Genomic DNA, 57,043 nt, shown 5'->3' on the forward strand with positions numbered 1-57,043 from the left:
TGGACGCGCTGGCCAGCGGTCCGCAGTCGGTGGCGATCGGGGCGGGCGCACTGCTGGTCGGCCTGGTCGACTACCGCCTGCTGTACGCGGCGATCGGGCTGCTGCTGCTGGTCGCGGCCGGCTACCTGCTCACCGGCCGCCGCCTCACCGCGCCGGCCGAGGCCACACCGGCCGCGGAGCCGGCCGAGGCCACACCGGCCGCCGTCGGGTAGCGACCGGACCGGACGACCAACGGCCACCGGTCAGCCGCCGAAGCCCACCCGGTGGCCGTTGGCGGCGCCGAGGCCCCGGATTGCGAGCGCGGCGTCCAGGGCCGCGACGGTGGCCGCCCAGCCCTTGTCCTCCGCCGAGCCGGGCAGGCCGGCCCGGTCCCGGGCCTGCTCGATGGTGTCCACCGTGAGCACCCCGTGCGCCACCGGCTTGCCCTCGTCCAGCGCGACCCGGGTCAGCCCCTCGGTCACCGCCTTGCAGACGTAGTCGAAGTGGGCCGTCGCACCCCGGACCACCACGCCGAGCGCGACCACCACGTCGTACCGGCGGGCCATCGCCTGGGCCACCACGGGCAGCTCCACCGAGCCGGCCACCCGGGCCACCACGGACCGCGCGCCGCATGCCTCGGCGGCGGCCACCGCCCGGTCGACCATCTGGTCGGTTAGGTCGCCGTGCCAGCGCGCGGCCACGACGCCGACGGTCAGCCCGGCGGCGTCCACCGAGGTGACGCCCGGTTCCCCGAAACCCGCCATCGCTACGCTCCGATCTCGTCGCCGGCGACCGGGCGGCCCATCGGCGCCTCGGTCACCTCGTCCAGCCCGTCCAGGAGGTGGCCCATCCGGTCCCGCTTGGTCCGCAGGTAGCGGACGTTCTCCGGGTTCGACCGGACGGGCAGCCCCTCGCGGCCGCTCACCGTGAGGCCGTACCCCTCCAGACCGGCCCGCTTGGCCGGGTTGTTCGTCAGCAGCCGCATCGAGCGGACGCCCAGGTCGTAGAGGATCTGCGTGCCGGTGCCGTAGTCCCGGGCGTCGGCGGGCAGCCCCAGGTCGAGGTTGGCGTCGACGGTGTCCCGGCCCTGGTCCTGGAGCTGGTACGCCCGCAGCTTGTGCAGCAGCCCGATGCCGCGCCCCTCGTGGCCGCGTACGTAGAGCACCACGCCGCGCCCCTCCTGTGCCACCCGGGCCAGGGCGGCCTGCAGCTGCGGGCCGCAGTCGCAGCGCAGCGAGCCGAAGACGTCGCCGGTGAGGCACTCGGAGTGCACCCGGACCAGCACGTCCGCCCCGTCACCGAGGTCGCCCATGACCAGCGCGACGTGCTCGGCCGAGTCGAAGTCGCTGCGGTAGCCGAGCGCCCGGAACACCCCGTACGGGGTGGGCATCCGCGCCTCGGCGACCTGCTCCACCTGCTTCTCGGTGCGCCGGCGGTAGGCGATCAGGTCGGCGATGGTGATCAGGGTCAGCCCGTGCTCGGCGCAGAACTTCTCCAGGTCCGGCAGGCGCATCATGGTGCCGTCGTCGTTGACCAGCTCGCACAGCACCCCGGCGGGGCGCAGCCCGGCCAGCCGGGTCAGGTCGACCGCCGCCTCGGTGTGGCCGGGCCGGCGCAGCACCCCGCCCTCCCGAGCCCGCAGCGGCACCACGTGCCCGGGACGGGCCAGGTCGGTCGGGTCGGTGGCCGCATCGGCGAGCAGCCGGATGGTGTGCGACCGGTCGGCGGCCGAGATGCCGGTGCTGACTCCCTCCCGGGCGTCCACGGTCACCGTGTACGCGGTGCCCCGCCGGTCCTGGTTGGTGTGGTGCATCGGCGGCAGGTCCAGCCGGTCGCACTCGCTCTCGGTGAGCGGCACGCAGATGTAGCCCGAGGTGTAGCGGACCGTGAAGGCGAGCAGCTCCGGGGTGGCCAGCTCAGCCGCGAAGATCAGATCGCCCTCGTTCTCCCGGTCCTCGTCGTCGACCACGACGACGGGCCGGCCGGCGGCGATGTCCGCCACCGCCTGCTCGATGGATCCGAAACTGGTCATGCCACAACCTCCGAGTAGATCGGGGTACGGGCGGGCGCGGTGGCCCGCGAGGTGCGCCACCAGGTGGCCAGGCCGGCGGCGCAGAACCCGCCGTAGAAGAGGTACATGGCGGCCGACGGGTAGAAGCCGCCGCGCAGCAGCAGCGGCACGCCGACCGCGTCGACGGCGATCCAGAGCAGCCAGAACTCGACCCAGCCGCGGGCCATGCCGTACGTGGCGAGCAGGCTGCCGACCAGGATCCAGGCGTCCGGCAGCGGCCCCCAGGAGCCGAGCGCGGCCAGCAGCGGGTACGCGGCGGCGGTGCCGACCACGGCGGCGGCGAGCAGGCCGAGCCGTTCCCGACCGGTGGCCCAGCGCGGGGTGACCGCCGGCTGCTCCCCGCCGCCGGCGCGCCGGTTGCGCGACCAGCGCCACCAGCCGTAGAGGCTGACCGCGAAGAAGAAGACCTGGCGGCCGGCCTGGCCGTAGAGGTCGTGCGCCTGCGGGGTGGCGAAGGCGCCGCCGAGGAACACGGTGAACAGCAGCGCGTTGCCGATCATGCCGATCGGCCAGGCCCAGACCAGCCGGCGGAGGCCGAACAGCGCGGAGCCGAGGCCGAAGACGTTGCCGACGATCTCCCGGACCAGCACCGGCGAGCCGGCGATCTGGAGCTGGGCGTCGAGCAGCCAACCGAGCGGGCCCATCAGCGGTCCCCGTCCGGGCGGGGACCGCTGGCGAGCAGCCGCTCGACGTACTTGGCCAGCACGTCCACCTCGAGGTTGACCGGGTCGCCTACGCCCTTGGCGCCGAGGGTGGTGAGCTTGAGGGTGGTGGGGATCAGCCCGACGGCGAACCAGTCGTCGCCGACCTCGGCGACGGTCAGCGAGACACCGTCGACGGTGATCGAGCCCTTCTCCACCACGTACCGGGACAGCGCGGCGGGCAGCCGGAAGCGGACCGTCTCCCACTGGGCGGCCGGCTCCCGGGAAATGATCTCGCCGACCCCGTCGACGTGGCCCTGGACGATGTGCCCGCCGAGCCGGCTGTTCAGCGCGGCGGCCCGCTCCAGGTTGACCGGATCACCCGGGCGGAGCGCGCCGAGCGCGGACCGGCGCAGGGTCTCCCCCATCACGTCCGCGGTGAAAACGTCGCCGTCGACGTCGACCACGGTCAGGCAGACCCCGTTGACGGCGATGGAGTCGCCGTGCCGGGCGTCCGAGGTGACCAGCGGGCCGCGGATGGCGACCAGCGCCGAGTCGCCTCCGGTCTCGGTGGTCCGGACGACCTCGCCCAGTTCCTCGACGATGCCGGTGAACATGTCAGGCCTCCCTCTTCCGGGGCAGCGCGGTGATCCGCAGGTCGGGGCCGACCTGCGTGACGTCGGTGAGTTCCAGGTCGATGACGTCGGCGATGGTGGTCACGCCGGCGTCGAGCAGCGCGGTCGGGCCGGCGCCGAGCAGCTTCGGCGCGACGTACCCGACGATCTTGTCGACCAGGCCGGCCGCGAGGAACGCGCCGGCCAGCCGGGGGCCGCCCTCCAGCAGGGCGGCCCGGACGCCGCGGTGGTGCAGCTCCGCGAGCAGCGCCGGCAGGTCGACCCGGCCGTCCGGGCCGGCGCCGACCTCGGCGGCGGTCGCGATCCAGGTCCGGGCGGCGCCGTCGCGGACCCGGGCGTCGGCCGGGGTACGCCCCGAGCTGTCCACCACCACCCGCAGCGGCTGCCGGATGGCCAGGGTGCCGTCGCGCAGGTTGCGGGCGGTGAGCCGGGGGTCGTCGGCGAGCACGGTGCCCACCCCGGCGATCACCGCGTCGACCGTGCCACGCAGGGCGTGCACGTCGGTCCGGGCCGCCTCGGAAGTGATCCACATGCTGGTGCCGTCGGCCGCGGCGGAGCGCCCGTCGAGGGTGGCGGCGTACTTCCAGATCACGTACGGCCAGCCGCGGCGCATCGAGGTGAGCCAGGCGACGTTGCCCGCCTCGGCCTCCTCGGCGCGTACCCCGACCTCGACCTCGACCCCGGCGGCGCGCAGGGTGGCCGCGCCGCCGGTGGCGACCGGGTTGGGGTCGGCGACGGCGATCACCACCCGGGAGACACCGGCGGCGATGAGCGCGTGACTGCAGGGGCCGGTGCGGCCGGTGTGGTCGCAGGGTTCCAGGGTGACCATGGCGGTGCCGCCGCGGGCCCGCTCACCGGCTTGGGCGAGGGCGACGATCTCGGCGTGCGGCCCGCCCGCGTACGCGTGGAACCCCTCGCCGACGACCTCGCCGTGCGCGTCGAGGAGGACGCAGCCGACCACCGGATTGGGGCTGGTGGTGCCAAGGCCGCGGGCCGCCAGGGAGATCGCGCGACGCATCGCCTCGTCGACGGAGCCGCTCGCCATCGCCTGCCCTGCCCTTTCGCTCGCCGGTACGCGCGGGCGAGGCTGGGAGGTGGCGACACAGGTGCCGCGGACGGGCGGCGGCGGAGACCCGGGGACGGCGGCGCCGACCCCGGAGAGCCCACGCGGCGGCTGACGGTGCCAGCGGCCGGCAGGGGCCTCCCCGTCCCGCGCGCTGTCTCCCATCCGGACTGTCTGGGGACGGACGAGCCGCACCCCAACCGTCGGCCCCGGATTCTCACCAGGTCCACCGTCCGGCCGAAGCCGTCCGGGTCGCGGGCTTACCACGGTCGGGCCGTGGATCACCGCCGGTTCGGAATTTCACCGAGCCCCGCCAGCGCGTGGTGGGTATACCGAGAGTCTTACACGCCGGGCGGCGGGCCGCGCCAGAGAGGCGAGCTACCTCACAGCGAGGAGAGCACGATCACGTAACGCCGCGCCGGCGGTCGACCGCGACGTACGACCCGGGCTGGCTCTTGGCGAGCGTCTTCATCTCGGAGGCGACGGCGATCGCCTCCAGCGGGTCGGTGAAGCGTTTGCCGGAGTCGGAGAGGGAGACCCCGATGGAGAGGGTGACCAGGGCGGCCCGCCTGATGTTGCCCCGCCGATCCTTCAGCTCGACGAAGCCGCGCTCCCGGTCGACCGGGTCGTAGAGGGCGTCGGCGGCCTTCTCGAAGTCCTCCACCGCCCGGCTGGTCAGCGGCCGGACCTGGCTGGGGGCGCAGACGATGACGAAGTCGTCGCCGCCGACGTGACCGAGGAACGCCGGCGGCAGGCCGATCGACACCACCGCCCGGTGCAGGCTGCGGGCCAGCGCGGAGATGAACTCGTCGCCCCGGACGAAGCCGTACCGGTCGTTGACGCTCTTGAACCGGTCGATGTCGATGTACCCGACGGCGTAGTCGGCCCCGGCGCGTACCCGGTCGTTGATCTCGCGGCGGATCCGGCTGTTGCCGGGCAACCCGGTCAGCGGCGAGACCTCGCGGAACTCCTTGTTGCGCCGCAGCGTGGAGCTGACCCGGGCGATCAACTCGGCGGTGTCGAAGGGCTTCACCAGGTAGTCGTCGGCGCCGGCGCTGAGGCCGTTGACCTTGTCCACGGTCATGCCCTTGGCGGTCAGCATGATCACCGGCAGCGCCGAGGTCATCGGGTCGGCGCGCAGCCGACGGGTCAGCTCCAGGCCGTCGATGCGCGGCATCATCAGGTCCACCACGGCCAGGTCGGGCCGCTGCCGCTCGATCACCTCGAGCGCCTCCTGGCCGTCGCTGGCGTGCAGCACCTCGAAGCCGTGCAGGCGCAGGTTGAACTCGACGAACCGCGCGATGTCCTCGTCGTCGTCGACGACCAGGACGATGTCGGGTCGCTCGCCGGCCGGATCCACCTCAGGCCCCGGATGCCGCGCGTTCCGCCAGGGCCCGCAGGTGGCGTACCGCCTCGGCGGGATCGTCGGCACCGTAGACCGCGGTGCCGGCGACGAAGGCGTCGGCACCCGCCGCTGCGGCCTGCTCGATGGTGTCGGCGGCGATCCCGCCGTCGACCTCGATCCGCAGTTCCAGGTGGCCGCTGTCGACGTGCCGCCGGGCGGCGCGCACCTTGTCCAGCAGTTGCGGGATGAACCGCTGCCCACCGAAGCCGGCCTTGATCGTCATGATCAGCAGCGTGTCGAAGCTGGGCAGCAGCTCCAGGTACGGCTCGATCGGGGTGTCCCGGTCGATCGCCAGCCCCGCCTTCGCCCCGGCCGAGCGGAGGTCCTTCGCGAGGGCCACCGGGTCGTCGCACGCCTCGGCGTGGAACGTGACGTTGTACGCCCCGGCGTCGGCGTACCCGGGGGCCCAGCGGCGCGGGTCCTCGATCATGAGGTGCACGTCGAACGGCAACTCGGTCGCCGCCCGCAGGCTCTGCACCACCGGCAGCCCGATGGTCAGGTTCGGCACGAAGTGGTTGTCCATGACGTCGACGTGCAACCAGTCGGCGGCGTGCTCGACGGCACGGACCTCGTCGGCGAGGCGGGCGAAATCGGCGGCCAGGATGCTGGGGGCGACGATCGGCGGCGGTACGGTCACGGGGCCAGTGTACGAATGCGTCCTCGGTCGCCCGCAGCGCGGCACCGCTCGGTGACGTATGCTGCACGCCCGTAGCGTGAGGTGCAAACGCGACCACGACGACGGGGAGGTCGGTGGGCGATGCGGCGTTGGTGGACAGCGGTCGCCGTGGGCACGGCCCTGGCACTCGCCGGGTGCGGCGTGGTGCCGGCCGGGGTGGACCGGGACCTGACCGACGACTGGCCCGCCTTCCCGGTCGCCGAGGCCTTCGTGCCGGCGGCGGGGGTCTGTCACGCCACGATCCAGGACGTCGGCTACCTCAGCGGCTACGCCCCGATCGACTGCGCCACCTCGCACCGCGCCGAGACGCTGCACGTGGGCACGCTGACCGGCAAGGACGCCGGTCGGGACGCTCCCCCACGTCCCGGCTCGACCGGGATGCGGACCGCGCACGCCGAGTGCGACCGGAAGGTCAGCAAGGCAGTCGGCGCCGACTGGCGCTCGGGACGGCTCGGGCTCTCCGTCGTCTTCCCGTCGGAGCCGGCCTGGAGCGGCGGGGCCCACTGGTTCCGTTGTGACCTCTTCGAGGTGGACGGCCTGGACGACGTCACCGTCACCGCGCGCACCGCCAGCCTGCGCGACGCCCTCGCGCCGGGGTCCCCGCTGGCCCTCGGCTGCTTCAACCCGAAGGTCAGCAAGGACGATGTGGAGCAGATGCGCCCGGTCGCCTGCACCGCCAAGCACCACGCCGAGTTCGTCGGGATCCACCCCTTCCCCGACCTCACGTACGCGCAGTTCCAGCGCGACTCCACGCAGGCGCACAAGGCGTGCCGGTCGTTGATCGCGACGTACGTCAAGGTGCCGAACAACAGCGACATGCAGTACCGGGCCGGCACGATCATCTACCACCCCGCCGAGGAGCAGTGGGACGACGGTGACCGCGGGGTGCAGTGCTTTCTCTGGGTGGACCGGACGCTGACCCGCTCGTTGAAGGGTGCCGGCAGCAAGGGCCTGCCGATCAACTGACCGAGGCGGGGCGGGTGGCCGCTTCCGGCCCGCCCGCCCCCACCCCGTGCTCGATCAGGCGACCTGGAGCGTCACGTCGTCGATGACGAAGCTGGTCTGCAACAACGAGTCCTCCACACCGGTCCACTTCAGGGTCACCGTCTGCCCCGCGTACGAGGCCAGGTTGAAGGTGCGCTGGGTGTAGCCGGTGGCGGCGTTGAGGTTCGAGTACGTCGCCAGCGTGGTGCTGCCCACCTGGAGGGTCAGCTTGTCGTACGCCGTCGACGTGGTCGTCTCGGCCGTGTCGATGTGCAGCCAGAACGACAGGGTGTAGCTGGAGCACCCGGCCGGGAGGGTCACCGACTGGGACAGCGTGTCGGTGTGCGAGGTGCCGTACCCGTCCAGCCACGCCTTGTACGACCCGGTCCGCGCCGGCTGGCCCTGCGAGTTGGTGATCACGCCCGACGTCGCCGTCCACGGCGCGGTGCCCGAGTCGAAGCTGCTGTTGCCGATGAGCTGCCCGGCGGTGCAGCCGCCGGTGCCACCGCCGACCGCGAGCTGCCAGATCGTGTACGCGACCCCGTCGGCGGAGCGGTCGAGGATGGTCGCGTTGATGTTGGCGGTGGTGTCACACGACTTGTGGTAGCAGGAGTCGTACGCTGCCCCGGCGGTGCCGCCCCATTTGCTGGCCTGGGCGGACGTCTTGGTGTAGCTGGCGCCCGCCGCGTAGCCCGAGGTGGGGATGCCGGCGTTGGCGAAGGAGTAGTCGTCGGAGCGCCCCTGCCCCTCGGTGTTCTCCTCGGGCTGGAGGCCGAACGAGTCCCAGTACGCCTTGAGCGGCGCGGCCGTGGTCGAGGTGACCCGGTTGATGAAGTAGCCGCCGTTGGGTGAGGCGACCATGTCGAAGTTGTAGTACGCCTTGATGTAGCCCTTCTGGGTGGCGCTGAGCGAGTTGACGTAGAACTTCGAGCCCTGCAGGCCCTGCTCCTCGCCGTTCCACCAGGCGAACCGGACCCGCTGGGTCATGGTCGGGTTCTGCTGCGCCAGCACCAGCGCATTCTCCAGCAGGGTGGCCGAGCCGGAGCCGTTGTCGTTGATGCCCGGGCCGGCGGCGACGCTGTCCAGGTGTGCGCCGAACATGATGACCTGGTCGGCGGGGCCCTGCGGCCACTCGGCGATCAGGTTGCTCGCCGGGTAGGTGCAGCTGGTGCAGGTCTGCTCGGTGACGGTGTAGCCGGCGGCCTGGAGCTTGGACTTCACGTAGCTCACCGAGGCGGTGTAGCCGGCCGAGCCGGCCCGCCGGGTGCCGCCGTTGCTGGTGGCGATGCTGTTGAGCTGGGTCAGGTGGGCCTGGACGTTTGTCACCGAGATGTCCGGTGCGGCGGCGGCCAACGCGGGGGCGGCAGCCAGCGGCGCGGCGGCGGGGGCGACGGCCATCGGCGCGGCGGTGGCGGGGGCACCGGCCAGGGTCGCGGTCACGGCGGCGAACAGGGCGAGCGCGAGGCCCGCGATCGGGGTGCGGCGTCTCATGTGGACTCCTCATGGGGTCGGCGGGGCGCGGCGGGGTGGGGTGGCGCGACGGCGGACTCCGGCGACGCGACAAACCGCGGTCGAAACAGTGACACGCGTCGATCTAACAAGTCAACGGGGTGTCACAACCGGTGGCCGTTCGCCCTCTTTCGCACCTGCCGGCGGAACGGTCGTACCGGCCGCGGACCAACGACGCGACCCGGGGCAGATCTCCTGCCCCGGGTCGCGGGTGTGGGATGCGTTCGGGCTCAGCCCCTGCGCAGCAGCGCCAGGAACATCGCGTCGGTGCCGTGCCGCTGCGGCCACAACTGCACCGTCGGCCCGTCCCCCAGCCCCGGCATGCCGGCGGGCAGCACCGGCCGGGCGTCGACGAAGTCCACGGCGAAACCGCACCGGCGGGCCGCCTCGGTCACCGTCACGTGCGTCTCCACCGTGTGCGGCGAGCAGGTGACATAGGCGACCAGCCCGCCCGGCCGGACCGCGCGAAGCGCCGCGGTGAGCAGTTCCCGCTGCAGGCGGGTCAGCGGCGGCAGATCGGACGGCTGGCGACGCCAGCGGGACTCCGGCCGACGTCGCAGCGAGCCGAGCCCGGTGCACGGGGCGTCGACCAGCACCCGGTCGAAGTGATCCTCCGGCAGCTTCGGGTCGGCGCCGACCGTCCGCCCGTCGGTGTTGAGCACGGTCACCGGCAGGCCCCGGGTGGCGTTGGCGACCAGCCGGGCCCGATGCTCGGCGACCTCGACCGCGGTGAGCCGGGCGCCGCGCTGCGCGGCGAGCGCGCCGAGCAGGCCGGCCTTGCCGCCCGGGCCGGCGCACAGGTCAAGCCAGCGGCCGTCCGGGCCGTCCAGCGGCGCGGTCGCCAGCACGTTCGCCACCAACTGGGAGCCCTCGTCCTGGACGTGGGCGCGCCCCTGCGCCACCGCGGACAGCTCCCCCGGCGCCCCGCCGGACAGGTAGACCGCGTACGGCGAGAAAGCGCCGGGCGCCCCGCCGACCTCGTCGGCCAACTCCACCGGATCGGCCAGGCCCGGGCGGGCGCACAGGTGCACCGGCGGGCGCTCATTGTCCTCGATGAGCAGCCGTGCCGTCTCGCCCAGATCGCCACCGAGCGCCTCGGCGAACGCCCGGACGATCCACTGCGGATGGCTGTACGCCAGGGCCAGGTGGCCGACCGGGTCGGTCTCGGCCGACGGGGCGAGCTTCGCCACCCAGCCGTCGATGTCGCGGGTGGCCACCTCGCGCAGCACCGCGTTGGCGAAGCCGGTGGCCCCGGGGCCGACGGCCCGGACCAGGTCCACGGTGGACGAGACCGCAGCGTGCGCCGGCACCCGGGTGTGCAGCAGCTGGTACGCCCCGAGCCGCAGCGCGTCCCGCACCGGCGGGTCGATCCGTTGCACGTCCCGGCCGGCCGCATCGGTGATGATCGCGTCGAGGGTGCCGGTGTGACGCAGCGTGCCGTAGGTCAGCTCGGTGGCGAACGCGGCGTCCCGCCCGGTCAGCCCCTCGTCGCGCAGCATCGCCGGCAGCACCAGGTTGGCGTACGCGTCGTCCCGGTGCACCGCCGCGATCGCCTGGTACGCGACGTGTCGGGGCAGGTCGAGGGTGGGCCGAGCGGGGCCACGGCCGCGCCGGTCGGCGCCGAACCGGTCGCCCCGCGCGGGCCGTTCCCCTCGCTGGCCGGGGCGATCGCCCCGGCCGTACCGCGGGCCTCTCGGGTCGTCGGAGGACGACTCGGCCCTGGGTGTCGACGGCCCGGTCACGCGAACTCCTCCCCGGCGGCGACCCGGACGCCGCGCGCCCAGTCGCTCGCCGACATGGCCTTCTTGCCGGCCGCCCGCACCTCGCCGAGGCGCACCGGGACGGTGGCGGTGCCCGCGAGCACCCGAGACTTCTCGACCAGCAGCTCGCCGGGCTTCACCTCGGGGCCGTCGGGCACCGGGATGACCGGACCGAGCTTCACCCGATCGCCACGGAACGTGGTCCACGGGCCGGGGGCCGGGGTGCAGGCACGGATCCGGCGGTCGACCGCGAACGCCGGGTCGCCCCAGCGCACCCGGGCGTCCTCGACGGTCAGTTTGGGCGCGAGGGACACCCCGTCGGCGGGTTGCGGCTCGGCCCGAACGGTGCCGGCCTCCAGCGCGTCGAGAACGGCCACCAGCAGCCCCGAGCCCGACCGGGCGAGCCGCTCCAACAGGTCGCCGGAGGTGTCGGTGGCGTGAATCTCGTCGGTGACCGTGCCGTACACCGGGCCGGTGTCCAGCCCCTCCTCCAACTGGAAGACGCTGGCACCGGTCAGCTCGTCGCCGTGCAGCACGGCCTGCTGCACGGGAGCGGCGCCGCGCCAGGCGGGCAGCAGCGAGAAGTGCAGGTTGATCCAGCCGTGTCGGGGGATCTCCAGCGCCACCGGCGGCACCAGCGCGCCGTAGGCGACCACCGGCACGCAGTCCGGGGCCAACTCGCGGAGCCGGTCCAGGAACTCGGGCTCGCGGGGCCGCGCCGGGGTGAGCACCTCGACGCCGTGCGCGTCGGCCCACGCGCCGACCGCCGAACGGACCAGGCCCCGCCCCCGGCCGGCCGGTGCGTCGGGACGGGTCACCACGGCCAGCAACTCGTGACCGGACGCGGCGATGGCGTCCAGGGCGGGAACGGCGACGGCCGGCGTGCCGGCGAAGATCAGACGCACCCGGTCACCGCCCCAGGCCGAACGGGTTACCGGCGGCGTGCGGGTTGAGCTTGACCGTCGGCGGGGTGGCCGGGTCGTACCACTCGGCCTGGCGGATCGCCTTCATGGCCGCCTTCCGGCCGGCCAAATCCAGCCGATCGACGAAGAGCACCCCGTCGAGGTGGTCGGTCTCGTGCTGCACGCACCGGGCCATCAAGCCGGTGCCGACGATCTGCATCGGGTCGCCGTAGCCGTTGAAGCCCTTGGCGATGACGTTCTGCCGGCGCTTAGTGTCGAAGTAGAGCCCGGGGATGGAGAGGCACCCCTCGGGGCCGTCCTGCTCCTCCTCGTCGGGGAACTCCAGCACCGGGTTGACCAAGTGCCCGACGACGTCGTCCACGTCGAAGGTGAACACCCGCAGGCCCACTCCGAGCTGCGGCGCGGCCAGGCCGGCTCCGCCCTGCTCCCGCATGGTGTCGGTCAGGTCGGTGATCAGCCTGCGCAGCTCGGTGTCGAAGTCGACCACCGGGTCGGCCGGCGTACGCAGCACCGGGTCCCCGAACAGACGGATGGGCTGAACGGTCACGCGGGGTGGCTCCTTGTCTGGAACGAGCGGTGTCGCACCAGTCTACGGAGTCACCCCGGCCGCCCCGGCCGGCGTACCGCTATCGGTGCCCGGCGACACGTCACCCGGCCAGGGCGCTCGGCTCAAGCGCCGGCACCCGGGTCACCCGCGAGCACCGCGTCGCCGCCGAACAGGGCGTGCTCGGGCAGCGGGAGCTCGATGCCGTGCGCGACCGCCCAGTCGTGGATCACGCTGGGGCGGGCCTGGGCGGCGAAGTAGTCGACGGCGCTCATCCCGCCGACCACCGGCTCGTCCACCTCGCCGACGAGCCGGGCGGGGACCAGCGGAAAACCGCTCTGCAGGGCGGCGCTGAGCCGCCGGTGCCCGTCGACCACGAAGAAATATTCACCGGTGTAGCCGATGGTCAGTGGGGTCAGACCCTCGTCGCCGGCCTCGGCCACGTCGCCCACGAACTCGGAGTTCCAGAGGCCGCGGAGGGTGGTGACGTCCTCGGTCGGGTAGACCCGGGCCGGGTCGAGCAGCAGCAGCGGCGGGGCCTCGCCCAGCACGTCCGCGCCGAGGCTCCCCTCGTAGACGTCGACGATGTGCTGGATCACCTGCTCCGGGGTGGCCCGGGTGGTGTCGCAGATCAGGTCGTAGTTGCGCAGCAGGGCTTTGTCCACGCCGTACCGGACGATGAACCGGCCACGCTCGCTCTCGCTGCGCTCCTTGAGCTTGATCTTCGCCTCCTCGAGGGAGGTGTAGCTCTCGGCCGGGCCGGACGGGCGGGCCAGCACCCGCCGGGCCGCCTCGGCCGGCTCGGTGATCATGTGCACCTTGAGCGCGTGGGTGAAGAAGTGCCAGGCCAGCCGGGAGTCCATGACCAGCCGCTCGCCGGAGGCCGCGATGTCCCGCTGGAGCTGGTCGACGTACCCGTCGACGGCCTGGTCCAGCTCGGCGTGCAGGTTGAGCTGGAGGGCGGTCATCTGCCGCTCCTGAGCCATCTGCCGGTAGAGGTCGCCGACGCTGACCCGGCGCAGGCCCAGTCGCTTGGCGATCTCGACGGAAACGGTGCTCTTGCCGCTGCCGAGGTCACCGTTGAAGACGATCGATTCACGAACGGTCACGAGTGATCCATCCCTGCTCACCGGCTGGTTGACATCAGCGATTCGGTGCACCGGCCGGCGAGAAATCCGGCCGTCGTGCGCCCCGACATGACGGGCGATGCTATCACGCGGCTTCCACCCATTTGCCGGACGAGGTGTGCGACAACACGCTGCTCAGCCCGGCCGGCAACCGTTCGGGCGGGGCGCGGGCCGGTCAGAAGAGGCTGAGGGGGTCGACCTGGAGGCGTACCGGCTCGGCGGCCTTGCGGGCGCTGCGCCGCCCGGCGGCGGTGTGCAGCGCCTCGGCGAGGGCGGCGGCCCGGGCCCGGGGGACCCGGACCAGCATCCGCTCCCGCCCCTCGTCGGCGGGGACCGGACCGAGCACCTCGGCGTCGTCGGGCAGCCGGGCCCCGGCGAGCAGGTCGGCCACCGCGTCCGGCAGGCCGGTCACGCTGGCCATCCGGACCGCCGGCGGGAAGCCCAGCTCGCGCCGTTCGCCCAGTTCCCGGGCGGCGAACCAGGGGGCGTCCCAGCGCAGCAGCGCCTGCACCGGCGCGAGGCCGCCGTCGGCGACCACCACCACCCGGCCGCCCGCCGCGCCGGGCCGGGCCAGCGCGGCGGCGGCCAGCCAGCGGCGCAGCGCCTCCTCCCCGGCCCGCAGGTCGGCCCGGGTGAGCAGGGCCCACGAGTCGAGCAGCAGCACCGCCCCGTAGCCGCCGTCGGCGACCGGCTCGGCGCCCGGGGTGGCGACCACCAGCCCGGCGCCGGCCGGCACCGCGCTCAGCATCTCCTCGCGGCCGGAGGTGCGGACCGGCACGCCGGGAAAGGCCCGGCCCAACTCCTCGGCGGTCCGCCGGGCACCGGTCACCGCGGCGCGCAGCCGCCGCCCGCCGCACTCCGGACAGGCGTACGCGGCGGCGATCCGACCGCACCAGCGACAGGTCGGCGCCCCGTCGACGGCGGGCACGGCGAGGGGCCCGGCGCAGTGCGGGCAGCGGGCCGGCGCCCGGCAGTCGGCGCAGGCGGTCGAGGGCAGGTAGCCGCGCCGGGGCACCTGCACCAGCACCGGCAGGTCGGCGCGGAGCGCGTCCCGGGCGGTGGTCCAGGCCAGGCTGGGCAGCCGGGCCGAGGCGGCACCGGGGTCGCGGGCCAGCTGTGGGTCGTCCCCGGTCGGCGCGATCGCCGGCACCCGGGCCCGTACGGTCGCCCGGTCGGCGATCACCTCCTGGGCCCAACGGGTCTCCACCAGCAGCTGCGCCTCGGCAGTGCGGGCGTACCCACCGACCAGGGCCGCCGCCTCGTCGAGCTGGGCCCGGGTGAGCAGCACCTCCCGGGCGTGCGGGTAGGGCGCCCGGGGTTCGGCGTGCAGGTCGTCGCCATCGTCCCAGATCGCCACGAGGCCGAGCCGGTCGACCGGGGCGAACATCGCGGCCCGGGTGCCGATCACCACGGGCACCTCCCCACGCCGGGCGGCGAGGAAGGCCCGGTAGCGCCGGGCGGGGCCGAGCGCGGCGGAGAGGCAGACGTGCCGGCCCGGCCCGAGGACGTGGGTCAGGGCGGCGTCGAGGCGGTCCAGGTCGCGAGCGTCGGCCACCACGACCAGTGCGCCTCGGCCGCCGGCCACGGTGGCGGCCACCGCGTCGGCGTACCGGGCGGCCCAGTCCTCACCGGGCAGGGCCGACCAGACCGCGCGGGCGGCCCGCCCGTCGGTGAGCGCGCGCAGCAAGGCCGGCCCGAACGGGTAGTCCCGCCACCCGCGCGGGTCGACGGCGGCGGCCGGGTCAGCGGCGGCCGTCGGGTCGGCGGCGACTGTCGGCTCCTTCTCCACCCGGGCGTGCCGGGGCGGGACGGCCAGCCGGAGCACGTCGGCGAGGCTGCCGGCGTACCGGTCGGCGACCGCCCGGGCCAACCGGGCCACCTCGGGCGCCAGCGCCGGCACCGACGAGACGACCTTCTCCAGGTACGCCAGCCGGGGGTGGCCGGACTCTTCGACGCGCTCCAGCAACCAGCCGTCGACGAGCTGGCCGGCGAAGCGGACCTTCACCCGCACCCCGGGCAACGCCTGGGCGTCCAACTCGGCGGGAACCAGGTAGTCGAACGGGCGGTCGAGGTGGGCCAGGGGCAGATCCACGCAGACGCGAGCGACCGGCGACCCGTCGGCGGGACGCCGGTCGCTGCGCCTGGTGCCGGTCAGGCTCCCGCGGCCGACTTGAGGTCGGCGGCCCGGTCGGTGCTCTCCCAGGTCAGGTCCGGCAGCTCACGGCCGAAGTGGCCGTACGCGGCGGTCTGCTGGTAGATCGGACGGAGCAGGTTGAGGTCCCGGATGATCGCGGCCGGGCGCAGGTCGAACACCTCGGCGACGGCCTTCTCGATCGAGGCGACCGACACGGTCTCGGTGCCGAAGGTCTCGATGAAGAGGCTGACCGGGTGCGCCTTGCCGATCGCGTACGCGACCTGCGCCTCGCACCGCTCGGCCAGGCCGGCGGCGACCACGTTCTTGGCCACCCAGCGCATCGCGTACGCGGCGGAACGGTCCACCTTCGACGGGTCCTTGCCGGAGAACGCGCCGCCGCCGTGCCGGGCGTACCCACCGTAGGTGTCGACGATGATCTTCCGGCCGGTGAGGCCGGCGTCGCCCATCGGACCGCCGATCTCGAACCGCCCGGTCGGGTTGACCAGCAGCCGATAGCCGTCGACGGCCAGGCCGAGGCCCTCCAGCTCCGGGGCGATCACGTGGTCGCGGATGTCCGGAGTGAGCAGCGAGTCGAGCGAGATGTCCGCGGCGTGCTGGCTGGAGACCACGACGGTGTCGAGCCGGACCGGGCGCAGCCCGTCGTACTCGATGGTCACCTGGGTCTTGCCGTCCGGCCGCAGGTAGGGGACGCTGCCGTCCTTGCGCACCGCGGCGAGGCGACGGGCCAGCCGGTGGGCGAGCGCGATCGGCAGCGGCATCAGCTCGGGCGTCTCGGAGCAGGCGAAGCCGAACATCATGCCCTGGTCGCCGGCGCCCTGGGCGTCCAGCGCGCTCTCCGACGAGCCGGTACGCAGCTCGAAGGCGTTGTCCACGCCTTGGGCGATGTCGGGCGACTGGGAGCCGATGGAGACGCTGACGCCGCAGGACGCGCCGTCGAAGCCCTTCTTCGACGAGTCGTATCCGATGCCCAGGATCGTGTCCCGGACGATGGTCGGGATGTCGGCGTACGCCTTGGTGGTGACCTCACCGGCGACGTGCACCTGGCCGGTGGTGATCAGGGTCTCGACCGCGACGCGGCTGTGCGGGTCCTGGGCGAGCAGCGCGTCGAGGATGCCGTCACTGATCTGGTCGGCGATCTTGTCCGGGTGGCCTTCCGTGACCGATTCGGACGTGAAGAGACGTGTCACGGCACTCCTAAGCATGTGAAAACTTTTGGGAAGGTCGCTCGGCGGCAGTTTAGTCACCGTGCTCCCAGCGTGACCCCGGGAACGGAAGGTGCCAACCGTCAGGTTTGCTCATTCAGTCGAGCGACCACGAGGTCCCAGACGGCGTCGGCCAGGTCCTCCTTGGGCTGCTCGGGCAGCCGGTGCACCGAACCGTCCGCCCCGAGCACGGTGGCGGCGTTGGTCTCGGCGCCGAAAACCTTGTCCACGCCCACCTCGTTGATCACGATGAGGTCGGCCCGCTTTCGGGCGAGCTTGGCCCGACCGTTGGCCTCGGCGTCTCCGGTCTCGGCGGCGAAGACCACCAGCACCTGCCCGGGCCGGCGACGCTGCCCCAGCTCGGCGGCGATGTCCGGGTTGGTGACCAGCTCGATGGTGGGCGCGCTGCCGTCCTCCGCCTTCTTGATCTTACCTGACGCGTACGTGGCCGGGCGGAAATCGGCGGGGGCGGCGGCCATCACCACGGCGTCCGCCGCCGCGGCCGCCGCCAGGGTCGCCGTGCGCAGTTCCTCGGTGGTGCCCACCCGTACCAGGTCGACGCCGGCCGGGTCGGCGAGCGCGACGTTGGCCGAGACCAGGGTGACCCGGGCACCCCGGGCGACGGCGGCGCGGGCGAACGCGTACCCCTGCTTGCCCGACGAACGGTTGCCCAGGAAGCGCACCGGGTCGAGCGGCTCACGGGTGCCGCCGGCGGTGACCACCACGTGGCGGCCGGCCAGGTCGGCCGGGGCGGCAGCGCCCCGGGACAGGGCCCGGCGGGCGACCGCGAAGATCTCCGCCGGGTCGGGCAGCCGCCCCTTGCCGGTGTCCTTGCCGGTGAGCCGCCCGACGGCCGGCTCGATCACCAGGGCGCCCCGGGACCGCAGGGTCGCCACGTTGGCGACGGTGGCGGGGTGCTCCCACATCTCGGTGTGCATGGCCGGGGCGAGCACGACCGGGCAGCGGGCGGTCAGCAGGGTGTTGGTGAGCAGGTCGTCGGCGAGGCCGTGGGCGGCCTTGGCGAGCAGGTCGGCGGTCGTGGGGGCCACGACGACCAGGTCGGCATGCTGGCCGAGCCGAACGTGCGGCACCTCGTGCACGTCCGACCACACGTCGTCGGCGACCGGCTGGCCGGAGAGCGCGGCCCAGGTCGGCGCCCCGACGAAGCGGAGCGCCGACGCGGTCGGCACGACCCGCACCCGGTGGCCCGACTCGGTGAAGAGCCGGAGCAGCTCACACGCCTTGTAGGCGGCGATGCCACCGCCGACCCCGAGGACGATCTCGGCGGACATCGACGGGGACGGAGCTACGGCTGGTCGGTCGGCTCGGCGGTGAGCAGACCCGCGTTGATCTCGCGCATGGCGATGGAGAGCGGCTTCTCCTGCGGAGTGGTCTCCACGAGCGGGCCGACGTACTCCAGCAGACCCTCACCGAGCTGGCTGTAGTAGGCGTTGACCTGGCGTGCGCGCTTGGCGGCGAAGATCACCAGAGCGTACTTCGAGGTCGTCTTCTCGAGGAGCTCGTCGATCGGCGGATTGGTGATGCCCTCGGGGTTGGTGGCGATGGATCCCACGAAATAACCTCTGCGTCTCGTGCACCGCCGCGAGGCGGTGCTCTCTCAACCGTTCAAACCCGGTTGGGCCGGAGCCAGGAAGCAAGAACCGAGCAAGCCTACCAGTTGCTCCACCGCGCGCTCGGTGCGGTCGTGCACCACGGTGTGTGCGACGGCGGCCGCGACGGCCGGATCCGGCCGATACGACGGCGGGGCGAGCAGCACCAGCTCCGCGTCCGGCACCGCGGACCGGACGGCGAGCGCGCCGGGCAGGTCCAGCGGGAGCAGCACCGGCCGGCTCTCGGCGAGCCGGGCCCGGACGCCCGCCCGCGGCACACCACGCCGATACGGGCCGATCCGGCACCACTCCAGCAGTTCGTCCGCGCCGACCATCCGGTCGAACTCGGCCGCCTCGAGGAAGAGCCGGTCGACGCCGTCGACCTCGCCGGGGCGGGGTGCTCGGGTGGTGGCTGCCACGGGCACCCACACCGACGGAGAACGCGCCCGGACCTGCTCGACGACACTGCGCCGGCCGGCACCCGAAGGTCCGGTCAGGACAGTGAGCCGAGCCGCCGGGCGCGCCTCGTCATCCGTGCTCACCGCTTGTTTCTACACGGTGCGGCGTTCAGTTGGCGGCGAACTCTCCAAGCAGAGCCTTGCGCTGCTGCTCGCCCAGGCCACGCAGGCGACGGCTGTCGGCGATCTTGAGCTTCTCCATGATCTGGGTGGCCCGGATCTTGCCGATGCCCGGCATCGCCTGCAGAACGGCCGACACCTTCAGCTTGCCGACGACGTCGTTGGCCTCGGCCTGCTCAAGGACGGTGGCGAGGCTGGTCTTGCCCTGCTTGAGGTCCTCCTTCAGCTTGGCACGGGCCTTGCGGATCTCCGCGGCCTTCTCCAGCGCGGCAGCGCGCTGCTCGGGGGTCAATGACGGGAGCGGCACCAGTTCTCCTCAGGTCCCTAAACGCGGCGGACGGTAGGCACCGCCGCTTCTGTGAAACGTGGTGTCGCTGGCAACCAAAGGGGTCCGTGGTTCCCAGCGCGGGGAAAACTAGCGTTCAACGGAGTTTTCGGCAACGTGGGCGCGCGAAGATCATCGGAAAGTGACCGAGCCGTCAGTCAGTCACCACGGTCAGGGCGGTCCGGCAGTCGGCCAGCGCCCGCTCGGCGGCGGCCCGCAGTGCGGCCGGGTCGGGCCCGGCCAGCAGCACCTCCCGGGAGTACGACGGCAGCACCGCGGGCAGGCTGGAGCCGAACACGGTACGCAGGTCCGCGGCCGTGGCGCCCTGCGCGCCCAGCCCCGGGGCGAGGAGCGGACCGTTCACCGCGGACAGGTCGTGGCCGGTGTCGCCGATCGTCGCGCCGACCACCAGCCCGAAGCTGCCCAGCGGCTCGGCACCCCGATTGAGCTGGGAAATCTCGTCGATGACGGTCTGCGCCACGGTCCGCCCGTCGACCCCTACGGCGCGCTGCACGGCGGGGCCCTCCGGGTTGGAGGTGAGCGCCAGGACGAAGACCCCGCCACCGTGCGCGGCGGCCAGATCGAACATCGGCGCCAGCGAGCCGACCCCGAGGTACGGGCTCGCCGTCACCGCGTCGACATAGAGCGGACTGGATGGGTCGAGATACGCCGAAGCGTACGCGGCGACCGTCGACCCGATATCTCCGCGCTTGACGTCGAGCAGGACGAGTGTGCCGGCATTTCGCAACTGTCGGATAGTTGACTCAAGGACCGCGATGCCCCGCGATCCAAAACGCTCGAAAAAGGCCGACTGGGGCTTGACAACCGCGACCCGGTCACCGAGCGCCTCCACCACCGCCCGGCTGAACCGGTCGAGGCCGTCGACGTCGTCCGTGAGCCCCCAACGGGCCAGCAGCCCGGGATGCGGATCGATGCCCACGCAGAGCGGTCCCCGCTCGGCCACGGCACGGTGCAGGCGGACGCCGAAACTCTCCATCGCAACTTTCTCCCTCTTTTCGCGCGGCGTCGCGCCGCGCTGCCGCGTCGACGGGTACGTCGTCGGCCCTGCCGCCGTCGGAGACCGACGGTCGTTCCGTCACCGGCCCCCGGGGACGGGACGGTTGCTGCGCCGGCTCAGCCGGCCTTGACCGCCGCCTCGACCCCGGCCACGATCCGCGCCACGTCGGCCGGATCGGTGACGTACGGCGGCATGGTGTAGACGAGGTCGCGGAACGGGCGCAGCCACACGCCCTGTGCGACGGCGGCGGCGGTCGCCCGCGGGAGGTCCACCTCGTGGTCGAGCTGGACCACGCCGATCGCACCGAGTACGCGGACGTCGGCCACCCCGGGGGCGTCGCGCAGCGGCTCCAGGCCGGCCCGCAGCCCGTCGGAGATCCTCGCCACCTGCCCGGCCCACTCTCCGGCCGCCAGCAGGCCCAGCGAGGCGTTGGCGACCGCGCAGGCGAGCGGGTTGCCCATGAAGGTGGGGCCGTGCGCGAGCACCCCGTCGACGGAGATGCCGCGGGCCACCTCGGGCGTGCAGAGCGCGGCGGCCATGGTGAGGTAGCCGCCGGTGAGCGCCTTGCCGACGCAGAGCACGTCCGGGGCCACCCCGGCGTGCTCGGCGGCGAACATGGTCCCGGTTCGGCCGAAGCCGGTGGCGATCTCGTCGAAGATCAGCAGGACGCCGTGCGCCCGGGTCACCTCGCGCAGCACGCGCAGGTAGTGCGGGTGGTGGAAGCGCATCCCGCCGGCGCCCTGGACCACCGGCTCCACGATCACCGCGGCCAGCTCGTCGGCGTGCCGCTCCACCGCGTCCACCAGGGCCGCCTCGTACGCCGGGTCGGGCGGGGTGTCGAAGCCGCCCGGCGGCACCGGCGCGAAGACCTGCCGGGGCAGCAGGTCCCCCCAGAGGTGGTGCATGCCACCCTCCGGGTCGCAGACGCTCATCGGGTGGAAGGTGTCACCGTGGTAGCCGCCCCGCCAGGTGCCCAACCGGCGCCGCTCCGGCCGCCCGATGGCCCGCTGGTACTGCAGGCACATCTTCACCGCGACCTCCACGCTGACCGAGCCGGAGTCGGCCAGGAAGACGTGCTCCAGTCCGTCCGGGGCCAGCTCGACGAGGGTCCGGGCCAGGCGTACCGCGGGCTCGTGGGTGAGGCCGCCGAACATCACGTGGCTCATCCGGCCGAGCTGGTCGGTGACGGCGGCGTCCAGCACCGGGTGCCGGTAGCCGTGGATCGCCGCCCACCAGGACGACATCCCGTCGACCAGTTCCCGGCCGTCGGCCAGCCGCAGCCGTACGCCCTCGGCGCTCTCCACCGGATAGGGCGGGCTGGCCGGCGGCAACGCCGCGTACGGGTGCCAGACGTGCCGACGATCGGCGGCGAGGATCTCCTCGGGTGTCACGCGTGCTGCTCCTTCGTGTCCTCGCGGTGGCGCGGCCCGGTCGGGGGCGGCCCGCCGCCGCTCAACGCTTCCCGGCGGCTGCCCTGGCGACCGACCGGACCAGGGCCGGTCCCCGGTAGATGAAGCCGGTGTAGAGCTGGACCAGGCTTGCGCCGGCGTCGAACATCCGGGCCGCGTCGTCCGGGTCGATGATGCCGCCGACCCCGACCACCGGCAGCCGGCCGCCGGTCTCCCGGTGCACGAAGGCGACGACCTCCCGGGCGCGGCCGGCCAGCGGGCGGCCGGACAGGCCACCGCTCTCCGCGCCCCGCGCCCGGTCGGCCGGGGCGAGCCCGTCCCGGGCCAGGGTGGTGTTGGTGGCGATCACCCCGGCCGCGCCGCGGTCGAGGCAGACCTCCAGCAGCTCGGCGATGGCCGGTTCGGTGAGGTCAGGGGCGATCTTCACCAGCACCGGCTTCTCCCCCACCAGCGCGGCGAGCAGCGCGTCCAGATGCGACCGGTCCTGTAGGGACCGCAGGCCCGGGGTGTTCGGCGAGGAGACGTTGACCGCGAAGTAGTCGCCGTGTTCCTTCAGCGCCCGATAGGAGGCCAGATAGTCCTCGACCGCCTCGTCCAGCGGGGTCACTTTGGACTTGCCGAGCGAGATGCCCAGCGGTACGCCAATCGGGCGCGGCAGTGCCGCCAGCCGGGCCGCGAGGGCCTCGGCGCCGGCGTTGTTGAAGCCCATCCGGTTGACCACGGCCTCGCTGTCGCGCAGCCGGAACAGCCGGGGCCGTGGGTTGCCCGGCTGGGCGTACGCGGTGACGGTGCCCACCTCGACGAAGCCGAAGCCGAGCGCCGGCCAGGCCGGCAGTGCGACGCCGTTCTTGTCCATCCCGGCCGCCAGCCCGACCGGGTTCGGAAAGTCCACCCCGAACACCGTGCGCGGCGCCCGCCGGAAGTACCGCGCCCGCAGCCCCGCGAGCACGGCCGGCCGCCGGGACACCCCGGCGAGCCGTTCGAGGGTCCACTCATGCGCCCCCTCCGCGTCCCCACCCCGGATGCGGAAGAGCCAAGGCCGCACCACCCGCTCAAAGATCACGCTCGCCCTCCCCGACCCCGACCCGGGGGTTGATCATGAAGTTGTTGTCACGACACGCCGAGGCAGCCGGCAACAACTTCATGATCGACGAGAGCCCGGGGGTCACTGGGCGGCCCGGAGGGCGGCGTGGAGGGCTTGGAGGGGGCGGACGTGGAGGTCGCCGCGGATCCTCGCCTCGATGCCCATGACGGCGGCGGCGGCACCGGGGACCGTGGTGATGCAGGGGATGTCCGCCGTGACGGCGGCGCTGCGGATCTCGTAGCCGTCGGAGCGGGCGCTCGCCCCGGAGCCCTGCGGGGTGTTCAACACCAGTGCCACGTCGCCGCCGAGGATCAGCGACACGGCGTCCGCGCCGGCGCCCGACTCGTAGTGCTTGCGGATCTGCTCGCAGGCGATGCCGTGCCGGCGCAGCACCTCGGCGGTGCCGCTGGTGGCCACGATCTCGAAGCCGAGGTCCGCCAGTCGCTTGATCGGGAAGATCATGGCCCGCTTGTCCCGGTTGGCCACCGAGACGAAGATCTTCCCGGCGGTCGGCAGCGACCCGTACGCCGCCGCCTGCGACTTGGCGAAGGCCTGGCCGAAGCCGATGTCGATGCCCATCACCTCGCCGGTGGACTTCATCTCCGGGCCGAGCAGCACGTCGATGCCCTTGCCGGCCGGGGTGCGGAAGCGCTTGAACGGCAGCACCGCCTCCTTGACCGCGATCGGGGCGTCGGCCGGCATGGTGCCGCCGTCCCCGTCGGCCGGCAACATCCCCTCGGCCCGCAGCTCGGCGATGGTGGCGCCGAGCGCGATCCGGGCCGCCGCCTTGGCCAGCGGCACCGCGGTGGCCTTGGAGACGAACGGGACCGTCCGGGACGCCCGCGGGTTCGCCTCCAGCACGTACAGCACGTCGTCCTTGAGGGCGTACTGGACGTTGAGCAGGCCGCGCACGCCGACACCGTGGGCGATCTCCTCGGTGTAGCGGCGCACCTGGGCCAGGTGGGAGCCGGCCAGGGTGATCGGCGGCAGCGCGCAGGACGAGTCGCCGGAGTGGATGCCGGCCTCCTCGATGTGCTCCATCACGCCGCCGAGGTAGACCTCGCCGTCGGCGTCGCAGAGCGCGTCCACGTCGATCTCGATGGCGTCGTCGAGGAAGTGGTCGACCAGTACCGGGCGGTCGGGCGAGATGTCGGTGGCCCGAGCGATGTACTCGCGCAGGGTCGCGTCGTCGTAGACGATCTCCATGCCCCGGCCGCCGAGCACGTACGACGGGCGGACCAGCACCGGGTAGCCGATCTCGTCGGCGATCGCCTTCGCCTCGTCGAACGAGGTGGCCATGCCGTGCGCCGGGGCACGCAGCCCGGCCCGGGCCAGCACCGCGCCGAACGCGCCACGCTCCTCGGCCAGGTGGATCGACTCCGGCGAGGTGCCGACCACCGGCACGCCCGCGTCCTTGAGCCGCTGGGCCAGGCCGAGCGGGGTCTGCCCGCCGAGCTGCACGATGACCCCGACCACGCCCGGCCCGCCGGCCGCCCGGCCGGACGAGTCCTCGGCGTGCCAGACCTCCAGCACGTCCTCGAAGGTCAGCGGCTCGAAGTAGAGCCGGTCGGCGGTGTCGTAGTCGGTGGAGACGGTCTCCGGGTTGCAGTTGACCATCACCGTCTCGTAGCCCACCTCCCGGAGCGCCATGACGGCGTGCACGCAGGAGTAGTCGAACTCGATGCCCTGCCCGATCCGGTTCGGCCCGGAGCCCAGGATGAGGACCTTGGGCCGCGCCGAGGGCGCCACCTCGGTCTCCTGGTCGTACGTCGAGTAGTGGTAGGGAGTCGTCGCCTCGAACTCGGCGGCGCAGGTGTCCACCGTCTTGTAGACCGGGCGTACGCCCAACCGGTGGCGCAGCGTGCGGACGCCGTCCTCGGCGGCCAATTCGGGGCGGAGCGCGGCGAGCTGCCGGTCGGAGAGGCCGGCCCGCTTGGCCCGGCGCAGCAGGTCGGCGTCGAGCACCGGGGCGTCGACGATCTCGGCACGCAGCTCGACCAACGCGGCGATCTGGTCCACGAACCACGGGTCCATTCCGCCGGACGCCGCGACGACCTCGGCGATCGAGGCGCCGAGCCGCAGCGCCCGCTCGACGGTGTAGAGCCGACCGTCGTGCGGCATGCGTAGCGCGGCGAGGGTGTTCTCCTTCGTCGCGCCGCGCGGATCCGGCGCACTCCAGAACCCGCCGGCCTTCGTCTCCATCGAGCGCATCGCCTTGTTCAACGCCTCGGTGAAGTTACGGCCGAGGCTCATCGCCTCGCCGACCGACTTCATCGTGGTGGTCAGCTCCGGGTCGGCGCCGGGGAACTTCTCGAACGCGAACCGGGGGATCTTCACCACCACGTAGTCCAGGGTCGGCTCGAACGCGGCCGGGGTCTTGCGGGTGATGTCGTTGGGGATCTCGTCCAGGGTGTAGCCGATGGCCAGCTTCGCGGCGATCTTGGCGATCGGGAAGCCGGTGGCCTTCGACGCCAGCGCCGAGGAGCGGGACACCCGCGGGTTCATCTCGATCACGACGATCCGGCCGTCGGCCGGGTTCACCGCGAACTGGATGTTGCAGCCCCCGGTGTCCACCCCGACCTCCCGCAGCACCGCGATGCCGAGGTCACGCAGCCGCTGGTACTCCCGGTCGGTCAGGGTCATCGCCGGGGCGACGGTGACGCTGTCGCCGGTGTGTACGCCCATCGGGTCGACGTTCTCGATCGAGCAGACCACCACCACGTTGTCGTGGCGGTCGCGCATGAGTTCGAGCTCGTACTCCTTCCAGCCGAGCACGCTCTCCTCGATGAGCACCTCGTGCACGGGGCTGGCGGCCAGGCCGGCGCCGGCGATCCGCTCCAGGTCCGCCTCGGTGTGCGCCATGCCGGAGCCGAGGCCACCCATGGTGTACGACGGGCGGATCACCACCGGCAGGCCCAGCTCGCCGGCGGTGGCCCGGACCTCGTCCATCGAGTGGCAGACCCGCGAGCGCGGCACCAGCGCGGACGGGTCCTCGAGGCCGATCCGAGCGCCGGCCTGGGCCACGATGTCCTTGAACAGCTGCCGGTCCTCGCCGCGCCGGATCGCGTCGATGTTGGCGCCGATCAGCTCGACGCCGTACTTCTCCAGCACGCCGGCCTCGTGCAGGGCGACCGCGGTGTTCAGCGCGGTCTGCCCGCCCAGGGTCGGCAGCAGCGCGTCGGGGCGCTCCTTGGCGATGACCAGCTCGACGAACTCCGGGGTGATCGGCTCGACGTACGTGGCGTCGGCGAACTCGGGGTCCGTCATGATCGTCGCCGGGTTGGAGTTGACCAGGCTGACCCGGATCCCCTCGCTGCGTAGCACCCGGCAGGCCTGGGTGCCGGAGTAGTCGAACTCGCAGGCCTGCCCGATCACGATCGGCCCGGAGCCGATCACCAGGACGTGCTTGAGGTCGGTGCGCTTAGGCATTCTTGCCGCCTTCGATGAGTTCGGCGAATCGGTCGAAGAGGTAGTCCGCGTCGTGCGGGCCGGCCGCCGCCTCCGGGTGGTACTGAACGGCGAGGGCGGGCACGTCCTTGGCCCGCAGCCCCTCGACCACGTTGTCGTTGAGGCAGACGTGCGACACCTGGACGCCGCCGAACTCGGTGTCGACCACCTGGTTCGGGACCACCGCGCCCGCCGCCACTCCCGGCACCTGCACCGCGAAGCCGTGGTTGTGGCTGGTCACCTCGACCCTGCCGGTGGCCCGGTCGAGCACCGGCTGGTTGATGCCGCGGTGGCCGTAGTCGAGCTTGTAGGTGCCGAAGCCGAGCGCCCGGCCGAGGATCTGACTGCCGAAGCAGATACCGAAGAGCGGGATCCGCCGGGTGAGCACCTCCCGGGCCAGCGCGACCGGACCGTCGGCGGTGGCCGGGTCGCCCGGGCCGGGCGAGAAGAAGACCGCGTCGGCGCCGGTGGCCAGCACGTCCTCGATGGTGGCGGTGACGGGCAGCACGTGGGTGGTCACCCCACGCGCGGCCAGCCGACGGGCCACGCTGCGCTTGATGCCCAGGTCGAGCGCGGCCACGGTGAACCGGTGCTCGCCCTGCGCCGGCACCACGTACGGCTCGGCGGTGGTCACCTCGGTGGAGAGGTCCGCGCCGACCATCTGCGGCGACCGGCGTACCCGGTCGAGCAGGGCGCGCGGGTCGTCCTCGACGCTGGAGATGCCGACCCGCATCGCGCCCCGGTCGCGCAGGTGGCGGGTGAGCGCCCGGGTGTCCACCCCGCTGATGCCGACCACGCCCTCCGCGGCGAGCCGGTCCTCCAGGCCGCCGGTGGCCCGCCAGTTGGAGCTGATCCGGGCCGGATCGCGGACCACGTACCCGGCGACCCAGATCCGGGACGACTCGTCGTCCTCGCCGTTGACGCCGGTGTTGCCGATGTGCGGCGCGGTCTGCACCACCACCTGCCGGTGGTACGACGGGTCGGTGAGGGTCTCCTGGTAGCCGGTCATGCCGGTGTTGAAGACCGCCTCGCCGAAGGTCTCCCCGACGCTGCCGTACGCCTCGCCGTGGAACGTGCGCCCGTCCTCGAGGACGAGGATCGCGGGCCTGCGCTTCACCATTACTTGACAGCCTTTCCGTCGAGGACCGTCGGCTCGCCGCGCAGGAAGGTCGCCACGATGCGACCCGGCAGCGTCATGCGGGCGTACGGGGTGTTGCGACTACGACTGGCCAGTTCCGCCGGCTCGATGACGCGGCGGGCGGCCGGGTCGACCAGGGTCAGGTTGGCCGGCACGCCGGGGGCGGGGTCGACACCGTGCCCGTCCAGCCCGGCGATCCGGGCCGGGGTGCGGGACATCCGCTCGGCGATCAGATCCCACTGCGGGCCGAGCACGTCCAGCGCGATGGAGAGTGCCGTCTCCAGGCCGAGCATGCCCGGCCGGGCGTACGCCCACTCGCACTCCTTGTCCTCCACGGCGTGCGGGGCGTGGTCGGTGGCGATGATGTCGATCACGCCCTCCGCGAGGGCGGTGCGCAGCGCGGCGACGTCACCGGCGGTGCGCAGCGGCGGGTTGACCTTGAAGACCGGGTCGTAGGGAGCCGTCGGGCTCCAGTTGTCCGCAAGCTCACTGCTCCCGCTCACGACCTCGTCGGTGAGCAGGAGGTGGTGCGGGGTCACCTCGGCGGTCACCCGCACCCCGCGCGCCTTGGCGTGCCGCAGCACCTCCACGCTGCCGGCGGTGGAGACGTGGCAGATGTGCAGCCGGCTGCCGACGTGCTCGGCCAGCAGCACGTCGCGGGCGATGATCGCCTCCTCGGCGACCGCCGGCCAGCCGGTCAGCCCGAGCCGGGTGGAGACCTCGCCCTCGTGCATCTGGGCGCCCTCGGTCAGCCGGGGCTCCTCGGCGTGCTGGGCGATGACGCCGTCGAACGCCTTCACGTACTCCAGGGCCCGGCGCATCAGCTTCGGATCGGCGACGCAGTGCCCGTCGTCGGAGAAGATCCGTACGTGGGCCGCCGAGTCGGCCATCGCGCCCAGCTCGGCCAGGCGCTCGCCGGCCAGGCCGACGGTGACCGCGCCGATCGGCTGCACGTCGACCAGCCCGGCCTCCCGGCCGAGCCGCCAGACCTGCTCCACCACGCCGGCGGTGTCGGCGACCGGGGAGGTGTTGGCCATCGCGCAGACGGCGGTGTAGCCGCCGAGCGCCGCCGCCCGGGAGCCGGACTCGACGGTCTCGGCGTCCTCCCGGCCGGGCTCGCGCAGGTGGGTGTGCAGGTCAACCAGGCCGGGCAGGGCGACCAGGCCGGTGGCGTCGAGCACCGTGGCGTCCGGCGCGGTCAGCCCCACGCCGGCCTCGGCCACGACGCCGTCGCGGATCAGCAGGTCGGTCGGCGCGGCGCCGACGACGCTCACGTTTTTGATCAGGTACGCGGTCACCGGTTGTTCCCTCCGAGCAGCAGATAGAGCACGGCCATCCGCACGGAGACTCCGTTGGCGACCTGTTCGACGATGGTGGAGCGGGGCGAGTCGGCGACCTCGGGCGCGATCTCCATGCCCCGGTTCATCGGGCCGGGGTGCATGACGATCGCGTGCTCGGGCAGCCGGCGCAGGCGCGGCCCGTCCAGCCCGTAGCGGCGGGCGTACTCGCGGGCCGACGGGAAGTAGGAGTCGCCCATCCGCTCCCGCTGCACCCGCAGCATCATCACCACGTCCACACCGGGTAGAACGGCGTCGAGGTCGTACGAGACGTCGGTGCCGGGCGCGAGCGCCTGCGAAATGTCGACCGGGATGAGGGTGGGTGGGCCGACCAGGGTGACCTTGGCGCCGAGGGTGGACAGCAGCAGCACGTTGGAGCGGGCCACCCGGGAGTGCAGTACGTCGCCGACGATCGCCACGTGCAGGCCGGCGAGGCGGCCCAGCCGGGAGCGCATCGTGTACGCGTCGAGCAACGCCTGGGTGGGGTGCTCGTGGGTGCCGTCGCCGGCGTTGACCACCGACCCGTCCACCCAGTTGGCCAGCCGGTGCGGGGCCCCGGAGGCGGGGTGCCGGACGACCACCGCGTCGGCCCCCATGGCCTGGAGGGTGAGGGCGGTGTCCTTCAGGCTCTCGCCCTTGGCGACGCTGGAGCCCTTGGCCGAAAAGTTGATCACGTCGGCGCTGAGCCGCTTGGCGGCCGCCTCGAACGAGATCCGGGTCCGGGTGGAATCCTCGTAGAAGAGGTTCACCACGGTCCGACCGCGCAGCGCGGGCAGCTTCTTGACCTCGCGGCCGGCGACGGTGGCCATCTCGGCCGCGGTGTCCAGGATCTGGGTGGCGGTGGCGGCGTCCAGGTCGGCCCCGGAGAGCAGGTGGCGGATCATGCGGCAACTCCCGGGTACAGCCGGACCTCGTCGGCGCCGTCGGTCTCGGCGAGGGTGACCTTCACGTTCTCGGCCAGCGCGGTCGGAATGTTCTTGCCGACGTAGTCGGCCCGGATCGGCAACTGGCGGTGGCCTCGGTCGACCAGGACGGCGAGCTGCACGGAGGCCGGGCGCCCGACGTCGCCGAGCGCGTCGAGGGCGGCCCGCACGGTACGGCCGGAGAAGAGCACGTCGTCGACCAGGATCACCCGCCGGCCGTCGATCCCGCCGCTGGGCAGCTCGGTGGGGCCGACCGCGCGGGTGGCCTGCCGGCGCAGGTCGTCACGGTAGAGAGTGATGTCGAGCACACCGACCGGGACGGTCACGTCCTCGAAGGTGCTGATCCGGGCGGCGAGGCGCCTCGCGAGCGGGACCCCCCGGGTGGGGATGCCGAGCAAAACGGTGTCGGCGGCGCCCTGGGTCTTCTCCAGGATCTGGTGGGCGATGCGGTCGACCACCCGCGACACGTCCGGTGCGGCGAGGATCACCTTCACCGAGGGTTGTCGCGGCGGCGACGACTGGGCAGCCGGTGGGCAGGCCACGGCGGACCTCCTTCCCCGCCTCACGGGACGGGTCGTTAAAGGACGTCTGGTCTTCCGGGCGGGCCACGCGGGCCCGGACCGGGCTTCACGCCACGTTACCAGCGGTCACCGGGCCGGCCGTCGCCGGTACTGATCCCCAGGTCAGGGCGGCAGAAATGCGGATAACCCCGCCCACGCTCCCCGACGGGAAGGTCACGAGCACTTGACCAGGTGTCGCAATCCCCGTACCGTCACGCTCCGTAGCGATAGCTGGGTGAACCCCGAGCAGCACTGGGAGTGTCCGAATGCCCTCTGAATACGCCAAGTCGCTGGGCGCCCGCCTGCGCTCCATCCGCCAGCAGCAGGGTCTGTCCCTGCAGGGTGTGGAGGAGAAGTCGAACGGGCGGTGGAAGGCCGTGGTGGTCGGCTCGTACGAGCGTGGCGACCGCGCCGTCACCGTGTCCCGCCTGGCGGAACTGGCCGAGTTCTACCGTGTTCCCGTCTCGGAGCTGCTGCCCGACGGCAGCGGGGTGCGCCACGAGCCCACCAGCAAGATCGTCCTGGACCTGGAGCGGCTCTACGACGAGGCCTCCGAGGACCTCGCCTACGTCGCCCGGTACGCCCGCGCCATCCAGCAGCAGCGCGGCGACTACAACGGCCGGGTGCTCTCCATCCGCGCCGACGACCTGCGCGCCCTCGCGATCGTCTACGACGCCTCGCCGTCGGGTCTGATCGAGCGGCTCACCGAGCACGGTGTGCTGGTCGCCGACCCGCGCGCGTTCTTCGCGAACTGACCGCTGTCATACCGGAAGGGCCCGTGCCGATGGCACGGGCCCTTCCGGTATCGGTGTGACGCGACGGACGCCGCTCAGCGGGTGGCGTACTCGGCGATCCGGCCGAGGATGCCGTTGAGGAAGCGGGGCGAGTCGTCGGTCGACATCTGCCGGGCCAGCTCGACGGCCTCGCTGATCGCCACCGCGTCGTCGATCTCGTCGACGTAGAGCAGCTCGTAGACCGCGATCCGGGCCAGGTTACGGTCGACCGCCGGCATCCGTTCCAGCGTCCAGCCCTCGGCGTAGCTGGCGATCAGCTCGTCGATCCGGTCGAGGTGCGCCGCGACGCCCTCGACCAGGCTCACCGCGTAGCCCAGGTGCTCCGGGTGGGGCTTCTCGATCCGCTCGAGGTAGCCGGCCAGCACCTCCACCGGCGGCCGGTCCCGCAGGTCGGCCTCGAAGAGCACGTCCAGCGCCCGCTTGCGCGCCTTGCGGCGCGCCGGCATCTGCTGCTTGGCACCCTCGGCCATCAGGCGCGGCCGAGGTAACGGCCGTCGCGGGTGTCGACCTTGATCTTCTCGCCGGTGGTGATGAAGAGCGGCACCTGGACCGTCGCGCCGGTCTCGACGGTGGCCGGCTTGTTACCGCCGGTCGACCGGTCGCCCTGCAGACCCGGCTCGGTGTAGGTGATCTCCAGCACGACGGAGGTCGGCAGCTCGATGTAGAGCGGCACGCCCTCGTGGGTCGCGACGGTCGCCTCGGCCTCGGGGAGGAGGTAGTTGGCGGCCTCGCCGACGGTCCCGCCGGGCACGGTGATCTGGTCGTACGTCTCCAGATCCATGAAGACGTAGTCCTCGCCGTCGGCGTACAGGTATTGCATGGTGCGCTTGTCGACGGTGGCGGTGTCGACCTTGGTGCCCGCGTTGAAGGTCTTGTCGACCACCTTGCCGGACAGCACGTTCTTCAGCGTGGTACGCACGAACGCACCGCCCTTACCGGGCTTGACGTGCTGGAACTCGACGACGGCCCAGAGCTCGCCGTCGAGGTTGAGTACCAGGCCGTTCTTGAGGTCGTTGGTGGTGGCCATTTCCTGCCTTGATCATTAATTGGCGGACAGACTTTGGAATTCTACTAGTCGCTTCGAACTCGCTCCGCCGCGCTGCACGCCCCGCCTCAGCGGCTGGCCTGCAGACCCGTCGCAGAAGCCGCGCCAACCAGCACGCAGCGCAACTATCCCACGCGCCTCCATGGCCCTTCGCATCTCCCTTTGCTCTGCAGCCACCGCCGCAACAGGCACCCTCCGTCACCGGCGTCAGGCGATCGCCCTCCGGACGAAAATCGCAAAAGCCCAGCTCAGTCGAGTGTTGCGTGGATGGCTGCAGAGCAAAGGCAGACAGAGGGCTCCCGTCGCCGCGCGAGCTCTGGCAACTCAGCGTGACAAGGCCGCAAACACGGAGAGTGATGAAGTCAGCGCGACGACGGTCACTCCTGCGCGGTCAGCCGGTTGGCGAGGTGGTGCAGGGCAAGCCGGTAGCCGTCCACGCCCAGGCCGCAGATCACCCCGGTCGCCACCGCGGAGACCACCGAGTGGTGCCGGAACTCCTCCCGGGCGTGGATGTTGGAGATGTGCACCTCGACCAGCGGGGCTCGGAGCAACGCGCAGGCGTCCCGGACCGCGATCGAGTAGTGCGACCAGGCGGCCGGGTTGAGCACCACCGCCGCCCCCTCGTCCGCCGCCTCGTGCAGCCAGCCCAGCAGCTCGTGCTCGGCGTCGGTCTGCCGGACCACCACGTCCAGCCCCAGCTCCCGACCGGTCTCCACGCACATGGTCACCAGATCGGCGTAGCTGATCAGCCCGTACACATCAACCTGACGGGTGCCGAGCCGCCCCAAATTCGGCCCGTTGAGCACATGGACCCTCATTCGGAGACCTCCTGGTAGGCGGCGAGCAGCAGATCGTCGGAGGGGCCCGTCAGGATCGCCGGGCGGGCCAGCCCGTCCAGCACCACGAAACGCAGCGTGTTCCCCCGGGCCTTCTTGTCCACCCGCATGGTGGCCAGCAGGCGCGACCAGGCGTCGGCCCGGTAGCCGGTGGGCAGGCCGAGCAGAGCCAGCACGGCGCGGTGCCGCTCGGCGGTGGCCGCGTCCAGCCGGCCGGCCAGCCGAGCCAGGGCGGCGGCGTAGACCAGGCCCACGGCCACGGCGTGACCGTGCCGCCAGCGGTAGCCCTCCACCTTCTCGATCGCGTGGGCCAGGGTGTGCCCGTAGTTGAGCACCTCGCGTACCCCGGACTCGCGGAGGTCACCGGAGACCACGTCCGCCTTGACCCGCACGGCCCGCTCGATCAGCTCGCGGGTCACCGGCCCGGTGGGGTCGAGCGCGGCGGCCGGGTCCCGCTCGACCAGGTCGAGGATCACCGGGTCGGCGATGAAGCCGCACTTGACCACCTCGGCCAGGCCGGCGGCCAGGTCGACCGGGGGCAGGCTGTCCAGGGTGGCGAGGTCGCAGAGGACCCCCACCGGCGGATGGAAGGCCCCGACCAGGTTCTTGCCGGCCGCGGTGTTGATCCCGGTCTTGCCGCCGACGGCGGCGTCGACCATGCCGAGCAGGGAGGTCGCCACCGGCACCCAGCGCACCCCGCGCAGCCAGCAGGCCGCGACGAAGCCGGCCAGGTCGGTGACCGCGCCACCGCCCACGCCGACCACCGCGTCGGTACGCGTGAACCCGGCCTCGCCGAGCCGGTCCCAGCAGGCGGCGGCCACGTCGACGTGCTTGCCCGCCTCGGCGTCCGGCACCTCGATCGGCAGCGGGGTCATCCCCGCCGCGCGCAGCCGCTCGCCGAGCGCGTCGGCCAACGCCTTCATCGGGGGCGCGTGCAGCACCGCCACCCGGGCGGCCCCGGGCAGCAGCGGAGGCAGCGCGTCGAGCAGGTCACGTCCCACCAGCACGTCGTACGGCCGCTCGCCGCCGACCGGAATCCGGGTCACCTCGTCCATCACCGGGCTGCCTGTCCGTCCGTCGCGAGCAGTACGGCGAGCTCGGCGGCGATCTCCTCCGGGGTGCGCCCGTCGGTGACCACGGTCGCGGTCGCCACCTCCGTGTAGAGGGGGCGGCGCTGCTCCATCAGGTGCTTGAGGGTGGCGCGGGGGTTGAGCGCCAGCAGCGGCCGGCCGGCGCCCAGGCCGACCCGCTTCACCGCGTCGGGCAGCTCCACCGACAGGTGCACTACGGTGTGCCCGATCAGCGCGGCACGGGTTTCCTCGGCGAGGACCGCGCCGCCGCCGAGGGCGAGCACCCCCGGGTGCGAGGCCAGCGCCGCCGCCACCGCCGCCCGTTCGAGGGTACGGAAGTGCGCCTCCCCCTCGTCGATGAAGATCTCCGGGATCGGCTTGCCGGCGAGCTGCTCGATGTCGGTGTCGGTGTCGCGGAACGCCACGCCGAGCGCGTCCGCGAGCGCCTGCCCCACGGTGGTCTTCCCGGAGCCGGGCGCCCCGACCAGCACGCAGACCGGCCGGACGCTCATCTGATCACCAGGCTTTCGAGGTAGCCGGCGAGGTTGCGGCGCATCTCGGCGACCGAGTCGCCGCCGAACTTCTCCACCGCCGCCTCGGCCAGCACCAGGGCCACCATCGCCTCGGCGACCACCGCCGCGGCCGGCACGGCGCACACGTCGGAGCGCTGGTTGATCGCGGTGGCCGGCTCGCCGGTGGCGACATCGACCGTGGACAGCGCCCGGTTCAGCGAGGAGATCGGCTTCATCGCCGCCTTCACCCGCAGCGGCTCGCCGGTGGTGATGCCGCCCTCCAGGCCCCCGGCCCGGTCGGTCACCCGGCGTACTCCGGTGGCGGTGGGCAGGATCTCGTCGTGCGCCTCCGAGCCGCGCGAGCGCGCCTGCTGCCAGCCGTCGCCGATCTCCACGCCCTTGATGGCCTGGATCGACATCAGCGCGGTGGCCAGCCGGGCGTCCAGCTTCCGGTCCCACTGCACGTGGCTGCCCAGGCCCGGCGGCACCCCGTACGCGAGCACCTCGACCACGCCGCCGAGGGTGTCGGCGGCCTTCTTCGCGGCGTCGACCTCGGCGACCATCCGGGCGCTGGCCTCCGGGTCGAGGCAGCGCAGCGGGTCGGCGTCGATCCGGGCGGCGTCCTCGGGGGTCGGGCGCAGGCCGGGCTTGGCCGCGACCGGGCCCAGCTCCACCACGTGGGAGACGATCTCGACGCCGAGCGCCTGGCGTGCCAGGGCCTTGGCGACCGTGCCGACGGCGACTCGGGCGGCGGTCTCCCGGGCGCTGGCCCGCTCCAGGATCGGGCGGGCGTCGGTGTGGCCGTACTTCTGCATGCCGGCCAGGTCGGCGTGGCCCGGACGGGGGCGGGTGAGCGGGGCGTTGCGGGCCTGGCTGGCCAACTCCTCCGGGTCGACCGGGTCGGCGGCCATGACCGTCTGCCACTTGGGCCACTCGGAGTTGCCGACCCGGATCGCCACCGGGCTGCCCATCGTCAGGCCGTGCCGCAGGCCGCCGATGATCTCGACCTCGTCCTGCTCGAACGACATCCGGGCGCCCCGGCCATAGCCGAGCCGACGCCGGGCCAGCTCACCGGAGATATCCCCGGTGGTCAGCTCGATGCCGGCGGGCACCCCCTCCAGCAGGGCGACGAGGGCGGGTCCGTGCGATTCACCTGCAGTCAACCAGCGCAACACAGCGGCAAGTCTGTCACGCCCGGTGCCCGCCTCAATGCACCGCCCACCGCGTCCCGCCCTGCGGACTGCAGGGCGGGGGCGAACGCTCGCCCCGACGTCGTCAGACGACCTGCCGATAGCCGATGTTGACGATGCGCTCGGACGCCTGCGCGTACCACCCGGGGTCGCCCGCCGGTTGGGTGCCGAGGCCGTCGACGTACCGGTTGAACATGCAGAAGGCCGCCGCGATGAGCACCGTGTCGTGGATCTCCAGGTCGGTGGCGCCCTCGGCGCGGGCGGCCGCGACCAGTTCGGGGGTGACCTCGCGTCCACTGACCTGGACGGCGGCGGCGATCTGCAGCAGGGCGCGCAGCTTCGCGGAGATCGGGGCGTTGTCCAGGTCGGAGCGCACCTGGTCGACCAGGGTCATGCCCTCGTCGAGCTGCGCCGCCGCGTACGCCGAGTGCGCCGAGCAGCAGTAGGTGCACTCGTTGCGGCCTGAGACGTACGCGGCGATCAGTTCCCGTTCCCCGGGGGTCAGCGGGTGCGGTCCGCGCAGCAGCACCTCGACCAGCTCAAGCAACGGTTGGCCGGTCTCCGGCCGGAAGCGCAGCGGCCCACGGACACCTGGAAACTCGGTCTCATCCAACCCAAGATCGATGTGTGCGATGGGGTCACTCTCCCGAACCTCGAAGCCGGCCCTGATCGTGGCTAAGATCGAATCTAGTGAATCAACCGCGGCATCTCAAGGGTGTGCCGTGCGCTGTCCGAGGGCGTCCAACGGGACCGTCGAGCGACCCCCGGTCGTCGTCAGAGGCGCGTCGCGGCCAGCGCCGCGCGCATCGCGTCGACCGGTGCCGGGACGCCGGTGAACTGCTCGAACTGTCCGACCGCCTGGGCCAGCAGCAGGTCCAGCCCGGAGACCACCCGGCAGCCGGCGGCGAGCGCCGTCGCGGCGAGCGGGGTGGGCCACGGGTCGTAGAGGGCGTCGAAGAAGACCGTGCCGGGACGCCAGTCGAAGTGCGCGGCGAGCGGGTCGGCCACCCCCTTGGGCACGGTGGAGATCACCAAGTCGGCACGGGCGTGCGCCGGCGCCCCGTCCCAGTCGGCGCCCGCGAGTGGCACGCCGACGGCGGCGGCCACCGGGCGCAGCTCGTCGACCGCCTCGGGCCGGCGGGCCACCACGGTCACCTCGGCCGCGCCGATCCGGGCCGCCGCCGCAAGGGCGGCCCGGGCGGTGCCGCCCGCCCCGAGCACGGTCACCACGGCGCCCGCCGCGCAACCGGCGGCGGTGAGCACGTCGACCATGCCGGTCACGTCGGTGTTGTCGGCGTACCAGGTGCCGTCGGAGCGGCGTACCAGGGTGTTAGCGGCGCCGACGGCGGCGGCGACCGGCGAGACCTCGTCGGCCAGCGCGAGCGCTGCCTCCTTGCCCGGCATGGTCACCGACAGCCCGGCCCACTCCGGGCCCAGGCCGGCGACCAGACCAGCCAGCTCGTCGGCCGCGCACTCGATCCGGGTGTACGACCACCCGGTCAGCCCGGCCGACGCGTAGCCCGCCTCATGGATGACCGGGGAGAGCGAGTGAGCGATCGGCTTACCGACGACGGCGGCCCGCACTATCGGCAGTTCTCCTTGGTCAGCACGCCGTTGTCGCACATCTGCTTGTTCAGCTTTTTGAAGTCGGCATCGTTGGAGCCGTAGCCCATCGTGCCCTTCTTGTCCACCGTCATGAAGTAAATCCAGGGGCCGTCCGCCGGCTCCATCGCACCCTTGAGCGCATCCTCGCCCGGGTTGCTGATCGGGGTGATCGGCAGGCCCGCCACGTCGTGGGTGTTGTACGGGTTATTCGGGTCGTTGATCTCGGTCTTCAGCAGCTTGTCGGAGTCCTTCGGGTCCTTGCCCTGCAGGCGCAGCCAGTAGTTGATGCCACTGTCGATGCCGAGGCAGTTGCAGCCGATCTTGCCAGCGTAGACACGGTTGTAGACCACCCGGGACACCTTCGGGAAGTCCTTTGGGTCGACCGACTCGGCCTGGGCGATGGAGGCGGTGATCAACGCCTCGTACGGCGAGATGTTCCGTTCCTTCTGCACCTTATCGACCAGGTCCATCCCCTCGGTGACCTCGAGGAACTTCTGCACCATCATCGACAGGATCTGCTGAGCGGTGGCCTTCGGCGGGATCTCGTAGGTCGCCGGGTAGAGGAAACCCTCGATGCTCTTCGTGACCTTCTTGCCGTCGTCGCGCTTGAACCAGTAGTCCGGAACGCCAAGCTTGGCCGGATCCTTCGCGGCGGCCTTGAAGTCGGCGACCGGGATCTTGGTTTCTTTGGAGAGGATCGCGTAGACGTTCAGGCTGATCGTGCCCTCGGGGATGGTCACCCCGTTGACCACCCGGTTCTTCGGGTCGAGCATCATCGTCACCGCGTCGGCGGCCTTCATCTCCTTGCGGAGCTTGTAGCTGGCGACCTGGATGTTCTTGCTGCGCGAGTTCGCGTCGGCGGCCTCGATGAACGCCTTGGTGCTCTTCACGACCCCGGCGTCATAGAGGGTGTTGCCCATGTCGGTGAGCGTGTCGCCGGCCCTGACCTGCACCAGCACCTCGCCCGAGCCCGGGCCGGGAAAGTCCGGGGTGACGAAGTAGTTGCGGATCCGGTCGAACCCGACGTACGCCCCGCCGCCGATGCCGCCGAGCAGCACGAACGCCATCAGAAGAGCGAAGAAGGTCTTGCCCCGGCCACCGCCTTTGCCGTTGCGCTTGCGCACCGCGCCGCGCCGGTGCCGGCCCTTCTCCCCCCTCTCCAGCTCGTCAAACCCCAGGTCCAGGTCGTCGATCATTGCGTCCGCCTCCGCTGCGCGTCCAGCCAGCTCTGCAGAATCTCCACCGCGGCGGCCTGGTCGACCACCGCCCGTTGGCGCTTCCCCCGGACGCCCCGTTCGGCCAGCCTACGGCTCGCGACCACCGTCGACATCCTCTCGTCCGTCAGCGTCACCGGAATCGACCCCATCGCCTCGGCCAATCGGGCAGCATACGCCGAGACGTTCGCCGCCGCCGGGCCATGCTTTCCGGCAAGGTTGACGGGCAGACCGACCACGATCTCGACCGCCTCATGCTCGGCGGCCAGTCGGACCAGCTCGGCCACGTCGGTGGGTATCGCGTCCGGCGCCGAGGTCAGGTCCCGGGCGAGGGTGACCAGCGGGGTTGCCAGGATGCCGTGCGGGTCGGACCGGGCGACACCCACCCGGACCTGCCCGACGTCGACCCCGAGCCGGACTCCACGGGACAGTTCAGCCATCTACCGGCCATTCCTCTGGGACGGGCCAGGGCGGACCATAGGGTCCGCCCTGGCGTCGATCGGTGCGTCCATCACGCCTCGGCGATCGCCTTCTCCACGGTGACCAGCAGGTTCGGCGCCTCCCCCGCAGGCAGGCCACCACCCTGGGCCAAGTCGTCGCTGCCGCCGCCCCGGCCAGAGAAGGCCGCCTTCACCAGGTCCTTCGCGGTCAAGCCCCGGGCCCGGGCCGCCTGGTTGACCGCCACCACCAGGGACGCCTTGCCGTTCGCGCGGGCGGCCACCGCCACCACCGCCGGCCGGGCCGGGTCGATCCGGCCACGGATCTCCTGGGCCAGGGTCCGCACGTCGTTGGTGGCCGCGCCCTCGGGCGCCTCGGTGCCGACGTACGCGACGCCGCGCACGTCCTTCGCCTGCCCGGCGAGCGCCGCCGCCCCGCCCAGCACCAGCTGGGCGCGGAGCTTCTCCAGTTCCTTCTCCGCGTCGCGGAGCTGGGTGACGGTCTGCTCCACCCGGTCGGCGACCTGCTCGCCGGGCACCCGGAACAGCTCGGCGAGCCGCGAGACCAGCAGGTGCTCGCGGGCCAGGAAGCCGAACGCGTCCATGCCCACCAGGGCCTCGATCCGGCGGACACCGGAACCGACCGACGCCTCGGAGAGGATCTTGACCAGGCCGAGCTGGGCCGAGCGGGCCACGTGCGTACCGCCGCACAGCTCCCGGGCGTAGTCGCCGACCTCGACGACCCGCACCCGCTCGCCGTACTTCTCGCCGAACAGCGCCATCGCACCGATCCGGCGGGCCTCCTCCTGGGTGGTGATGAAGGCGTGCACCTCCATGTCGGCCAGAAGCACCTCGTTGACCTGCTGCTCCACGTCGTGCAGCACGCTCGGCGCCACCCCGGTCGGGGTGTTGAAGTCGAACCGCAGCCGGCCCGGCGCGTTCAACGAACCCGCCTGGGTGGCCGACTCGCCGAGGAAGTTACGCATGGTCTGGTGCACCAGGTGGGTGGCGGTGTGCGAGCGGGAGATCGCCCGCCGCCGGGACACGTCGATCTCGGCGTACCCGGTCTCGCCGGTGCGCACCTCGCCCCGGACCACCTTCGCCCGATGCACGATCAACCCCGGCACCGGCTGCTGCACGTCGAAGACCTCGAGCTGGCCGCCGCCCACCGTGATCAAACCCTGGTCCGGCTGCTGGCCGCCGCCCTCGGCGTAGAACGGGGTGGTGTCGAGCACCAGCTCGATCGTGTCCCCCTCGACCGCAGCGCCGATCTGGGCGCCGCCGGCGAGCAGCGCGCGGACGCGGGACTCGCGGTTCAGCTCGGTGTAGCCGGTGAACTCCACCGGCCCGCCGCCGTCGAGCACCGACCGGTACGCCGACACGTCCGTGTGGCCGGTCTTGCGCGCCTGCGCGTCCGCCTTGGCCCGGCTGCGCTGGTCGGCCATCAGCCGGCGGAAGCCCTCCGCGTCGACCTGCAGGCCCTGCTCGGCCGCGATCTCCAGGGTCAGGTCGATCGGGAAGCCGTACGTGTCGTGCAGCTGGAACGCCTTGTCACCGGAGATCGAGGCCTGACCCGCCGACTTGGTCTCGGCGATCGCGGTGTCCAGGATCGTGGTGCCGGCGCGCAGCGTGCTGAGGAAGGCGTCCTCCTCCGCGTACGCGTACTGGGAGATCCGGCCGAACTCCTCGGCCAGCTCCGGGTACGACGGCGACATGCAGTCCCGCGCCACCGGCAGCAGCTCGGGCAGCGCCCGGTCCTGGTAGCCCAGCAGGCGGACCGCCCGGATGGCCCGCCGCATGATCCGGCGCAGCACGTAGCCGCGCCCCTCGTTGGACGGGGTCACCCCGTCGCCGATCAGCATCAGCGCGGTGCGGACGTGGTCGGCGATGACCCGCAGCCGGACGTCGTCCGGGTGCGACTCGCTGGCCACGTGGCCGGAGTGCGCGCCGTACCGCTTGCCGGTCAGCTCGGCGGCCTTGTCGAGGATCGGCCGAACCTCGTCGATCTCGTAGAGGTTGTCGACGCCCTGCAGGATCGAGGCCATCCGCTCCAGGCCCATGCCGGTGTCGATGTTCTTCGCCGGCAGCTCCCCGAGGATCGGGAAGTCCGCCTTGCCGACGCCCGGCCCCCGCTCGAACTGCATGAAGACGAGGTTCCAGAACTCCATGTAGCGGTCTTCGTCGACCTCCGGTCCACCCTCGCGGCCGTACTCCGGCCCCCGGTCGTAGAACAGCTCGGAGCACGGGCCGCACGGGCCGGGGATGCCCATCGACCAGAAGTTGTCCGCCTTGCCCCGGCGCACGATCCGCTCGGCCGGTACGCCGACCGACCGCCAGATCTCGTACGCCTCGTCGTCGTCCAGGTAGACGGTCGGCCAGATCCGCTCCGGGTCCAGCCCGAAGCCCCCCGCCGCGACCGGCTTGGTGACCAGGTCCCAGGCGAGCGGGATCGCCCCGTCCTTGAAGTAGTCGCCGAAGGAGAAATTGCCGTTCATCTGGAAGAACGTGCCGTGCCGGCTGGTCTTGCCGACCTCGTCGATGTCCGGGGTGCGGATGCACTTCTGGACGCTGACCGCGCGCTCGTACGGCGGGGTCTGCTGGCCCAGGAAATAGGGGACGAACTGCACCATGCCGGCGTTGACGAACAGCAGGTTCGGGTCGCTGATGGCGGGCAGCGGAGCGGACGGCACCACGGCATGGCCGTTCGCCTCGAAGTGGGCGAGGTACCGCCGCTTGATCTCCGCCGTCTTCATCGCTGGTGTTCCTCCGGGAAAATCTCTCGGTCGCCGGTCCGCGGGTCCTCCCGCAGCTCGGCGAACTGGTCGTCGTACAACTCGCCGCGGGCGAAGGCCTCGTGGATCTCCTGCTCACGCTCGGCCATGCCGGTCCGGACATCCTCGACGAAGCCGCGGACCGACTCTACGAGGCTGCCGGCGGATTCGGACAGGCCGCTGGCGATGCCGGCCGGCGTGTACGCCTGCGCGGTCCGGGTGGCCTTGCGGACCACCAGCACGCCCACGGCCAGCCCGATGCCGAGCCAGAACAAGCGCTTCATGTCAGATCCTCCCGCCGAGCCGGTTCACCGGTTGGCGCGCTTCTCAGCGCGACGCCGCTGCTTGATGATGTCCTGCGCCTCCCGCTCGTGCTCCGCATGCCGGCGGGCGGCGGCGGCCCGGCGTACGCCGTAGCCGAAGGCGGCCACCTTGACCAGCGGGTTCGCGGCGGCGGCGGAGACCACGGCGGCGAGGTTGGCGACATTGGCGGTGACGTTCTGCGCGTGGGTGGTCATGGTGTCCACCTTGGCGAGCTGGAGGTTGACCCCGTCGAGGGTGGTCTGCGTTTGCTCCAGGGCGGTGTTGACGTTCCTCACCGTGGTGTTGACGTCGCCGAGCAGCGGCGCGGTGCGGTCGTTAAGGTCGTTGATCATCCGGGTAGCGGCGTCGACGGTGTGCCGCAGCCGCAGGATCGGCACCGCCAGCACGAGCACCAGCATCAGGAACGCGCCGGCCAGGATCAGCCAAGCAATCTCTCCACCACCCATGCCCATGTCCTCCTCAAGCAGTGTCCCGAGGCCCCACGCCCCGGGACGCGCGACCGTCCTACCCACTCCGCCTCGGTCCGACCGGTCACGATCGACCGGCACGAGCGGACCCGCCAGCCCCAGACCCTACCGTCCGTGATGGAGAGCTGCTCACGACGGTGAGGGGGTCGATTCGTCAAGCGGGTCGTCGGTGAGGGTCGGGAAGGGATCCACACCGGTGAGGGACGGGTCGGTGGTCGGCTGTGGCCCGGTCCGCTCGTCGTCGATCGCGTTGCGGACCTTCACCGACACCAACGACCCGGTGCACTTCTCCGCTGCGGGCGACGGGGCCGGTGATGGCGCCGGTGACCCGCCGATCGGCGGCGGCGTGCAGGCGGGTTCGCGTACCCAGAGGTCGAGGGTGAGCTCGTCCCGGCGCCAGCAGGTGTAGCTGCCGTCGACCGGCTGCGGCGGGCAGCGGTCGTTCTTCCAACGCCGCCAGCCGTCCCGGGCCAGGGCCTGCTCGTACGCCCGCGCGGTCTCCTTCGGCGCCCGCTGCGACTCGACGGTCCGCTCCCGCAGCCGGCATTCCTGCAGGCACCAGCGGCTGCCGCTGACGTGGTCGGCGGTCTTCACCGCCGCCCAGGCGGGCACCCTCAGCCCGTCGAGGGTGTCGAAGACCGGGTCATGGCTGAGGGCGCGCACCCCGAAAAAGAGCGGGACCGCGCCGAGCAGCACCAGGCTGACCAGGGCGAGGACGCCCAGCCGCAGCCGCCGTCGCTCGCGCATCTGCCGCCGCAGCTCGGAGCGGGCGCCGCGCAGGGCGCCGGCCGTGCCGCCGGCGGACGCCGACTTCGTCTCGGCCGGTCGCGGCGCTGGTCCGACCCCGTCGGCCGGTTCGGGGCGCGGCCCGGCCGGTTCCGCCGGTACGACTGCGGCGGCCCGGGCCACCGCCGGCTCGCCGGGCCGCCCGGGCGGGGGTACGACGGCGGCGCCGATCGGTCCGGGCCGGCTCGGCTCCACGCCCGGCGGGACCGCCCGGCCGGCCGGCCGTTCGTCAGGGCTCTCCGGACGGGCCACGGGAGCGGCGGCCCGGGCCACCGCCGGGCCGCCGGCCGCCCCGGTACGCGCCACGGGCTCGCCGGTCTGCGGGGCGCGCCCCTCGTCCGCACCCGTGACCGGGACGGGACCACCCGGGCCGGGTCGGGCGGCGCCGCGGGCCGGACCGGCTCCGCGCGCGTCCCCGGTGCCCGGCCCCGGGCCGGGCCGTCCCGGCTGGCTGGGGACCGCGCGCCCGGTCCGGGTCGACGGGTCATGGCCGGCGTCGCCGCCGGTGGGCGGGCCGCCGGCCCGTGCCGGGTCACCCCCGACGGGAAAGCCTCCCGTGCGAACCGGGTCGGGCCCGGCGGAACGGCCGGACGTGCCAGCGGGACGTCCGACACCCCGGGCGGGAACCGACGGGTCAGGCTTCGCCGTCGGTACGGCGGCACCGGCCCGTCCGGCCGGGGCATGGTCGGGCCCGGCAGGGACACCCGCTCGACCGGCCGAGGCACGGTCGGACCCGGCAGGAACACCCGCCCGACCGGCCGTCGGCTCGCCGACCGGGGAGCCGGTGGGGCCGACCATCGGCGTGGCCGGATCGCCGTGGTGGGCACGCCCGGCCTGCCGGAGCCAGTCCGCCGGGCGCTCGGGACGCTGGGACCGCGCCTCGTCGGCGCCCGCGCGGCCCGCGCGACGCGGGCCGGGGCTCGGCGGCGCCTCGCCGGCGGACCGTCGTGCGCCCGGCGGCTCCTGGACGGCGCGGCGACCGGGCGCGGTCGGCTCATCGGCCGGCGCGACCCGGCGACCAGCCGCGGTTGGGGCGTCATCGGGCACAACCCGGCGACCAGCCGCGGTCGGGGCATCATCGGGCGCAACCCGGCGACCGCCCGGCACCGCCCCGTGGGGACCAGCCGGGCGACCGGCCTGTGGCACGGCGTCGGCCGGGGCGGCGGGCGTGGCGTGGCGAGCCGCAGGCGTGCCCGGACCCTGCCCCGGACCACCGGAGGACGCGCCGGACGGGGCATCCGGGATCGGCGGAGCGTTCCCGCTGCGCGGCACCGCCACCGGCTGGTCGGGCCCGCCGGCACGGCGTCGACCGCCCCCTGGGGCGGTGGGAGCGTCCATCGGGGACGGGCCGGCGGCGGAGGGATCATGCTCCGCAGCGCCGCGGCGACGCCGGGGCTCGGGGGCAGGTGCTCCACCGGGTCCGCCGGGCCGGCCGTGGGGCGTGGGTGGCCCGTCGGGCGGCACGGCGGGACCCGGCGGCTGCCAGCCGGGACCGGGCACCTGACCGCCCCGGGCACGCCCCGGGGCGGAACCGGACGGCGGTGCCGGCCGGCCAGCCGGGTCGGTCGGCCGGCCGGTGCTCGGCGCAAGCGATGGCTGCTGCCCGGTGGGCGTCTCCGGGCCACGGCGCGGCGGTCGGGACGGCTCGGCGGGCTGCCGGGACGGCTCGGGCGTACCGGGCCAGGGCCCGTCGACCGGACGGCGGCGGGCTGCCGTCGAGTCGGGCCCGGGGCGTGCCGGAGGCGCCGCCGGCCCGCCATCGGCCGGGCCACGGCGGGCGGACGGCCCGGGCTGGCCGGGCTGGCCGGGCTGGCCGGGCTGGCCGGGTGACGGCATCACGCCGGGGCGCGGGCCGCGCGACAGCTCGGGGGTGGACGGGTCGGGTCGCGGCCCGGTCACCGCGGGTGGCAGCCCGCCGCGCGACGGCGGCGCTGCGGCGGGATCGGCGCCGTCCGGGCCGAGGTCAACACGCTGCTGCTTTGCCGTACGCAGGTCGTCGATCCAGCCGAACTCCTCGCCGGCGGTCGCCTCCTCCGGCTCGGCGTCGGGCCGGCCCCGCCCCCATCGGCGGCCCTTGGCGCTCCGGTCGCGCCGCTCGTCGGGGCCGTCCTCCGGCCGCTCCGGACCACGCGCCATCACTGCTGATCCTTCCCGACGGCGTCGTTGCCGTCCTCGCTCGCCCCGTTGCCCTGTTCCATGCCGGCCGGGCCGCCGGCGGGTGCGGCGGCCGGCGCGGCGGGCTCCGCGCGGAAAGCCGGTGCCGCCAGCCCGCGGACGATCCGCCGCAGCAGCGGCAACCGACCGGCCACCGCTCGCTCCACGCCGTGCCCGCTGGGCTGGTAGTAGTCGGTCCCGACGAGATCGTCCGGGGCGTACTGCTGGGTGACCACGCCGCGATGGTCGTCGTGGGGGTAGCGGTAACCAGTGCCGTGCCCGAGACCACGGGCACCGGCGTAGTGGGCGTCGCGCAGCGCCCGCGGCACCGGCCCGCCGCGGCCGGCGCGCACGTCGGCGACGGCGGCACCGATCGCCGCAGTGGCCGAGTTGGACTTCGGGGCGGTGGCCAGGTGGATCACCGCCTGGGCCAGGTTGAGCTGGGCCTCGGGCAGCCCGACGTACTCGACGGCGTGCGCGGCGGCGGTGGCGACGGTGAGGGCGGTGGGGTCGGCCATGCCGACGTCCTCGCTGGCGAAGATGACCAGGCGCCGGGCGATGAACCGGGCATCCTCGCCGGCCACCAGCATCCGGGCCAGCCAGTGCAGCGCCGCGTCCACGTCCGAGCCGCGCATGCTCTTGATGAACGCGCTGACCACGTCGTAGTGAGCGTCGCCGTCCCGGTCGTACCGGACGGCGGCGACGTCGACGGCCTGCTCGGCGGTGGCCAGGTCGATCCGCCCGGCGCCGAGCGCGGCGGCGGTGGCGGCCGCCGCCTCCAGGGCGGTCAGCGCCTTGCGTACGTCGCCGCCGGCGAGGCGGACGAGATGGTCCTCCGCCCCGGTCTCCAGGACCAGCGCGCCGCCCAGCCCGCGCTCGTCGGCGACCGCGCGGCGCAACAGGCCGCGTACGGCGTCATCGTCCAACGGCTGGAGCGTGAGCAGCACGCAGCGGGACAGCAGCGGTGAGATGACCGAGAAATATGGATTCTCGGTGGTCGCCGCGAGCAGGGTGACCGTCCGGTCCTCCACCGCGGCGAGCAGCGAGTCCTGCTGGGTCTTGCTGAACCGGTGCACCTCGTCGATGAACAGCACGGTCGGCGGGCCGCCCGCGCGCCGCTGCCGGCGGGCGGTGTCGATCACCGCGCGTACGTCCTTCACGCCGGCGGTCAGCGCGGACATCGCGACGAAACGGCGGTCGGTGGCCCGGGCCACCAGGTGGGCGATGGTGGTCTTTCCGCTGCCGGGCGGCCCCCAGAGGATCACCGACATCGGTGCCAAGCCCTCGACGAGCTGGCGCAGCGGCGCGCCCGGGGCGAGCAGGTGCTCCTGCCCGACGAGCTCGTCGATGCTCGCCGGACGCATCCGGACGGGCAGCGGCGAGTCCACGCCCGGGGCGGTGAACCCGTCCACGCCGACGGATCCCGCGGGGGCACTGGGCGCTCCGGCGGGTTCGCCGAGGGTGAAGAGGGCGTCGGACTGCATCACGAGAACAGTACCGGGCCGCGCCGACAACGCCGGAATCACGCCGCCGGCCCGGCCCGGGGTGATCCGTTCCGGTGAGCCACGACCCTAACGCCGACCTCGGTACCAGCGGCCCCGGCCGCCGCCGAACCCGGCCAGGTGCAGGGAGAGCAGCAGGAAGCCGATCAGGGCGAGCGTCCAGTGGTTGATCAGCTGTGGTGCGCCGAAGTTGCTGCCCAGCAGGTCACTCAGCAGTGCGATCGCGAACACGATCGCCGCGGCGATGGCGAGCATCTCGTTCCTCCGGTGGGGGTTCCAGCAGGTTGACGAGAGAGATACCCGATCCGCCGGCCCGCCAATCTCCACCATGGAACCGGCCGGGTCATCGATCGGTGGCGAGCACGGCGTAGCGCACCGAGTCCCACCAGCCTCCCCGGACGAAGAGGTGGTCCCGGCTGAGCCCCTCCCGCCGCATACCGACCTTCTCCAGCACCCGCCACGAGGCGGCGTGGTCCGGACGGGTGGTCGCTTCCACCCGGTGCAGGCCGACCTGCTCGAAGGCGAGTCGCAGCAGCAGGTCGGCCAACGCGGTGCCGAGGCCCTTCCCCCAGTGGTCCGGGTGGACCACGTAGCCGATCTCCCCGCGCCGGTGCGCCGGGCTCGTCACGGTCAACGTGCCCAGGCCCACCAGCCCGTCCTCGGCGGCGGCCAGGTGGTACGCGAGCCGCGGCTCGGCGCCGGCCGCTTCCCGCCAGGCGGGCAGGACGGCGTGGACCTCGTCCAGCGAGGGCGGCTGTTCGTCCAGCATCCGGTCGACGACCTGCGGCTGGTTGGTCAGCGCGTGCAGCGGCTCCGCGTCGGAGTCCGCCCACTCCCGCAGCAGGCAGCGCGGGCCGGGCAGGAGTACAGGACGTACGGATCGGATGGGGTTCACTGATCCTCCTCTCGTAGGCTGGCCGCATGATCACTGCCGACCAGGTTCTGGTGGGTCGGGACGCCCTGCTCGCCGCCGCCGGTCACCACCCGTACGCCCGGCACGCGCTCTGGCGGGACCACGAGGCGCGCGGGTGGCGGCGCGATGGTGCGGTGGGCTGGCTGCTCCCGCCGGGGCAGGGACCGGCCGGCGGGGCGCTCGGGGCGACCGGGCCGGCGCTGGACGTCTTCGCCGGCCTGGTCGCGGACGGGACGCTGCACGCCGGACAGTGGCTGCACCTGCCGCGCACGCCTGCCGCGGAGGTGGCGCGCCGGCTGACCGTCGCGCGGCTGGACGAGTGGGACTTCCTCTGGACCACCACGCCGCCGCCCCCACAGCCGGAGGAGGAACGGGTGGTCCGCCTCACCGAGGCGGACCACCCGGCCCTCGCGGCGCTGATCGACGAGTCGTTCCCCACCACCACCTCCCGCCCCGACGACGAGCGCATCGTCGACTGGTACGGCATCCGCGACGGCGACCGCCTCGTCGCGTGCGGGGCGGACCGCAGTCGGGGGGACATCGGCTTCCTCGCCGGCCTCACGGTGGCGACCGACCGGCGCGGGCGGGGCCTCGGCGCGGCGCTCACCGCCGGGATGACCCGCGCCCTCTTCGCCCTGTACGACCACGTGGCGCTCGGCGTCTACACCGAGAACCTCGGGGCGCTCCGGCTCTATCGCCGCCTCGGCTACACCAACACCGAGCCCCGCACCTCGATCCACCTCGGCTGAGCACCGCTCGCAGGGTGGGTCCGGCCTTGGCACTGTCATCAGGCGGACCGGGCCGCGTGGCTGCCCGAGGTCACCGGGTCCGGCGCCGGGACGGGTACGGGACCGGCGAGTGAGTCGTCCGGCCCGGTGACCCGCTCGTCCGGCGCCGCCGTCCGGTGCTCCCCCGCCGCGCCGGCCGCCGTCGGCACACCGTCTCGGCCGGCGCGCCAGGCCGGCAGGTAGAGCGGCGCGGCCAGGGCGAGCACCACCGCGCCGACCAGCATGGCGAGGCTGACGCTGGTGCGGTCGGCCAGGGCGGTCAGGACCACCGCGCCGAGCGCGCCGGCTGGCAGGCCCACCATCGAGTTGAGCGACATGACGCTGGTCCGGTACGGCCCGTCTACCTGCCGATGCAGCAGCGCATTGTGCAGCGGGTTGGACGCGCCGTGCACGGTGTAGCAGGCCAGGTAGGCGACGAGCACCCCGACCGGGCCGGCGAGCAGGCCCATCCCGACCACGGTCACGCCCTGGAGCACCCGCAGCAGCGCGGCGGCGGGCGCGGCGCCCAGCCGGCGCAGCAGGAGCGGGGTGAGCGCGGCGCCGGCCGCGTTGGCCAGCCAGGCCGCCGAGCCGGCCGGTCCGAGCAGTGCCGCCGCGCGGTCGGCGTCGCCGACCACTTCGGAGAGGCGGATCGGCAGCAGCGACTCGAAGGTGACCATGCCGAAGCCCCAGAACAGCTCGACGGCGACCAGGGCGAGCAGCACCCGGGAGCGGCGGAGCAGGCCGATCGCCTGCCCGGCCATCCGAGGTACCTCGGCCACCGAGGTACGCAGCGCCGCGGCGCCCCGGGCCGGGCGGGTCTCCACCAGCAGCACCAGCAGCGCTACCAACGAGACGCCGTACAGGACGATGGCCACCAGCACGGGCAGGGTCAGCGCGCTGACCGGCCCGACCGGGCCGAGCGCGACCAGGCCACCGCCGACCAGCGCGCCGACGCCGATGGCGAGGCCGGCGACGGTGCCGGCCTGGCCGAGACCGCGCTCGTACTCGGCGTGCGGGTCGGCGGCGAGGGTGGCGTCGACGTACCAGGATTCCAGGGGGCCGCTGTCGAGCGCCCGGTAGACGCCCTGCAACGCCCAGACCAGGAAGAAGAGCCAGAACGAGTCGGCCACCGCGAAGATGATCAGCGAGATCAGGCCGATCACCCAGGCGACGCCGAGAGCTGGCTTACGGCCGAGCGCGTCGGCGAGACCCCCGGTGGGCAACTCCAGCACGAGGACCACGAGGCCCTGGGCGGTGGCCACCAGGCCGATCTGGGACAGCGTAAGGCCCCGCTCCTGCATCAGCAGGATCATCACCGGGACCATCAGGCCGCTGGGCAGCCAGCGCAGGCCGTAGAGCGTGAGGTAGCGGAACCGGACCTGGCGTACGGACAGCGCGCTCATCGCTCCTCCTGCGACGGTGGGCGGGTGAGCCGCAGGTCGGCCAGCATCGGCAGGGCGGCGAAGTAGACCTGCACCTGCTCCGCGCCGAGCTCGCCGGGGTCGGCCTCGTCGCGGTAGCGCTCGAGGAGCTGTTCCACCTCGGCCTTGAGCGCCGCCAGCCGCGCCGATGGGATGGTCATGAAGATGTCGCCCATGCCGAACGCCTCCCGCCAGGCCGGCGACCACTCGTGGCGGACGGTGAACCACCGCTCGGCGTGTTCGACGAAGTTCCGCACCTGGTCGCCCTCGATCCACTCGATGGCGGCCCGGGCATCGGGGTCGTCGTCGAAGTCGGTGTTCTCCCAGTTGGTGACGTCGTGCGCGGCCCGCCAGAACCGCTGCCGGCCGGTGCCGAGGTCGGGATCTTCGACAACCAGCCCGACCTCGGCGAGCTGGCGCAGGTGGTAGCTGGTCGCCCCGGTGTTGGTGCCGAGCAGCTCGGCGAGGGCGGTGGCCGTGGCCGGACCCTTCACCCGCAGCGCGCCGAGCAGTCGGGTGCGCAGCGGGTGTGCCAGCACCCGCACCTGGCGATGGTCGATCCGGACCTGACGCGACGCCGGCTTCCTGTCGTTCCCCATGTGTGCACAATATCTGTGCACACTTCCTATGCACAAGGTTTATGCATAGGAAGTGTGCATGGTCCGACCGCGGGCGCGGCGACGCTCAGGAGGCGAGAAGTTCGGTGACGCCGCGCAGCCGGGTACGCAGCAGGCCGGCGGCGCGGGAGGAGTCGAGGCGTACCTCGGCCGGACGGCACACGCCGGCGGCGACGGCGGTCGTCGTCCTCAGCCCGGCCGGGTCGACGCCGAGTTGCCGGGCGACCAGAAGCCCCAGCTCGGCGCGGCTCACCGCGTCCGGCCCGGCCACGTTGAGCGGTCCGGCACAATCCGACGGCACGAGTTCCAGCACGGCGGCGGCCAGGTCGGTCACGTCGATCGGGCAGCGAACCTCGTCGGTGAACAGGCTCGCCCGGCCGGCGAACGCCTCGCGGCAGAGCGCGATCTGCTTGCTGCCCTCCCCCACGATGAGCGAGGTACGCACCAGCACCGCACCCGGGTCGATCGCCCGCACCGCGGTCTCCGCCGCCGCCTTCGCCGCCCCGTACGGATAACTGGGCGTGGGCGCATCGTCGTCGAGATACGGCGCCGGCCGCCCGCCGTGCAGGGCGTCGCTGGACAGGTGCACCAGCCGCGCCCCCACCTCGGCGGCGGCGTACGCGATGTTGGCCGCGCCGTCGGCGGTGACCGCCCAGTCGTCGTACCGATAGGGGGTGGCGACGACGGCGTCGGGGCGCACCTCGGTGACCAGCGCGCGCACGGCGGCGCGGTCGGTGACGTCAAGCCGGCGCGCGACCACCCCCGGCACCGCGACGGCGGCCGAGTGGTACGTGCCGACCACCCGCTCCCCCACCGCCACGGCCTGCCGACAAACCTCCCCACCCAAAAACCCACTGCCCCCCACCACAAGCAGCGTCACGCCACCCACCTCCCTCAAGCGTCGATCATGAGGTTAGCGGGGCGACACGCCGGAGCGGGCGACCGCCAACCTCATGATCGACGGGGAGTTGCGGGGGCGGATCAGGTGGGGTCGGCGACGGGGGCGGCGGGGCCGGCGGTGCCGGTGTGGGGGGCGGCCGGGGCCTTGGGCTTGGCGTCGACGCCGGCTTCGGCGCGCTGCTGCGGGGTGATCGGCGTGGGGGCGCCGGTCAGCGGGTCGAAGCCGCCGCGGGTCTTCGGGAACGCGATGACCTCGCGGATCGAGTCCGCGCCGGCTAGCAGCATGCAGATCCGGTCCCAGCCGAAGGCGATGCCGCCGTGCGGGGGCGGGCCGTACTTGAACGCCTCCAGCAGGAAGCCGAACTTGTCCTGCGCCTCCTCCGGGGTGATGCCGAGCAGGTCGAACACCCGCTGCTGCACGTCGCCCCGGTGGATACGGACGGAGCCGCCGCCGATCTCGTTGCCGTTGCAGACGATGTCGTACGCGTAGGCCAGGGCCCGGTCCGGGGCCTCCTCGAACCGGTCCACCCACTCGTCGTTCGGCGAGGTGAACGGGTGGTGCACCGCCGTCCAGCCGCCCTCGTCGGTGCGCTCGAACATCGGCGCGTCGACCACCCAGCAGAACGCCCAGGCGCTCTCGTCGATGAGCTTGGCCCGCTTGGCGATCTCGATCCGGGCGGCGCCGAGCAGCTCCTGCGCCTCGCGGGTGTTGGTGCTGGCGGCGAAGAAGACGGCGTCGCCCGGCTTGGCGCCGACCGCGTCGGCCAGCCCGGCCAGGTGCGCCTCGGAGAGGTTCTTGGCCACCGGGCCGCGCGCCTCGCCGGTCTCGGCGTCGAGCACCACGTACGCCAGGCCCCGGGCGCCGCGCGCCTTGGCCCAGTCCTGCCAGCCGTCCAGCTCCTTGCGGCTCTGCGCCGCGCCGCCCGGCATGACCACCGCGCCGACGTAGCCGCCCGCGTCGATCGCGCCGGCGAACACCCGGAACTCGGTGCCGCGCAGGTAGTCGGTCAGCTCGGTCAGTTCGACGCCGTAGCGCAGGTCGGGCTTGTCGGAGCCGTAGCGCGACATGGCGTCGTGCCAGGTGATCCGCGGAATCGGCCGGGAGATCTCGTAGCCGGCCAGATCCGACCAGAGCGCCGAGACGATCGCCTCGCCGAGCTCGATGACGTCGTCCTCGGTGACGAAGGACATCTCGATGTCGAGCTGGGTGAACTCCGGCTGGCGGTCGGCGCGGAAGTCCTCGTCGCGGTAGCAGCGGGCGATCTGGTAATAGCGCTCCATGCCGCCGACCATCAGCAGCTGCTTGAACAGCTGCGGCGACTGCGGCAGGGCGTACCAGCTGCCCGGCTGGAGCCGGACCGGGACCAGGAAGTCGCGGGCGCCCTCCGGGGTGGAGCGGGTCAGGGTGGGCGTCTCGATCTCCAGGAAGTCCCGCTCGTTCAGCACCGTGCGGGCGAGCTGGTTGGCCCGCGAGCGCAGCCGCAGCGCCTTCGCCGGGCCGCTGCGGCGCAGGTCCAGGTAGCGGTACTTGAGCCGGATGTCGTCGCCGGCCTCGATCTGGTCGTCCACCGGCAACGGCAGCGGCGCCGCCTCGGAGAGCACCTCCAGCGCGCTCGCGGTGACCTCGACCTCGCCGGTGGGCAGGTCCGGGTTCTCGTTGCCCTCGGGGCGGCGGGTCACCTCGCCGATGACCTTGACGCAGAACTCGTTGCGCAGCGCGTGCGCGTCCTCCTCGCGGAAGACCACCTGGACCACGCCGGAGCCGTCGCGCAGGTCGACGAAGATGACGCCGCCGTGGTCGCGCCGGCGGGCCACCCAGCCGGCGAGCGTCACCGTGGTGCCGGCGTCCGTCGCGCGCAGGCTGCCGGCGTCATGGGTACGGATCACGACTCGCGTCTCCTCATCGAACTGAACGGGCTGCACCCGCATTCTGTCAGCTTGGCCGAACGCGTCCCGCACCACCCGGCAACCCGGCTCGGTCCGGCGATCCGCGAACGCCGCCGACCGCCGCCGCCAATCAGCCGCGAACGCGGGAGCGGGCCGCCGGTCGTCCGGCGGCCCGCTCGCGAGGGATCGATCAGTAGACGCTCACGCCATAGGCGCTCAGCGCCGTGGTGACCGGCTGGAAGTAGGTGGTGCCGCCGCTGGTGCAGTTGCCGCTGCCGCCCGAGGTCATGCCCAGCGCGGCGCTGCCGGCGAAGAGGGAGCCGCCGCTGTCGCCCGGCTCGGCGCAGACGTTGGTGCGGATCAGGCCGGAGACGCTGCCCTCGGCGTAGTTGACCGTGGCGTTGAGCGCGTTGACCGAACCGCTGCGCAGGCCGGTGGTGCTACCGGAGCGGTTGACGGTCTGGCCGACGTACGCGCTGCCGGCGCTGCTGATCTTCTGGTAGCTGCCGTTGTACAGGTAGACGTTGCTCGGCTGGACGCTGCTCTGGTTGCTGTACTTCACGATGCCGTAGTCGCGGCCCGGGAAGGTGCTGCCGGCGCGGGTGCCGAGCAGCGAGGTCTGCCCCGAGTTGCTGTACCAGTTCGACGCGATGTTGGTGCAGTGCCCGGCGGTGAGGAAGTAGTAGACGCCGGAGCTGCTGCGCACGTTGAAGCCGAGCGAGCAGCGCCCGCCGCCAGCGGCGTAGATGGCGTTGCCGCCGGAGATCCGGGTGCTCAGCACGCCGGACTCGGCCTCGATCCGGACCGTGCCGCCGGTGCGGGCGGCGGCCGCCTTGACCTGCTCCAGCTTGGCGCCGGTGACGGTGCTGTCGACGGAGACCACGACCTGGTTGGTGGCCGGGTCGACCCACCAGGCGGTGCCGGGGACCTTGGCGGACCGCTCCAGCTCGTCGGTGGCCGCCTTGAGTCGGTCGGCGCCCCGGGTGACGAGCTTCGCGGTGGCGCCCGCGGCGCGGACCTGGCGCGCGGCCGCGGCGTCGGTCACCGCGATGACCATCTTGCCGCTGGCGTCGGCGTACGTGCCGGCGGCGCGGTCGCCGAGCTTGGTGACGAGCGCGGCGGCGGCGTCGGGGGACGCGGACGTGGCCGGGGCCGCCTGGGCGGGTGCGCCGAGGAGCGAGCCGGTGACCAGGGTGCCGGCCACGGCGATGGCGGCGGCGCGGCGGAGTGAGGACCTCGTGGGTCGCATGTAACAACCTCCAAGGAGGGGGTGACGGGCGCCGTCATACGGGCGCGCCCGGGGACAACCCGGCCGGCCGGGGGAACCAGCCGAGAGACCACAAAGTATTCACATATTTAAGATCTTCTGCAAGGCTGCCCTTTGCCCGAATTGGCCGGCCCGGAAAGTGGGCAGGACGTGCCATTGTGGACACCGATGGTGACCCTCAGATCCGGCGGCGAGCCCCCAGGCCCCGGCCGGGGCAGCCGGTCGCGTGGTTCGGTCACCTCGTGCCCCTCGGCGCAGCGCAACGCGACCCGGACCTCGGCCCCGCAGTCCCGGTGGGCGACCATCAGCGGCGCGCTGCGAGGCTGGGTCCATGACACAGATGCAGGACCGCAGCCGCACCTTCTCCTGGTCCGACCCGATGGCCGGGGCGGCGCACGTCGGTCAGCGCAGCGGTCTGGATCTGCTGCGCGCGATGATCGCCGGGGAGTTGGCCGCGCCGCCGATCATGCACCTGATCGACATGGCCCGGATGGAAGCGGACGAGGGCCGGGTCACGGTCGAGCTGATGCCGCAGGAGTTCCACTACAACCCGCTCGGCACGGTGCACGGCGGGATCATCTCCACGCTGCTCGACACCGCCGCCGGGTGCGCCGTCCACAGCACGCTCCCGGCCGGCGTCGGCTACACCTCATTGGACCTGAACGTGAGGTTCCTCCGGCCGGTCACCGTCGAGAGCGGTCGGCTGTGCTGCGAGGGCACGGTGCTCCAGCGCGGTCGGCGTACCGCCCTGGCCGAGGCCCGCCTGACGGACACGAAGGACCGCCTCATCGCCCACGCCACCTCGAGCTGCCTCCTCCTCCCCCTCAACGCCCCCGCCTGACCTCCACCCCCGCCCCCAACCCGGTCGATCATGAGGTTGTTGTCGGTCGCCTCGGCGTGTCGTGACAACAACTTCATGATCAGCGACGAAACCGGGGAGGGGAGGCGGCGGGGTGGGCGGGGCGGGGTCAGCGGGCGGCGGTGAGGCGGGCGGCGCGGGCGGCGCGCTTCTCCTCGAAGCGGGACGCCTGCTGCTCCAGGGTGTCGAGGTGGGCGGCGATCTGGTCGCGGGCGGCCTCGCCGTCGGCGTTCAGGCCGGTGACCTCGAAGACGTTCCACTGGCGCAGCACCGGTGCGACCACGTCGTCGCGGTGCTGCCGCAGGTCGTAGATGCCGGCCAGGGCGATGGCCACCGACTTGCGGGCGAAGCCCTCGATGCCGACGCCCGGCATCTGGAAGTCGGCCAGCACGTCCGCGACCGCACGCATGGCCTGGCTCGGGGCCAGCTCGAAGGCCGCGCCGAGCAGGTTGCGGTAGAAGACCATGTGCAGGTTCTCGTCGGCCGCCACCCGGGCCAGCAGCGCGTCGCAGATCGGGTCGGCGGCGGCCCGGCCGGTGTTGCGGTGTGAGATCCGGGTGGCCAACTCCTGGAACGAGACGTACGCCAGCGAATGCAGCACCTCGTCGCCGTGCGCGTTGTGGTAACCCGCCGACATGTGCGTCATCCGGGCCCGCTCCAGGGCCACCGGGTCGACCGCCCGGCTCACCGTCAGGTAGTCGCGGATGGCGGTGCCGTGCCGCCCCTCCTCGGCGGTCCACCGGTGCACCCAGGTGCCCCATGCGCCGTCCCGGCCGAACAGGGTGGCGATCTCGTGGTGGTACGAGGGCAGGTTGTCCTCGGTGAGCAGGTTGACGATCAGCGCGGTGCGGGCGACCTCGGGGATGCTGGAGTCCTGCGGTGACCATGCTTCGCCGCCGAGCGGACCGTCGAAGGTACGTCCCTCGCTCCACGGCACGTACTCGTGCGGGAACCACTCCTTCGCCAGCGACAGGTGCCGGTCGAGGTTCTTTTCGACCACTGGCTCGAGTTCGTGGAGCAGGGCGGTCTGGCTGAGCACGGTCACAAGGTTCTCCCTACGGTGGCGTAAGTTACGCCACCGTAGGTCGAATCTTTCTCACGCGCCAGTCGCGGGGCCCACCAGCGGCTTCAGGTCCGCCCGGGGCGGGGTCCACTCGCCCGCCGCGGCGGCCGCCTGCTCGCCCGAGCGGATGTCCTTCACCTCGTCGCCCTCCGCGCCCGGGAACCAGACGTACGGGATGCCACGGCGCTCGGCGTAGCGGATCTGCTTGCCGAACTTGGCCGCGCTCGGCGACACCTCGGTGGGGATGCCCCGGGAGCGCAGCGCCTCGGCGACCCGGTTGCTGGCCGGCCGCTCGTCCTCGCTGGTGACCGCGACCAGCACGCAGGTCGGCACGCTGCGGGACACCGACAGCGCGTCGGCGCCGAAGAGCAGGCCGAGCAGGCGGGTCACCCCGATGGAGATGCCCACGCCGGGGAAGCGGACGTTGCCCGAGCTGGCCAGGTTGTCGTACCGGCCGCCGGAGCAGACCGAGCCGAACCGCTCGTAGCCGATCATCTGCGTCTCGTACACCGTGCCGGTGTAGTAGTCCAGGCCAC

55 protein-coding genes and 1 riboswitch (2 of these 56 cut by a window edge) are annotated in these 57,043 nt (G+C 73.0%); of the genes, 5 read left to right on the top strand and 50 right to left on the bottom strand.

Annotation, left to right across the window (positions count from 1 at the left end; all coding sequences use genetic code 11):
- Nucleotides 1-212, top strand: partial view of an MFS transporter gene (locus AB0C02_RS19155; protein WP_357549691.1) — the end only. It extends 1,177 nt beyond the left edge of the window; only the last 212 of its 1,389 coding nucleotides appear in the window; its start codon lies beyond the left edge, outside the window; it ends in the stop codon at nt 210-212.
- Nucleotides 213-242: 30 nt separating this feature from the next.
- On the opposite strand, the gene ribH is transcribed toward AB0C02_RS19155, so the two are convergent.
- The 7 genes from ribH to rpe form a co-directional block, all read right to left on the bottom strand.
- Nucleotides 243-743, bottom strand: coding sequence for a 6,7-dimethyl-8-ribityllumazine synthase (gene ribH, locus AB0C02_RS19160; RefSeq protein WP_357549692.1), 501 nt, complete (start codon nt 741-743; stop codon nt 243-245).
- Between the two features lie 2 nt (nt 744-745).
- Entirely contained in the window at nt 746-2,011 is a 1,266-nt protein-coding gene (locus AB0C02_RS19165; protein ID WP_357549693.1) for a bifunctional 3,4-dihydroxy-2-butanone-4-phosphate synthase/GTP cyclohydrolase II, read from the bottom strand.
- Complete coding sequence (gene pnuC, locus AB0C02_RS19170; RefSeq protein WP_357549694.1) at nt 2,008-2,694, bottom strand: nicotinamide riboside transporter PnuC; 687 nt, start codon at nt 2,692-2,694, stop codon at nt 2,008-2,010. Before pnuC ends, AB0C02_RS19165 begins: the two co-directional genes overlap by 4 nt.
- Nucleotides 2,694-3,308 (bottom strand): riboflavin synthase, encoded by a 615-nt coding sequence (locus tag AB0C02_RS19175; RefSeq protein ID WP_357549695.1) that lies wholly within the window; start codon nt 3,306-3,308, stop codon nt 2,694-2,696. The genes pnuC and AB0C02_RS19175 overlap by 1 nt, the downstream gene beginning before the upstream one ends.
- A 1-nt stretch (nt 3,309) precedes the next feature.
- A complete protein-coding gene (gene ribD / locus AB0C02_RS19180; protein ID WP_357549696.1) occupies nt 3,310-4,371 on the bottom strand; it encodes a bifunctional diaminohydroxyphosphoribosylaminopyrimidine deaminase/5-amino-6-(5-phosphoribosylamino)uracil reductase RibD in 1,062 nt (353 codons plus the stop codon).
- A 167-nt stretch (nt 4,372-4,538) separates the two neighbouring features.
- Nucleotides 4,539-4,711: riboswitch (FMN riboswitch) on the bottom strand.
- Nucleotides 4,712-4,792: 81 nt separating this feature from the next.
- Nucleotides 4,793-5,749 (bottom strand): response regulator, encoded by a 957-nt coding sequence (locus AB0C02_RS19185; protein ID WP_357549697.1) that lies wholly within the window; start codon nt 5,747-5,749, stop codon nt 4,793-4,795.
- 1 nt (nt 5,750) lies between these two features.
- Nucleotides 5,751-6,431 carry a ribulose-phosphate 3-epimerase gene (gene rpe / locus AB0C02_RS19190; RefSeq protein WP_357549698.1) on the bottom strand — a complete coding sequence of 227 codons (681 nt, stop codon included), beginning with the start codon at nt 6,429-6,431 and terminating at the stop codon, nt 5,751-5,753.
- A 120-nt stretch (nt 6,432-6,551) separates the two neighbouring features.
- On the opposite strand from rpe, the gene AB0C02_RS19195 reads away from it, so the two are divergent.
- The gene (locus tag AB0C02_RS19195; protein ID WP_357549699.1) at nt 6,552-7,436 is read left to right on the top strand and encodes a septum formation family protein; all 885 of its coding nucleotides are present in this window, start codon (nt 6,552-6,554) and stop codon (nt 7,434-7,436) included.
- A gap of 54 nt (nt 7,437-7,490) precedes the next feature.
- Here the strand turns inward: AB0C02_RS19195 and AB0C02_RS19200 are convergent, their stop codons facing one another.
- From AB0C02_RS19200 to pyrR, 19 genes are all read right to left on the bottom strand, one after another.
- Nucleotides 7,491-8,945 (bottom strand): M28 family metallopeptidase, encoded by a 1,455-nt coding sequence (locus tag AB0C02_RS19200; RefSeq protein ID WP_357549700.1) that lies wholly within the window; start codon nt 8,943-8,945, stop codon nt 7,491-7,493.
- Between the two features lie 248 nt (nt 8,946-9,193).
- Nucleotides 9,194-10,705 carry a transcription antitermination factor NusB gene (locus tag AB0C02_RS19205; protein WP_357549701.1) on the bottom strand — a complete coding sequence of 504 codons (1,512 nt, stop codon included), beginning with the start codon at nt 10,703-10,705 and terminating at the stop codon, nt 9,194-9,196.
- A complete protein-coding gene (gene fmt / locus AB0C02_RS19210) occupies nt 10,702-11,628 on the bottom strand; it encodes a methionyl-tRNA formyltransferase (RefSeq protein WP_357549702.1) in 927 nt (308 codons plus the stop codon). Before fmt ends, AB0C02_RS19205 begins: the two co-directional genes overlap by 4 nt.
- 4 nt (nt 11,629-11,632) lie before the next feature.
- Nucleotides 11,633-12,193: a peptide deformylase gene (def, locus tag AB0C02_RS19215; protein WP_357549703.1), complete on the bottom strand. Its 561-nt coding sequence runs from the start codon at nt 12,191-12,193 to the stop codon at nt 11,633-11,635.
- A 122-nt stretch (nt 12,194-12,315) separates the two neighbouring features.
- Entirely contained in the window at nt 12,316-13,299 is a 984-nt protein-coding gene (locus AB0C02_RS19220; protein ID WP_357549704.1) for an AAA family ATPase, read from the bottom strand.
- Nucleotides 13,300-13,492: 193 nt separating this feature from the next.
- Nucleotides 13,493-15,409: a primosomal protein N' gene (locus AB0C02_RS19225; RefSeq protein WP_357549705.1), complete on the bottom strand. Its 1,917-nt coding sequence runs from the start codon at nt 15,407-15,409 to the stop codon at nt 13,493-13,495.
- Nucleotides 15,410-15,468: 59 nt separating this feature from the next.
- Nucleotides 15,469-16,659, bottom strand: a complete 1,191-nt coding sequence (gene metK, locus AB0C02_RS19230; protein WP_357549706.1) for a methionine adenosyltransferase — start codon at nt 16,657-16,659, stop codon at nt 15,469-15,471.
- A gap of 98 nt (nt 16,660-16,757) precedes the next feature.
- Nucleotides 16,758-17,966, bottom strand: coding sequence for a bifunctional phosphopantothenoylcysteine decarboxylase/phosphopantothenate--cysteine ligase CoaBC (gene coaBC / locus AB0C02_RS19235; protein ID WP_357549707.1), 1,209 nt, complete (start codon nt 17,964-17,966; stop codon nt 16,758-16,760).
- A gap of 14 nt (nt 17,967-17,980) precedes the next feature.
- Nucleotides 17,981-18,247 carry a DNA-directed RNA polymerase subunit omega gene (gene rpoZ, locus AB0C02_RS19240; RefSeq protein WP_013285517.1) on the bottom strand — a complete coding sequence of 89 codons (267 nt, stop codon included), beginning with the start codon at nt 18,245-18,247 and terminating at the stop codon, nt 17,981-17,983.
- 45 nt (nt 18,248-18,292) lie between these two features.
- Complete coding sequence (locus tag AB0C02_RS19245) at nt 18,293-18,826, bottom strand: guanylate kinase (RefSeq protein WP_357549708.1); 534 nt, start codon at nt 18,824-18,826, stop codon at nt 18,293-18,295.
- Nucleotides 18,827-18,851: 25 nt separating this feature from the next.
- Entirely contained in the window at nt 18,852-19,169 is a 318-nt protein-coding gene (mihF, locus tag AB0C02_RS19250; RefSeq protein ID WP_357549709.1) for an integration host factor, actinobacterial type, read from the bottom strand.
- A 172-nt stretch (nt 19,170-19,341) separates the two neighbouring features.
- Nucleotides 19,342-20,184 carry an orotidine-5'-phosphate decarboxylase gene (pyrF, locus tag AB0C02_RS19255; RefSeq protein ID WP_357549710.1) on the bottom strand — a complete coding sequence of 281 codons (843 nt, stop codon included), beginning with the start codon at nt 20,182-20,184 and terminating at the stop codon, nt 19,342-19,344.
- Between the two features lie 137 nt (nt 20,185-20,321).
- Entirely contained in the window at nt 20,322-21,596 is a 1,275-nt protein-coding gene (locus tag AB0C02_RS19260; protein WP_357549711.1) for an adenosylmethionine--8-amino-7-oxononanoate transaminase, read from the bottom strand.
- A 61-nt stretch (nt 21,597-21,657) separates the two neighbouring features.
- Complete coding sequence (locus tag AB0C02_RS19265; RefSeq protein WP_357549712.1) at nt 21,658-22,677, bottom strand: quinone-dependent dihydroorotate dehydrogenase; 1,020 nt, start codon at nt 22,675-22,677, stop codon at nt 21,658-21,660.
- A gap of 102 nt (nt 22,678-22,779) precedes the next feature.
- On the bottom strand, nt 22,780-26,127 hold the full coding sequence (gene carB / locus AB0C02_RS19270) for a carbamoyl-phosphate synthase large subunit (protein ID WP_357549713.1): 3,348 nt from the start codon (nt 26,125-26,127) through the stop codon (nt 22,780-22,782).
- The gene (gene carA, locus AB0C02_RS19275) at nt 26,120-27,262 is read right to left on the bottom strand and encodes a glutamine-hydrolyzing carbamoyl-phosphate synthase small subunit (protein WP_357549758.1); all 1,143 of its coding nucleotides are present in this window, start codon (nt 27,260-27,262) and stop codon (nt 26,120-26,122) included. The genes carB and carA overlap by 8 nt, the downstream gene beginning before the upstream one ends.
- Before the next feature lie 2 nt (nt 27,263-27,264).
- The gene (locus AB0C02_RS19280) at nt 27,265-28,581 is read right to left on the bottom strand and encodes a dihydroorotase (protein WP_357549714.1); all 1,317 of its coding nucleotides are present in this window, start codon (nt 28,579-28,581) and stop codon (nt 27,265-27,267) included.
- Nucleotides 28,578-29,504 (bottom strand): aspartate carbamoyltransferase catalytic subunit, encoded by a 927-nt coding sequence (locus tag AB0C02_RS19285; RefSeq protein WP_357549715.1) that lies wholly within the window; start codon nt 29,502-29,504, stop codon nt 28,578-28,580. The genes AB0C02_RS19280 and AB0C02_RS19285 overlap by 4 nt, the downstream gene beginning before the upstream one ends.
- Nucleotides 29,501-30,085, bottom strand: a complete 585-nt coding sequence (gene pyrR / locus AB0C02_RS19290) for a bifunctional pyr operon transcriptional regulator/uracil phosphoribosyltransferase PyrR (protein ID WP_357549716.1) — start codon at nt 30,083-30,085, stop codon at nt 29,501-29,503. Before pyrR ends, AB0C02_RS19285 begins: the two co-directional genes overlap by 4 nt.
- A gap of 284 nt (nt 30,086-30,369) precedes the next feature.
- Here pyrR and AB0C02_RS19295 point away from each other — a divergent pair, with 284 nt between their 5' ends.
- On the top strand, nt 30,370-30,858 hold the full coding sequence (locus AB0C02_RS19295) for a transcriptional regulator (RefSeq protein ID WP_357549717.1): 489 nt from the start codon (nt 30,370-30,372) through the stop codon (nt 30,856-30,858).
- Nucleotides 30,859-30,932: 74 nt separating this feature from the next.
- On the opposite strand, the gene nusB is transcribed toward AB0C02_RS19295, so the two are convergent.
- From nusB to AB0C02_RS19380, 17 genes are all read right to left on the bottom strand, one after another.
- On the bottom strand, nt 30,933-31,343 hold the full coding sequence (nusB, locus tag AB0C02_RS19300; RefSeq protein ID WP_357549759.1) for a transcription antitermination factor NusB: 411 nt from the start codon (nt 31,341-31,343) through the stop codon (nt 30,933-30,935).
- Between the two features lie 23 nt (nt 31,344-31,366).
- Nucleotides 31,367-31,924: an elongation factor P gene (gene efp, locus AB0C02_RS19305; protein ID WP_357549718.1), complete on the bottom strand. Its 558-nt coding sequence runs from the start codon at nt 31,922-31,924 to the stop codon at nt 31,367-31,369.
- 395 nt (nt 31,925-32,319) lie between these two features.
- Nucleotides 32,320-32,760, bottom strand: a complete 441-nt coding sequence (gene aroQ, locus AB0C02_RS19310) for a type II 3-dehydroquinate dehydratase (protein WP_357549719.1) — start codon at nt 32,758-32,760, stop codon at nt 32,320-32,322.
- Nucleotides 32,757-33,833 carry a 3-dehydroquinate synthase gene (aroB, locus tag AB0C02_RS19315; protein ID WP_357549720.1) on the bottom strand — a complete coding sequence of 359 codons (1,077 nt, stop codon included), beginning with the start codon at nt 33,831-33,833 and terminating at the stop codon, nt 32,757-32,759. Before aroB ends, aroQ begins: the two co-directional genes overlap by 4 nt.
- A complete protein-coding gene (locus tag AB0C02_RS19320) occupies nt 33,833-34,360 on the bottom strand; it encodes a shikimate kinase (RefSeq protein WP_357549721.1) in 528 nt (175 codons plus the stop codon). Before AB0C02_RS19320 ends, aroB begins: the two co-directional genes overlap by 1 nt.
- Nucleotides 34,357-35,535 carry a chorismate synthase gene (gene aroC / locus AB0C02_RS19325; RefSeq protein WP_357549722.1) on the bottom strand — a complete coding sequence of 393 codons (1,179 nt, stop codon included), beginning with the start codon at nt 35,533-35,535 and terminating at the stop codon, nt 34,357-34,359. The genes AB0C02_RS19320 and aroC overlap by 4 nt, the downstream gene beginning before the upstream one ends.
- Nucleotides 35,536-35,635: 100 nt before the next feature.
- A complete protein-coding gene (locus AB0C02_RS19330; RefSeq protein ID WP_357549760.1) occupies nt 35,636-36,184 on the bottom strand; it encodes a carboxymuconolactone decarboxylase family protein in 549 nt (182 codons plus the stop codon).
- Nucleotides 36,185-36,324: 140 nt separating this feature from the next.
- Nucleotides 36,325-37,134, bottom strand: coding sequence for a shikimate dehydrogenase (locus AB0C02_RS19335; RefSeq protein ID WP_357549723.1), 810 nt, complete (start codon nt 37,132-37,134; stop codon nt 36,325-36,327).
- Nucleotides 37,134-38,351, bottom strand: coding sequence for an endolytic transglycosylase MltG (gene mltG / locus AB0C02_RS19340; protein ID WP_357549724.1), 1,218 nt, complete (start codon nt 38,349-38,351; stop codon nt 37,134-37,136). Before mltG ends, AB0C02_RS19335 begins: the two co-directional genes overlap by 1 nt.
- The gene (gene ruvX / locus AB0C02_RS19345; RefSeq protein ID WP_357549725.1) at nt 38,348-38,809 is read right to left on the bottom strand and encodes a Holliday junction resolvase RuvX; all 462 of its coding nucleotides are present in this window, start codon (nt 38,807-38,809) and stop codon (nt 38,348-38,350) included. The genes mltG and ruvX overlap by 4 nt, the downstream gene beginning before the upstream one ends.
- A 71-nt stretch (nt 38,810-38,880) precedes the next feature.
- Nucleotides 38,881-41,559 carry an alanine--tRNA ligase gene (gene alaS / locus AB0C02_RS19350; RefSeq protein WP_357549726.1) on the bottom strand — a complete coding sequence of 893 codons (2,679 nt, stop codon included), beginning with the start codon at nt 41,557-41,559 and terminating at the stop codon, nt 38,881-38,883.
- Complete coding sequence (locus tag AB0C02_RS19355) at nt 41,556-41,861, bottom strand: hypothetical protein (RefSeq protein WP_357549727.1); 306 nt, start codon at nt 41,859-41,861, stop codon at nt 41,556-41,558. Before AB0C02_RS19355 ends, alaS begins: the two co-directional genes overlap by 4 nt.
- 24 nt (nt 41,862-41,885) lie before the next feature.
- Entirely contained in the window at nt 41,886-42,347 is a 462-nt protein-coding gene (locus tag AB0C02_RS19360; protein ID WP_357549728.1) for a DUF948 domain-containing protein, read from the bottom strand.
- Between the two features lie 150 nt (nt 42,348-42,497).
- The gene (locus tag AB0C02_RS19365) at nt 42,498-43,115 is read right to left on the bottom strand and encodes a hypothetical protein (protein WP_357549761.1); all 618 of its coding nucleotides are present in this window, start codon (nt 43,113-43,115) and stop codon (nt 42,498-42,500) included.
- Nucleotides 43,116-45,289: 2,174 nt separating this feature from the next.
- A complete protein-coding gene (locus tag AB0C02_RS19370) occupies nt 45,290-46,792 on the bottom strand; it encodes a replication-associated recombination protein A (RefSeq protein WP_357549729.1) in 1,503 nt (500 codons plus the stop codon).
- An 87-nt stretch (nt 46,793-46,879) separates the two neighbouring features.
- Entirely contained in the window at nt 46,880-47,065 is a 186-nt protein-coding gene (locus AB0C02_RS19375; RefSeq protein ID WP_357549730.1) for a hypothetical protein, read from the bottom strand.
- An 88-nt stretch (nt 47,066-47,153) separates the two neighbouring features.
- Nucleotides 47,154-47,705 carry a GNAT family protein gene (locus AB0C02_RS19380; RefSeq protein ID WP_357549731.1) on the bottom strand — a complete coding sequence of 184 codons (552 nt, stop codon included), beginning with the start codon at nt 47,703-47,705 and terminating at the stop codon, nt 47,154-47,156.
- A gap of 26 nt (nt 47,706-47,731) precedes the next feature.
- Between AB0C02_RS19380 and AB0C02_RS19385 the strand changes: the two genes are divergently transcribed.
- Entirely contained in the window at nt 47,732-48,472 is a 741-nt protein-coding gene (locus AB0C02_RS19385) for a GNAT family N-acetyltransferase (protein WP_357549732.1), read from the top strand.
- 38 nt (nt 48,473-48,510) lie between these two features.
- Here AB0C02_RS19385 and AB0C02_RS19390 read toward each other — a convergent pair whose 3' ends face one another.
- From AB0C02_RS19390 to AB0C02_RS19410, 5 genes are all read right to left on the bottom strand, one after another.
- Nucleotides 48,511-49,896, bottom strand: coding sequence for an MFS transporter (locus tag AB0C02_RS19390; protein WP_357549733.1), 1,386 nt, complete (start codon nt 49,894-49,896; stop codon nt 48,511-48,513).
- Entirely contained in the window at nt 49,893-50,513 is a 621-nt protein-coding gene (locus AB0C02_RS19395) for a helix-turn-helix domain-containing protein (RefSeq protein WP_357549734.1), read from the bottom strand. The genes AB0C02_RS19390 and AB0C02_RS19395 overlap by 4 nt, the downstream gene beginning before the upstream one ends.
- Nucleotides 50,514-50,598: 85 nt before the next feature.
- A complete protein-coding gene (locus AB0C02_RS19400) occupies nt 50,599-51,411 on the bottom strand; it encodes a sugar nucleotide-binding protein (protein WP_357549735.1) in 813 nt (270 codons plus the stop codon).
- Between the two features lie 101 nt (nt 51,412-51,512).
- Complete coding sequence (gene aspS, locus AB0C02_RS19405) at nt 51,513-53,318, bottom strand: aspartate--tRNA ligase (protein ID WP_357549736.1); 1,806 nt, start codon at nt 53,316-53,318, stop codon at nt 51,513-51,515.
- Between the two features lie 190 nt (nt 53,319-53,508).
- Nucleotides 53,509-54,567, bottom strand: coding sequence for a S1 family peptidase (locus tag AB0C02_RS19410; protein WP_357549737.1), 1,059 nt, complete (start codon nt 54,565-54,567; stop codon nt 53,509-53,511).
- Nucleotides 54,568-54,916: 349 nt separating this feature from the next.
- Here AB0C02_RS19410 and AB0C02_RS19415 point away from each other — a divergent pair, with 349 nt between their 5' ends.
- On the top strand, nt 54,917-55,426 hold the full coding sequence (locus AB0C02_RS19415; protein ID WP_357549738.1) for a PaaI family thioesterase: 510 nt from the start codon (nt 54,917-54,919) through the stop codon (nt 55,424-55,426).
- 127 nt (nt 55,427-55,553) lie between these two features.
- Here the strand turns inward: AB0C02_RS19415 and AB0C02_RS19420 are convergent, their stop codons facing one another.
- Together AB0C02_RS19420 and hisS are read right to left on the bottom strand one after the other, a co-directional pair.
- The gene (locus AB0C02_RS19420) at nt 55,554-56,489 is read right to left on the bottom strand and encodes an acyl-ACP desaturase (RefSeq protein WP_357549739.1); all 936 of its coding nucleotides are present in this window, start codon (nt 56,487-56,489) and stop codon (nt 55,554-55,556) included.
- 51 nt (nt 56,490-56,540) lie between these two features.
- Nucleotides 56,541-57,043, bottom strand: the end of a protein-coding gene (gene hisS / locus AB0C02_RS19425) for a histidine--tRNA ligase (protein ID WP_357549740.1). It continues 835 nt past the right edge of the window; only the last 503 of its 1,338 coding nucleotides appear in the window; its start codon lies off the right edge, out of view — the gene reads right to left on this strand; it ends in the stop codon at nt 56,541-56,543.

Source organism: Micromonospora sp. NPDC048999 (assembly GCF_040649295.1).
GTDB lineage: Bacteria > Actinomycetota > Actinomycetes > Mycobacteriales > Micromonosporaceae > Micromonospora.

Coding starts and splice junctions, on each gene's coding strand:
- ribH (WP_357549692.1), bottom strand. CDS start 743: ATGGCGGGTTTCGGGGAACCGGGCGTCACCTCGGTGGACGCCGCCGGG.
- AB0C02_RS19165 (WP_357549693.1), bottom strand. CDS start 2,011: ATGACCAGTTTCGGATCCATCGAGCAGGCGGTGGCGGACATCGCCGCC.
- pnuC (WP_357549694.1), bottom strand. CDS start 2,694: ATGGGCCCGCTCGGTTGGCTGCTCGACGCCCAGCTCCAGATCGCCGGC.
- AB0C02_RS19175 (WP_357549695.1), bottom strand. CDS start 3,308: ATGTTCACCGGCATCGTCGAGGAACTGGGCGAGGTCGTCCGGACCACC.
- ribD (WP_357549696.1), bottom strand. CDS start 4,371: ATGGCGAGCGGCTCCGTCGACGAGGCGATGCGTCGCGCGATCTCCCTG.
- AB0C02_RS19195 (WP_357549699.1), top strand. CDS start 6,552: ATGCGGCGTTGGTGGACAGCGGTCGCCGTGGGCACGGCCCTGGCACTC.
- AB0C02_RS19200 (WP_357549700.1), bottom strand. CDS start 8,945: ATGAGACGCCGCACCCCGATCGCGGGCCTCGCGCTCGCCCTGTTCGCC.
- coaBC (WP_357549707.1), bottom strand. CDS start 17,966: ATGTCCGCCGAGATCGTCCTCGGGGTCGGCGGTGGCATCGCCGCCTAC.
- pyrF (WP_357549710.1), bottom strand. CDS start 20,184: ATGGAGAGTTTCGGCGTCCGCCTGCACCGTGCCGTGGCCGAGCGGGGA.
- carB (WP_357549713.1), bottom strand. CDS start 26,127: ATGCCTAAGCGCACCGACCTCAAGCACGTCCTGGTGATCGGCTCCGGG.
- AB0C02_RS19285 (WP_357549715.1), bottom strand. CDS start 29,504: ATGATCCGCCACCTGCTCTCCGGGGCCGACCTGGACGCCGCCACCGCC.
- AB0C02_RS19295 (WP_357549717.1), top strand. CDS start 30,370: ATGCCCTCTGAATACGCCAAGTCGCTGGGCGCCCGCCTGCGCTCCATC.
- nusB (WP_357549759.1), bottom strand. CDS start 31,343: ATGCCGGCGCGCCGCAAGGCGCGCAAGCGGGCGCTGGACGTGCTCTTC.
- efp (WP_357549718.1), bottom strand. CDS start 31,924: ATGGCCACCACCAACGACCTCAAGAACGGCCTGGTACTCAACCTCGAC.
- aroQ (WP_357549719.1), bottom strand. CDS start 32,760: ATGAGGGTCCATGTGCTCAACGGGCCGAATTTGGGGCGGCTCGGCACC.
- aroB (WP_357549720.1), bottom strand. CDS start 33,833: ATGGACGAGGTGACCCGGATTCCGGTCGGCGGCGAGCGGCCGTACGAC.
- AB0C02_RS19320 (WP_357549721.1), bottom strand. CDS start 34,360: ATGAGCGTCCGGCCGGTCTGCGTGCTGGTCGGGGCGCCCGGCTCCGGG.
- mltG (WP_357549724.1), bottom strand. CDS start 38,351: ATGATCGACGACCTGGACCTGGGGTTTGACGAGCTGGAGAGGGGGGAG.
- ruvX (WP_357549725.1), bottom strand. CDS start 38,809: ATGGCTGAACTGTCCCGTGGAGTCCGGCTCGGGGTCGACGTCGGGCAG.
- alaS (WP_357549726.1), bottom strand. CDS start 41,559: ATGAAGACGGCGGAGATCAAGCGGCGGTACCTCGCCCACTTCGAGGCG.
- AB0C02_RS19355 (WP_357549727.1), bottom strand. CDS start 41,861: ATGAAGCGCTTGTTCTGGCTCGGCATCGGGCTGGCCGTGGGCGTGCTG.
- AB0C02_RS19360 (WP_357549728.1), bottom strand. CDS start 42,347: ATGGGTGGTGGAGAGATTGCTTGGCTGATCCTGGCCGGCGCGTTCCTG.
- AB0C02_RS19365 (WP_357549761.1), bottom strand. CDS start 43,115: ATGCGCGAGCGACGGCGGCTGCGGCTGGGCGTCCTCGCCCTGGTCAGC.
- AB0C02_RS19370 (WP_357549729.1), bottom strand. CDS start 46,792: ATGCAGTCCGACGCCCTCTTCACCCTCGGCGAACCCGCCGGAGCGCCC.
- AB0C02_RS19375 (WP_357549730.1), bottom strand. CDS start 47,065: ATGCTCGCCATCGCCGCGGCGATCGTGTTCGCGATCGCACTGCTGAGT.
- AB0C02_RS19385 (WP_357549732.1), top strand. CDS start 47,732: ATGATCACTGCCGACCAGGTTCTGGTGGGTCGGGACGCCCTGCTCGCC.
- AB0C02_RS19390 (WP_357549733.1), bottom strand. CDS start 49,896: ATGAGCGCGCTGTCCGTACGCCAGGTCCGGTTCCGCTACCTCACGCTC.
- AB0C02_RS19395 (WP_357549734.1), bottom strand. CDS start 50,513: ATGGGGAACGACAGGAAGCCGGCGTCGCGTCAGGTCCGGATCGACCAT.
- AB0C02_RS19410 (WP_357549737.1), bottom strand. CDS start 54,567: ATGCGACCCACGAGGTCCTCACTCCGCCGCGCCGCCGCCATCGCCGTG.
- AB0C02_RS19415 (WP_357549738.1), top strand. CDS start 54,917: ATGACACAGATGCAGGACCGCAGCCGCACCTTCTCCTGGTCCGACCCG.